Below are 55646 nucleotides of genomic sequence, written 5' to 3' on the forward strand. Positions count from 1 at the left end.
GGCGCGGACCTCAGGTGAAAACTTGTTCGTCGTCTTGCTTGTCATAGCCCCTTACTCTCAGGAGTTGGGGCCTCCGACAAACCCGGCGCGGTTCAGGGAGCTTATAGCCTAAACGAGGAGTATGCGGACAAACTCCAGAAACGAGCAAGACGCAAAGAAGCGTATGAGCGGCGCATCGACAATCTCCGTGGCCAGATTGGTTCGATAATAGCCAAGCTACCAGCGCCAGAGCAGGCCGGTTTCAATCAGGAGGCTTGGGAACGAGCGCCACTGGATGAGTTTGGAGATTGTCCGGATTCACTGTGCCAGCAAGGTAGCGAAGCATTTCGCGAATTCGATCGCGCCATCAGGCAAGTCGAGCTCATGTTTGATGGCGGCGCGGCCGCGAAACGCTTGCTTGGGCTGCCGCTCGATAGCGAAGTCGAACGTGCCCATGTTCGCGAACGAGATCGGAAGCTCCGCGCTGCGGCAAACCGGCGGAAAAGCCTGACCGAGGCAGCAGGCAGACAGTTGGAAGATGAGGCCAATGCCTGGCTGTCGGCACCATCAGAAGATGACGAAGAACTGAGCCGTATCGATCAAGCCGGACTTGATGATCTGTCCTATCAGCACGCACGGGTTGAACTCGAAAGAGCCACCAAGGACAGGCAAACACGAATTCGCGCACAAAACGAAGCACTGTCATGCCAGGCTGAACTTCGAGAAGCCGCAGCAAAAGTCTATGATAGGGAACATCTGGAACTGTTCCTGTCTGCCCCGCACCCACGCATAGGCAGCAAGCCACCGATCCAGCATTGCACGGATCAGCGCACGCTAAGGGAATGCCTAGCCCTACTGCCTAGGAAACGTCGCACCGGACGATCAAGGTAGCCTCTTGTAGAATATTTCCCTGACGGCGGCCTCCTGGTTCTGAAGAATCAGCACCAGCAGACTGATCGCCAGACCTCTTCCAGCCATTCAAGAAACCTGGCTCAACGCCTATATGGCAGGCTTTCGCGCGTATCGACTAATTTGGACTTCCAGAATGTCTCACTTCGACGACCTCCCGAAACGCAGCACAAGCCATGTCACAGAAGACAAGGCCGAAGCCGCTTTCACAAACTTTCTGTCTGTTTCCGAAGATTGCCTTCTGCAGAAAGCTGTTCGGAAGGACTACGGAACAGATTGTGAAATCGAAGTCGTCGATCAGGGAAGAGCAACTAACGTCAGAATTCATGTCCAATTAAAGGGCACGGAAAAAGAAACCAACGCCGATGGCTCAATCAGCGTCGCTATCGGCCGAGCGAACCTGAATTATCTGCTCATGCACCCCTATTCGCTTTTTGTTTGCTATCATGTGCCAACGGGAACGCTCTGGGCGCGCACCACCGAGAGCGTGCTGCGTCAGTATGAACATGCAAACCCAGACTGGGCAGCGCAGCAGACGCTGACGGTCAATTTTACCGAGGAGCTTACCTCTGAACGCTTGCGCAAATTTGCCGAGCTAGCCAAATCGGTTGCGCTCTCATCACGCGACAAAAGGATCGAACAAACGGCTTCTACGGCTGATGAGATTCCTGATGTGATTAGGCGCGCATTGCCCGACCTGCACATTGGGGATGACGCGCAGGAGACGGCGGATGTGTTGGCGCAACTCTACGAGAGCGGTGCCGATGAACTTGTCAGTGCCAATTTTGGCCGGTTTGCAGCGGTGCTTAACGCCGATCACGATGCGATGGGCTATGCCTATATGGCCGAGATCAATCTTGGCATGGCTGGCAGGGAACCCAATCCAGACCGGATCACTGCAGGCATGGCTCACTTCGCGTCTCGGATCGGACTGGGTCGCTATCACGACGCAAGCCTGCATTACACAGTCGGAAACGGGCTTGCCGCACTCGGTAGAGATGAGGAAGCTGCAACCGAATACAGAAAGGCTCTGGAAAATCCCGGCGCCTCTCCGGATGCACAGCTTCTTGCTCAGACGCATAAGAACCTCGGATCAAGCTTGGAGAAACTGGGAAAAGAGGAACAGGCTGCCGAACATTACCGCGAAGCGCTCAGGCTAAGCCCAAACCTTGCCGAGGCGCATCACGCACTGGCGAGCTATCACCACCGGCATGGAAACTACCAAGAGGCGCTTGACCATTTCGACAAGGTCGTTTTTCTCAACGATAGTTTGGGTAAGCAGGCATCTGTTGCAGGCTGGCGAATCAACGTTCTGTTTCAACTAGGAGATGCAAAAGGCGCGTTCCGTGAAATCAACAGGCTCATAGTTGAAGCCAACACCCACAAATGGATCTGGCCGTGGTGCGCCAGGCAGCTGGCAATCTTTGGGCGCGCATCGGACGACAATGCCCGACTAGCTCTCACATTCTGGGATCGGCTCCTCGCCGCGCATCCGCATCATCCGATTGGCAAGCGAGAACAATTGCTAGCCAAATTCTATTTGCGGGCGGCAGGCGAAGATCCTGGGTCGACCTATTCAGAAATCAAGGTCGAGCTCGAAACCGGGATTCAGCGCATCGAAACCGAAGCCTGTGCTTTGTTGTGGGACCGGTTGGGGCATTGGGCACAAGATGACGAAAACTGGAACGAGGCTGAATTCTGTTTTCGCAAGGCCTATGATCTTGTCGGCGGGCACTATGGCTACTGCCTAGGGACGGCCCTTAATTTTCTCGGACGGTGCGAGGAAAGCCTTCCGATCCTGCAGGAGCAAGCGGAGACACTTCAGCCGGACGCCATGAGCTGGTTCCAGGTCGCAGTGGCAAATGAAAAGCTGGGTCGAACAGAGGAATCGATTGAAGCCTACCGAGAAGCGCTCTTGCTCGACCCGGAATACTCTCTCGCCTGGTTCAATCTGGGAGGGGTCCATTGGAACAACGGTGATATGAAAAGTGCGAGCGAAATCTGGAAAGCAGCGGTCGAACAGTTCCCCGAGCATCAGCTTTCTGATCGACTAAGATCAGAGATCCCGTTCGTGCTTCTCTAATGGCGGAAATTGGGATGTTTTGGAGCCTAGCTTGAAGTGGAATGGTATTTAGAGAATGCTCAGCGCCGAGCACCGTGTCTAGAAGACTGCCAGGTTGATCGGAGGCGATCGGCCTCGATCAATTAGGTAGAGCGATGAAGCCGCTCGCGAACGCGACTACCGCCGCGATCACGAGTCTGGCCGACCATCGGGCAAGCTCTTCCAAGAACGCCCCAGTGAAGCGATCGGCGGGCCTTCTGGACCCGGCCATCACACGATGCCATTGAAATAGTCGGCGAGCATTTGCCGTTCATCGACCTTGGCGTTCGCCCACAACGTCGTGATCCTGCTCGCGGCGGGATTGCAGCGGCGGGATCGGATCACAAGTACGGCAATCGAGATCGGCTCACCGCCGGCCATCGGCTCTGCGACATAGGTCCCAGTGAGTACGACGGCGGCGTGGGTGCGTTCCAGTCTTTCGACGCAATTGAGCACATCGCGCCACAGAGGGCGCACACGAAAATCGCGGTCGGGCTTCAGACCGATCACGCCCTCGCGCTCGGCTTGGACGAAACTGGCCAGATCGAGCCACTCGCGCAGCTCCGCGAGATCCCCGGCAGCGCCCCCACCGAGGTCGGAGTCAAACAGCAGGCTGAAGGTCGCGAGCATCGTGCGGAGCTGGAGCTCGGTCCTTAGCGGCGCAACAGAGATGGGGATGCGCCCTTCGGTCCAAGCGAACATCTCGACGAAGTTGGCTGCGGCCTCCTCAGCGGACGGGCGAATATGCGCGCGCAGAAACTCATCCTCCGGCTTTCCCAGAGCGCGTGCAATTTTGCGCAGTTGCGTCTCACGTACCTTAACACCGCGCTCGATGCGCGACACCGTAGCCAGCGAAACGCCGGCTTCCGCAGCAAGCATGTCCTGCTTCCATCCATATATGGTGCGCTGGAGTTTTACGAAGTTCGCGATGGCGGCTTCGTCGAGCTTGAAGGTTTCAAGAGGGGATACTTTGTCCATGTCCTTACTATGATTGACCCAGCCCGAAAATTGGAGGGCATTTCGCACGTCAGTTCGGCGCAGACACCGCTGGCTTAAGCGATTGGAATCTGCGCTCAAGCAGATCGGCCAGCACATCCCCCCGGGAGCTGATCTCAATGAGCGTCCGCTTCTGGGATCGTTGCGGCAACCATCGAATGACCAACATTGGAGCGTTTTCCGAACCGACCCAATGGCGGACGTTCATGCATATGATCGCATCACCCGAAAGCAGCCGTTGATGTCCTGATGCCTCTGTGCGCTCGAAATGACTGGCCGGGTGAATGCGCGAAAGTTATATGCTCGGAATGTCCGATCTTGCGCTATTCGCCTCCTTTGCTGTCGCCCAAGGCATATTGGGATTCCTTATCGTCAAGTTATTGCCGTCAGCGCTGATAAAGTTCGTGGATACCGAAATCGAACGGCGAAGCGATATTAAACTCGAAAAGGTAAAAGGGCAGATTGAGGGCTCCTATGCCACCCTGAAAACTTCAATGGAGATGCTGACTGCCAGTAACACTGGCCTTCACCCGCATATCATTGAATCAGTTTCGGCGATGTGGAATCTCATTGTGCAGATGAAGCACGATTTTAGCGGAATGGTGACGTTTGACAGTCTTTTTCTCGCGAATGAGGCAGCTGAAGCCTTCCAAGATGAGGCCAATCACCAAAATCTAATCGCATTTGTCGAAAAGCACCGAGACGAGTTCGACAACTTGACGGCGAATGGCGCGGTGCTTGAGCCTAACCTTGATAGGCATCGCCTTTTTTGTGGAGATAAGCTTTGGCTGATCTTCTTCGTAATCAGAGCCGTCTATATGCGTAGCTCGTTGCTTATAGCTCGCTCATTCCAGCAACATGACCTTGATGATTGGCGAAAAGATGATGGTATACGCCAATTGCTTAGCGCTGTGCTGCCTACCGCATTCATTGATGATGTACAGACACGTCAAATTGGCGGTCTATCAGTCGCCATATCTCAATTGGAGGCAGAGTTTCTTCACGAAGCAACGCGAGTGATGTCAGGTTCGAAGGCGATGGCGGACAGTCTCACCAACATGCAGTCAACAATGCTCCTGCAAACGGCCCAAATAGCGCAACAGAATAACTGAGTCTCATGGATAAAACGCCAGCGATTTTCACACCAGAATATAGCAGGATCGCGAGGGCGTTTATCGACTTTGTGAACGTCCAAGTTGGTGCTTACATGGATGCTTGTTCGGGTTTCGCCAAAAATAAGAGCATTGTGGAACGTCAAGTTCACCGCGATGTCAGACCAGACGGCACCAAACGCGGCCTAAAGGACGCGCCTCGAGTCATGATGACTGCCGTAAAAGACCCTACGCAGCCCGATGTCCTGATGCATCGCATCGTGCTGGTATCGGAGTATATAGCCGCCAACACAGTTGCAGGATCGAATGAACAACACCACGCGCGAGCGGCCATTACCTTCCTATATGCGTATTGGGATGAGGAAGTTCGGCCTGACCTAGCTCGCGCCCTTGGGGTTCCCACGAAGGAGATTACGTCCGACATCTTCGGAGATTTGCGTCTCATTCGCCATGCGGTTTTGCACAACAAGGGTGTTCTGACGGACACGGCCTATCAGAAGCTGAAGCTAATCAGAGAGCACTTCTCACCCAATGATGTAGTTTCGCTACCAAATGCTACGATGCACCGTACCTTTGCATTAATTAAACAAGATATGGCTCAACGAGTGATAAACGATTCTGGCCTCCAAGGTGACGGCACAGGAGATATTATCGAAGTGGCAATCCAACGGAAATAAGAGTTTCTTCCGTTAGCCGTCTAACACGAACTTTCAATTCGAAAACCGGACAGTCCGCTAACCACCCCAGAATGCGAGATTTGGTAAGTTCTGGATATGGGCCGCAAGCCGAATGTCGGCTTGCGGCTCGAGTATCGACTGAGGCTGCTATTTAGCCAAACATCAAGGATGGCTCAGGCGGGCAGCTTGGCTCTCTTTCGAGTGCGCTCATTTCTGATGCGCTTTTGGTCGAATAACTTGCGCAACTAGTATAAAAAGCTGATATATTTTGGTTTTCGGCGAATTATAGTAGGTGGATTGGCATGGCTTCAGCTCAGTTTCCACTCACTACATCGCCATGCCCTATCGACATCGATTGCACTGGTGAGAGGTGGGTGGTCAACAACGTTGTCGAATTGTCACGCCATATAGCCATCATTGCGATGGGACAGGCGGCGCAGGCAGCGCACATCTTGCAGGAACTATCGCCAGCGGCTCCGGCATTCACTACCTCAGAACTGAGGGCCGAAGCCAAAGTTCGCCTCACCGTCCAAGAGGAAAAGCAATCTCCTCGAATTGGATATCCAAGGTGGCAAAGAGACGGCTTTATCTTTGAGGCAATATCATGGATCGCTGCCCGACAGGTCTATGGAGCGGGATGCTTCATGAAAGACCCTCATATTAGCGCAACCGCGCAAGGGCTTGATGGCCTGATGCTCGAACTGTCCACCGACAAGTCGGACGTTCAGAGGACCACCGTTTTTGAAGATAAATGTAGTGACGATCCCATCGGCACCTTTCAGTACAAGGTTATTCCCGCTTTCCAAGATCGGCACGACAACAAGCGAAGTGCCGAAATCGTATCAGTTGCCACAGTGCTGCTCCGAATGGCTGGTATCAGTGAGGGTGACGCGGCTAAGCTCGCTGCCGCCGTGACGGATCGAGGGCGGCGGAGATATCGTGCTGCGATGGCAGTCACAGACGCGTCAGATAGCCAGCATGCGCGAACAGAGATTTTCGCGAACTACGCGAAAATCAAGGACGTCACTCAAGGACAACGGATTGGTGCGTGTTTTGTTGTTCCACCGGAATTGCGCGACTGGTTTGAACGGTTAGCGCAGGAGGCAGTCTCATACATCGATAGCTTCGAAGGAGAAGTCGGCGATGTTTGATGCGGAAACAGCGAGAATTCTAAGGTCTGCGCCGGCGATGCCTGGGCTCAATCCTGACAATCTCCCAGCAATCCTGACCCGTCACTACGCGGAGCTTGCATCCATCCGGCTTAGGGGCGTGGCTGACGATAGGTCAGTCGAAACCGACGCATGGTCATTGGAGCGCATCGCTGATACCTACGAATTGGCTGTTTCGATCCAACCTGGCTCCGAGGTTACAGCAGCGGCGGCATTCGTAGCTGCTACCGCGCAGCAGATTCTCGCGCGAAGGCAAGTCAACCTTGTGTCCGATCAGGCCGAGTTGCCCGCCAATATCGATAGGGATCGCCTTGATCCCAGCCTCGCAGCGGTGGTGCTTTTCCTTACTGCGGAACAATATGCTGATGCGAATGAAGCGGCGACCTTCATACGTCGTGATCGCGAGCAACAAAGTTATGAAGCGACGATACTGTCCGAGCATGTTTTTGATCTCGCAACGGGAAAACTGAATTCGATTCTGCAACGTGCGCAAAGATGGCGGAGCCCCTTGGCGCATACTGCTCTTGAAGATAGGGCGCTTGCTGCTCTTCTCGAAACGCTTTGCGCTGGGATCGAAATACTCGCAGCCCAAATGTTGCGCGTCGAGATTCCCCCACAGACAGGAAATAGGTTTGAGGGCCCGCAACAGGCATTCAAGAAGGTTTATGATCTCTCAGCAGCAACACTTGCGTTGGACGGATCAACTGGTGCTTCCGAGTTGCATGTCTCCTATCCTGGTCCTCATCATCTCGCTTCGCTCTTGCGTGGAGCCAGCGATTCACTTCTCACCGCCAGTCTATTTAATACTCCGTCACCCAAGGGTTCCGATCAGGCAACTTGGATTAAGTGGCTTCGCTTCCGTGCTGAGAAATTCCCTTACGTTTGGCCTAACCATCGCAAGGCAATTGCGCAGCAGTTTTACGAAACAGGAGTTTCTGCGGTCGTCGTTTTGCCAACCGGAGCAGGAAAGACGACTGTTTCTTCCCTAAAGATCGCGGGAGCATTGGCCCGAGGCAAGAAAGTAGCCTTTCTGGCGCCAACCCATGCGTTGGTCGAACAACTTACCGAAGACCTTCAGGAAATGTTTCCTGCAGATGTGCTCGGCTCAACCGTATCGAATGATTTTGATCTTTTGATGCAAGAGGATGCGACGTTTCAAGATATCGAGGTTATGACACCGGAACGATGTCTGGCCATGCTTTCCTTTGCGCCGGAATCATTCCAAGATGTCGGGCTCCTCGTCTTTGATGAATGCCATCTACTCAGCCCCGAAAGCGGGAAGATTCGTAGAGCCCTCGACGCCATGCTTTGCGTCCTTGGCTTCAATCACGTCGCACCTGAGGCAGACATCCTCTTCCTATCAGCGATGTTGAAGAACGGGGATGAGCTTGCGCAATGGCTTGGCAGTCTGACCGGACGACCAAGCATCCCTGTCGATCTAATTTGGAAACCGAGCCGTCAGGCGCGTGGCGTGATCATATACAATCAGGACGAGGTGACAGAATCCAAGCGACGAGCGAATGAGAAACAAGAAGCAGAAAACAAACAGCAAAAAAGGGAAGCCGCTTCGCTCAGGAAAGTTGCCGCTCAAGAACTTCGTGCAACGCCGTATGCCATCTGGGGCTTGCAGCATAATTGGCTGTCGCAGGATCGGTCACGGGCATGGATAATCACAACGCAGATTCTCGAAGACAAAGTTACGCTCGCAGGAAACATCGCCTATGGCTCACTTCGGGTAACTCCGAACTCTAACCAAGTTGCAACGAGCCTTGCCGCCGCCGCCGCGGGGCGCGGGCTGAAAACGATAGTCTTCGTCAATACGAAGAACGATGCTGTCAAGGTCGCCAAAGAAATTTCCGCGCGGCTGAAAACGTCGCTTGTACCAACCGAAGTGGAGCAAGCCCGCTGGGACGCGCTGGCGGAAGAGCTGGGCGATTTAGCTCATTCATTGCTTTCAGGACCATCAGGTGCTGTTCCGCATAACTCTGCTATGCTCAGACTTGAACGCGATCTCGCCGAGAAAATGTTTAAGCGGCCAACAGGTGCGCAGATAATCGTTGCCACGCCGACTTTGGCTCAAGGACTGAATCTGCCCGCCCAGCTTGCGATCTTAGCTGGCGACAAGAGGGCGGGCGGTGAAGGACGCGAAGCCCTGGAAGCCCATGAAATCTTGAACGCCGCCGCCAGAGCGGGGCGAGCAGGGCATCTTGCCAATGGATTGGTATTGCTCATTCCCGAACCGATAATTCAATATAAGCCAGGGCAGCCGGTTCACCACACTGTGGTCTCCAAATTGGAAGCTCTCATTCCTGAAGATGACCATTGTGTGAGGGTCAATGATCCTATCGAAGTGGTGCTTGATCGCCTCATGGCAGGCCAAGCAACTGATCCGGATGTCGCCTACACCGTGAACCGAATGGCTGCGCTGGAAAGTGTAGAGTCTTCGACAAGCTCTCACCTCTTCGATCTTGGCAGATCACTGGGCGCATTTGCTGCTCAACGACGAAACGAGCTTGTGGAATTTGACGGCAAGGTCGCGCAATTGAGAGCTGCGATTGCAAGTCAGGCGGTCGATGGACTCGATACGACTATAGCTGCATTAGCCTCTCAGAGCGGATTGTCAGCGACTTTGCTTTTGAGTTTGAAGGCACGCTTGCTCACAGGTTTGGAATCATTGCCTGCGGATTTGGTCGGCTGGCTTGGGTGGTCATTAGGCTGGTTCAAAGAGGATGAAGTCGCACGCACGTCGCTCCTAAGAGATATTCACGGTAACATTCTAGCCGCCTGTGGGAGGCCCAAAACTAGCGCTATTCGAGATGAAGATCTCGACAAGATTGGTAACGCTCTTATCGCCTGGGTGAAGGGTGAAACGCTTCAGTCGATCGAACTGGTTTTGGACGGCAAACCAATCGGAGGGAGCGTGACTGAAACTTGCTGCCCGCGTGCGCGCGAACTCATTGGAAATGTTATCCCACGAGGTATGTCTTTTACACTCGGACTGGTAGCTCATGTGCTTAGTGAAATTCTGCCATTAGACGAGGTTGAAAACATAGATCGTCAGTTAATTGAGAGCATGGGAACTCTTCTGCGTAAGGGGTATCTCTCACCAGAGATGATGTTCTTTGCTGTAGATCGCAAAGATCTCTTGAGCCGTGTGCAAGTTCACAAGGCCTGGGCTAGCCGGTTCGATGATGTGTTCGAAACTCTCTAACTACCAATTCGAGGTCATTCTAGTGCTTTGCTGGGCCCCTTCCGAAGACCTCGCGGGGCGTGCGCGCAAATCGTTCGACGAGAAATTCCTAGCAATCGATGATTCTGCAGTCGGTACCGGTCGATGTTATATTGGTGGTGAAGAGAGGGCCGGCTGGGGCGCAAAGCGGACTTGGTCGGGTACGATGAACGAACGGCAGCTTACACCAATCGTGGATCCAAAAGCGGACCGTCAGGACTGTCCAACATTGCAGCCATACCGGCACCTGGCTTCTGACGTCCACTTTCGGGCACGCCGAACGTAGGCTTCAAAGACCGGGATAGGGGCGCTTAGCGGACCTTCTCATCAAAGTTCGACAGCCGTTGGCCAATCTCAAAGCGCCGCGCCAGCGCTTCAACGAAATGTTCAAAGCGCTGCTCACCGGCAGCCTTGGCAGCAACCGTTACTTCGTCTGGCATCGAGGGCGTCACTCCGAGCCAGAAGCGCACAAACAAGGCAACAGCTTCATTTCCGACCTCAACATGATAATCGAGCTTATCGAGTTGGCGCGAGATCCGATCCAAACGGCGACTGAACGCCGCCTCCATTCGCTCGGAACCATCGGGCGAAAGAAACGAAGCAACCGCTGCCTCCACCACCGATGCCTGGGAAACCCGCTTGCGCCCGGCGTAGTCTGCCAGTTGCCGCGAGAGGTCTGGAGGCAACCGAAAAGTATGCTTGATCCGATTGCCCTTGCTCATAGGTCGATGCCGTCATTTGGATCAAGCGCCGCGCGCCTGGCGTTGGCGCGCATCTGATCGGTCAATCCGCGATTGGTGCTCGCGATGTCAGCATCGCTCCTGTCCTCAAAATCGAATTCATTGCGCACGGGTACAGGTGCTGGCGCGATGTCTTCGTGCTCGGGCAATTCCGGTTCACGCCGAATTCCGCCTTCGGCTTCATCCTCCTGCCACTCGGGCTTGCTGACAGGGCTGTCCTTCCGATGCACAGCTTTCGCAATTCTGCCTTCCCAGTCACCGGCAGCGCGCTTGTAATCGCTCTGCCGCGGTGGCGGTGGCGCTTCGATCCGCTTTTTGAGCCGGGGATCGGCATAGTAGCGCGCCTTCTTCGCGCGGATGGGATGCGCGCCAGCTAGCATGACGATTTCATCGGTATCGGGCAGTTGCATAATCTCACCCTGGGTCAGTAGCGCGCGAGCTGTTTCGGAGCGCGAGACCATCAGATGGCCGAGCCAGGGCGACAGCCGGTGCCCGGCATAATTCTTCATCGCCCGCATTTCGGTGGCGGTGCCGAGCGATTCCGAGACGCGCTTGGCAGTGCGCTCGTCATTGGTAGCAAAGCAGACCCGCACATGGCAGTTGTCGAGGATCGCGTTGTTCTGACCGTAGGCCTTCTCGATCTGGTTGAGTGACTGCGCGATCAGGAAGGCTTTGATCCCATATCCGGCCATGAAGGCGAGCGCGCTTTCGAAGAAGTCGAGCCGTCCGAGCGCGGGGAATTCGTCAAGCATGAGCAGCAGGCGTTGCCGCTGGGCACCTTCGGCAAGGTCTTCGGTCAGGCGTCGCCCCAGCTGGTTGAGGATCAGGCGAATGAGCGGCTTGGTTCGGCTGATATCGGATGGTGGGACAACTAGGTAGAGCGTGACCGGACGTTTAGCATCGACCAGATCGGCAATCCGCCAGTCGCATTGCCTTGTGACTTTCGCGATGACCGGATCGCGGTAGAGTCCAAGGAAGGACATAGCGGTAGACAGCACGCCCGAGCGTTCGTTTTCCGACTTGTTGAGGAGTTCGCGGGCTGCGCTCGCAACGACCGGATGCACGCCATCGTCGCCCAGATGCGGGGTCATCATCATGGCGGCAAGCGTTGCTTCAATCGAACGCTTGGGATCGGACAGGAAGGCGGCAACGCCGGCGAGAGTCTTGTCGCTTTCCGCATAGAGCACGTGCAGGATGGCCCCGACCAGCAGGGCATGGCTGGTCTTTTCCCAATGGTTGCGCCGCTCGAGCGAGCCTTCGGGATCGACCAACACATCGGCGATGTTCTGGACATCGCGGACCTCTTTGATCCCGCGCCGCACTTCCATCAGCGGGTTGTAGGCTGCCGAGGCCTCATTGGTTGGATCGAACAGCAGCACGCGGCTGAATTGCGAGCGAAAGCCCGCTGTCAGGTCCCAGTTCTCTCCCTTGATATCGTGGACAATCGCAGAGTGCGGCCAGGTCAGCAGTGTCGGGATTACCAGCCCCACGCCCTTGCCGCTGCGGGTTGGCGCAAAGCACAGAACATGTTCGGGGCCGTCATGGCGCAGATAGAGGTTGGCTTGCTTTCCGATGACGACGCCCTTGCCCGCGAGAAGGCCTGCCTTCGTAATCTCGGACCGGGTTGCCCAGCGCGCCGAGCCATAGGTGGCACTGTTCCTGATCTCGCGGGCGCGCCAGACCGACATGGCGATCGCCACCACTACCGAGGCGAGACCGCCCGATGCCGCGATCATCCCGCCGGTCTCGAAGATGCGCGGCGCATAGGCTTCAAAGCTGAACCACCACCAGAAGATGGCATAGGGCGGATAGACGGGCACGCCGAAGGCCTCGAACCAGGCAGGCCCCAGTTCGGGCTGGGAGCCAAGCGCCGCCGCTGTCCATTGTGTGCTTGCCCAGATGCCTGCCAGCGTCAGGGCGAACACGGCGAGGATCTGGCCCCACAGGATTTTGGTTGCCGACATGGTGCCTCCTTTCGGGAGGCAGGAGGCCCAACGAGGTCGCCAATTCAAGCGCTGCGCTTGGGAAACGCAGTCTGGCGCAGGCAAAGAAACGGGCGGCTATATGGCTTCCCAGGCGAACTCGGGCTCGCCGGACCATGTCAGACGGTACATCGCTCCCTGCACGACCGACTGCACGACATTGGGCCAGAGTGCGGCAATGCAGGTTCCGCCTGCGTGGCGAACCGAGGGATAGATGATCCCATTATGCCCTTCGCCGCGCGCCCCTGCCGCCAGAGCATTGCCCGCTGGATAGCCCTTCGCAGCAACGGGATCGAGGCTGGGATGATCCGGATGATCGCGTAGATCGACGAACACCCCTGACATGCTCGCAATCATCTCGCCATATTCGACGACAGCGTTGAAATCGCCCGCATCGGCGAGCGCCTGGGTCAGGTGATGGCCGACTTCGGCGATACAGGTCTCGACCACCAGTGCAGCATACCAGGCCCCTCGGTCCGCCGGATTGAATCGATTGGGTTCGCGCGGCTTGGCATAGGCGAAGCTCGCATTGATGAACTTGGCATGCGGCACGCCGTGGACCAGCTCATCGGCGGTCAGTCCGCCAAGCCCGCGTTCTTCAGCAATCAGCCTGCCGCTCGTCGCGCCCTCGATCTCCGCCAGCAGGGCAAGATCGTCGTCATCGTCGACAAGAGCCGACATGACCGCTTCGCGCAGACGCGCGCTCGGTACGAGCCTGATGGTCCGCTCGAAAGCTTCACGTATTGTCGGAAGGCTGGCCGGTGGCAGGTCGGCCCCTGCCTCAGAGCCCGCCACGAAGCGCGTCGATATACTGCCGGGTCTCTAACATGCGCGGGATGCCACCGCCGATCATCGCCTGCACCGGCGAGAGCCGGTCGAACACAGGCGCCTTGTTCGCAAGTTTCGGCCAGCGATCGGCCATATCGTTGGCGAAGAGCAGGTGCAGTCCCTTGAAAAGACCGATCAGCGCCGAAGCACGGGTCAGTTGGTCCTGACTGAGCGTGCCTTCCCAGGTCCCCGCCTTCATCCGGTCCCAGGTGCTTTCCGACACACCGAGCAGCACTGCGCCTTCGGCGTTGCTTCCGCCCCAGGCCTCGACAAGACGAAGCACGGCTTTCACCGCCGCGCCGGTCAGGCGGCGGCGATCATCATCGCCTGAAAAGGTTTGAAGGCCGCGCGGGGCTTCGACTGGTTCAAAAGCTGCACTCGCCATATCGCTTCTCCTGATGCGTTTAAAAGCATCATGTGGTGCTTTTGTCAAGATTTGTGTCATTGGCCTACCTCCTCAGATTGCTGGGCCGCGCGAGCGGGCAAAGCTCCAGTCGACGCCGCCGCGCTGGTTGATCTTGCCGGTCACGGCCTGCCCCAGATGGCGGTCCATATCCTGCCGCCAGGGGACGAGCTGGAATCCCATACCATTGTCGATCATGGCGAAGCGGCCAGATGCCAGCAACACCCGCTCGCGGTAAGTACCGATGATATGCTCACCTTGAACAACTGGCTGCTCTGCAAGACCGTGCCGCTTCGCTAGCGCCTCGCCAGTTTCGGCCAGTTCCCGGTCCCGCAGCGTATCGAGCAGACCGCGCGCAAAGACGATGCGCTGCCCCTGACGTTTGGCGAGGCCTTCATCTATCAAGCCCTCCGACCGTTGCTCCAGTGCGTCGCGAACTTGCGAACCGAATCCGCCCGAGGGCGTTTCGGGACGCGGCGATACCAGCTGCCGGTCGAGCCATGTCGCGCCGCGTGCATGGATTTGCGTGTCGATAGAAAGGTCCGACCGGACGAGCAAGCTTCTCTGTTGCCGCCCTTTGCGATCGGTCCAGTTGCTGGCCTCTACGATTGCGCCCGGCGAAGCATCAGTCGTCCGATCGATGTCAGGAAAACGTAAGTGATGTGTGCGGCCATCCACCCCATCGACGATCGCATAGGCCTCGCCGGTCAGTTCATCATGCAACCCGCGTTCGACCAGCCTGCCGATGACACGCTCGCCACCGGTTCGTCCATGCAACGCCAAGCGCTCGGGGGCGATGGTCAGACCGTGGCCGGTCATGGCGCGGTGCATAGTCTTGATGATGTCGCCGCGATCACCGAGGTGGCGCAAAGTCGGCTCGATATCGGCTGCCAATGTCCAACTGGCCGGACCGACCCGCCCGGCCAGACCCATGCGCTCGAGTGTCTGCGCACGGCCTAGCAAGAGGCCGCGATCCTTGCGCGCGCCTGCTGCCTTGGGGCGCAAATCGACCACACCAAGATCGTCTCGTTGCCGCTGCAATCGGCGGTCGAGCGAGGTCCAGCGTTCGGCTTCAACCTCGCGCCGAAGCGCGTTGTGGATGTCGCGCTCACTGCGCGGGCCAAGTTCCACCGTCACGCGCTCTTCGGCGCGGGCGCGCAGGCCCTCGCTGATATAGGTCCGGTCGATCACGAGGTCCTTGCCATCGCTTGCAACGCCCCGGACCAGCACATGGATATGCGGGTTGTCGGTGTTCCAGTGATCGACCGCTACCCATTCAAGTCTTGTGTCCAGATCGCTTGCCATGTCCTCCATCATCTCGCGGGTGAAGGCGCGCAGGTCCGCCATCTCGCTGGCATCCTCAGGCGAGACGATAAAGCGAAAGTGATGCCGATCCTCCTCGCAGCGATTGGCGAAGACATCGCCATCGGCCTGGTCAGAGCGGGCATCGAACATCTGGCCGTCCGATCCATCACGGGTGACACCGTCGCGTTCAAGATAGGCGATGTGGCGCGCGAGCGGTGCGGAACGAAACGATGTGCCCCCATGCCGGACAACGCGGGCTTTGATAACGACGCGCCGCTGGAAGGCACTGCGGCGGCGCTGGAGAGCAGCGCGCTTGCCGCGCCCGAGATGTCCGGTGCCGCGGCCCGATCTTCCGCGACCGAGCGGCGTATAGCCTGCCCGGCGCGAAACCTGGAGCACGCGGCCGACCAGCGTGTTGGCCTTGCTGTAGGCGCGAGCACCGATGTCGCGCGAGCGGCCCGACCTGATGTCGAAGTCGTCGTCAGCCATGTGCGATGAACCTCGGCGACGGCGCATGGACCGTTGAAATCGCGAGAGAATTCGCCAAGAGCGACGGCCGGGCATATGCCAAGACGGCGCATATTGCTGAACAAAACCAACCACCTGCACCTCGGCCGACGGCGGTGCTTTTATCTCGCCATCCTCCTTTCCCCTTTCTAACGCTTCCCGCCATCCTTCGCCCAGCTTCGCCATCGGACGAAGCCGGGCGCGAGAGCATGATTGTAAGCATCACTGATCGCTGACTGTGGAGACAGGTGCAAACAGGTCATGCGCTGGCACCGCCGGGCTGGCGAATGGGTTGGCTGGAACGTCGGGATCCACGGCCTCGTTCGCGGGCGGTGCCGCGTTTGTCGGGTGCGGAAGGCCTGTGGGCGACGCGCTCTGAGGCTGCGCGGTTGCTGCAACGAAAATGCGTTCCGCCTGCAGCATGGGCGCAATCTTGGCGACATAGCGGCGCGTTTCGAGCGGGAGCGAACGCCGTCCTGCACGCCACGCCTCATACCGTCCCGGCCCCGCATTGTAGGCGGCCAAGAAACCAGCTGCGCCGTAGCGGTCATACATTTCACGCAGGTAAGACGTTCCTGCCATGATGTTTTCACGCGGATCGAAGGGATCGCTGCCGAGCCCAAACCGGTCGCGCTGGCGCGCCCAGGTTCCGGGCATCAGCTGCATCAGACCCATGGCACCGGCGGATGACACGGCGCGTGTCCGGCCCGCGCTTTCGATGCGGATCACCGCATAGATCCAGTGCTCAGGGATGCCGAAGCGCTGTGCAGCTTCGCGCACATGCGCGGCTATATCGATGCGCTGTGCTTGCGAAGCGGTTGAACCGGCCTGCGCATTAACGGAAGCCGGGCAGGCGAAGGCCAGTGCCGCCAAGCCCGCAAAGACCAGTCGATGGTCGCGCATCCCTCAGTCCTTCGCTTCGCGGCGTGAGGGACGCGACCACATCAGCACATGGGTGCGCGGGTCCGACTGGAACAGATTCGCGCGAAGCGGCTGCACGAGCGCCGGATCGTCGATCAGGACCGCGACATAGGCGCCCGCCTTGTCGCCGACGCGCTTCCAGCCTGCACCGACCTCGAAGGCGCTATCGCCATCGCCAGCCATAATACGGTAGTCCGGCGCGTTCTCGGCTTCGCTTGGCTCGGCTGCAACGATGGTCAAGGCGCTGTCGATCGTCAGCGTTTGCAGCCGTCCTTCAAAGCCATCGGGGCGCACGGTGAATGTGCCGATACAGGTCATTGTTTGGTCTCCTTGTTGTCGTTGGGGTTGGTGTTGGGGATTGGGGTCAAATGCGGACGTGCGAACCAGACATGCTCGCCGTTGCCTGCTTCGTCGGTCCAGACAGGGTTTGCGCGTCCGATCACATGGGCGCGCGCAATCGGCCCGAAATAGCGCCCGTCGAAGCTGCCGGGCGCGCTCCTGTTCATGACGAAAATTTCATTAGCGCCAATGGTGCGGCAGCCCTGCCAGTCGGGCAGCGGGCGCGCCCGGCTGTCGAGCGCACGCGCTTCGCCTGCCTCTTCGCCATTGATCGTGATGGCGAGGCCGTGGCGGCAAACACTGTCGCCGCGCAGCGCCGCGACCTCTTTCAGCAGCGGGACACCGGAGGGTAGATAGCCGCGCTCAGCGAGATAGGTGCGCAGCCTGGGCGGCGGATCGATGGCCACCCGCTCGCCGACATGGAGGCTGGCTGTCCCGCGAACATGGTAGAGGCCGGTCGGCACGCTGGCGGTCGCATTCCAAAGAAGAATGCGTGACAAGGGCAGAGCAGCACTTAGCAGCGCCGCCGCAGCCACTGTGCCTGCCAGAAGGATCGTTCGCCGCTTCATGATTGCAGCTTCCGGCGACGCAGCCATGCAAGGTGGCGGCTCTTTGCATAGCAGCGCGGCAGCATTCCCGCTGCCAGCCTGTTGTGCATATGCCGCCAGTGATCGGGTGCGACTTCGCACGGATCGTGGCCCGCCCGTTCGATGGCGTCGATCAGTTCAAAGGTCTGGCGAACCTTCGGCCAGCCTCGAACCGACAGCAGGATTTCGCCGCCAGGGTCGACCTGCGTCACTGTGTTGTAGGCTTCGCCGCTGGCGACTGCGCGCACGATATCGAGCGTTGAACGAATGGTGCCGTAATCATTGGAGGCCCAGCGAACCAAAGCGAACACCTGACCCGGCGCATAGCTCTCGATTCGGGTTCGCCGGTCAATGATCCTTTCGGCCACCGGTTTGCCAAAGCGAAGCCAGTCTTCGCGTATGCCTTGCTGCCACACCAGCGTGACATGGGTGAGCGGCGGATTGCCTGCTTGCGCACCGAAAGTTGCGGAGGGCGGCTCCGCCGCGCCCTCTGTGCACAGGCGCTGCGCCGTTAGCAGGAATCTGAAAGATTCCTTGTTAGGATTGTTAAGGGGCGCAGCAGCCCAGCATTTCTGCGGGTTTGGGCTCGATTCCGGTTCCCGATAGTCCGAACTTTGGGTTCCTGATCGACCGAGCGCGTGGGTTCCTGATAGTCCGAACATCACACCGACTTGTCCACAGGGGTCATGCCGATCCGCCGCATAGCGGCATCGAAGGGATCGACCGGCAGGCAGACGAAATTTAGCCGCTCACGGCCCATCTGGTGCGCAAGCGTCAGATGATAGCCGGGGAGTGGCTGCCGCCGGACGATCTCGCGCATCTCGAAAGCGAAGCGTTTAAGCGGCGAGAGCGCCCCCGACTTGAGGTGGAGGTGCGCAATATCAAAGCTCCACCCGCCCTTCTGTCTGCCGCCATGCTTGCGCACGATGCGGTAGAGCCAACGTTCAAGCCCGCCGGTCAGCTGGAAATAGGCCGGGTCGATGGTGAGCACGAGCGCCCGGTCAAGCACGCCTTCATAGAACCAGTCGGGCACAATCATCTCGATCCCGAGCGCGCGGCCATTGGCATCGAGGCGCTCGCGCCACTCGTTGATCCAGGAGAAGCGGTGACGGCGGCGTGCACCAAGCTGGCGGATCGATGTGGCGACGGTCGTCGATTGCAGCCGGTCGAGCGCCGCCTTCAACCGGTCATAGCCCGCCTTGCCGGTTCCGCGCCGGGTGAAGGCAAGAATTTCATGGGGGGTCGCGGAGATCAGCCGCGAGGTGGGTCTCCCGGCATCGCGCGCCTCGACGATCTGGCTCGCCACCCAGATCAGCACATCGGCATCCCAAATGGTCGCCATTCCGTGCTCGGCGGTGGCTTCAACGAGGATTGCAACCTCGCCCATACGAAAATCGATGGGTTTGACGCGCTTCGACTTGGCGAGGCTGAAGAAGGGCCAGGCCATCAGGTCCTGCGCATCGCGCGCTGCGATGTCGCCGCCGGCCCCGACAAACAGGTCGAGCTGCTGCGCCGCGCTAGAGAGGGGCGGGGCAATGGTTTGGCGGGTGGGCATTAGCCTGACCTTCAGCGCCGGACGGGACCGGAACAGCCGTCGATCCGCTTGGCGGGATGGACCACGCCCTTGCCCGGATCGCTGGTCGAGCGGCGCAGGCCCTGCTCGGCCCAGCTGTCGAGATCGTCGAGCCGGTAGACGATCCGGCCACCAAGCTTGCGATAGACCGGCCCGGTGCCAAAGCAGCGATGCTTCTCGAGCGTGCGCGGCGAAAGGCCCAGATGCACGGCGGCATCGGGGGTGCGCAGATAACGCGGGCGGATCGGGGCGGGAACGGCGTCCATGGAATATCTCCGCTTGGGTCTGGTTGCTGCAGCGCAAAGCTGCTGGTTGCGGAGTGAGATGGAGCAAGCTGGCGCGGCGAAGGGAGTGACCAAAGGGAGGCGGCCAAAGCTGTCACCCCCATCAGATCGAGCAATCGAAACCGGGAAAGGTGCGGTAGCCGCCGCGCAATTTCAGTGCTGATCGCAGCAGGCGCAGCACATGGCGTTTTTCGCCTGAGGCCTTCCATTCAGCGCCTCTAAGAAGGCGGGAATTGGGATAGACGAGAGTGAAGGCAAGCTCACGAATGGTGGCACCGGCTTCGCGCGCATCGAGCATCGCCAGCATGTTGGCCAGCCTGCGGCACTGGTAGGTGCTGGGCGAAAAGTGTGGTGACGGCTTCGGCGGCGATCGACCGCCAAGCGCAAGCTGCAGCCGGTTCAGCGCCTCAGACCGCAAGGGTGTGAACTTATCGTCGGGTATGAGGAACGCGGGCGGGTTCATTTGAGCAACGCCCGGCTGCCACAGGCGATAGCGACCCTTTCGTCCTGTCAGAACGTGGTGCACGCCGACGGAACAGGTGCAGCTTTGAACAACGTGCCAATGCGGTTTGTTGACCAGATGTCTGGCAATTTCGGCTCCGTCATAGATGATCGTCGTCCCCAGCACCTCGGGCGACCAATGCGCCGGTTCATCTGTCGCTGATTTTTCGGGATCGCAGGGGAAAGCTCAGGCCCCATCGCCGAGCCAGGCCCTCCCTTTCTTCCTGGGCCTTTGCCGGATCGGCAGCGGCGCGCTGTTCTGTCTTGGCATACTCGCGGGCATAGTCGGGGCTGCGGCGCAGGAATTCCTGCGCGAAATCCGCATGGTCATGGGTCTTGAAGCGCTCGGCATAGTCGGCTGAGCGCCAGGAACCGTCTCCCGACATTGCAACCTCCTTTGGCAGAGGGCAGCTTGGCCAGACTGAAACGTTTGAGAGAATTGAAGAATCGGGAAGTATCCGAATCTTCTCATTGCTGCTCTAGGCAGCGGTACAAGGAAACGCGTGGAATTACCTAGAATTGCACATAGATGAAGTTGGCTCGCAATTAATCCTTCGCGATCAATTGCCTGTAGCCACTACGCGCCATCCATCGTGCGCGCTCGAGATGCGCCGCGTGCATCGCGCGCGCTGCGTCTGGGTCGTCAGCGGGATCGAAGCCAAACACAAGTCGGACAACTTCGCGCCAATCCGCGCCTTCCGCAGCGGCATCAAGCAGGCGCAGATAGCTGACGAAATGCGCTTCATCATAGTCCGTGACATGTTCGGACAGCGGCGGAAGGTCCTGGAAGGCAGGGGTCTCAGTCATGGTCAGCTCGGTTTCGACTCGCTTGCTTTCGGGCTTGCTTTTAGCACGAAATCCTTCGCCAATCTTAGCTATGCCGCTTATCCCCAAACAGGTAATGCGATATTCCAATTGAGGCTAACGGGGCGCACGACAAAAGTCGCTGAGTTTCAAAGCTTTTCGCGAAATCAGCCCATACATACTTTCATTCAGAGTATACTCCGTGGTTAAATACTCTGCAATCCCGCTCACTCGCCAGCATGACCCTGCGCGAGACCTTTGCTGCCAATTTGCGCCGCTATCGAAAAGCGGTCGGCCTGTCGCAGGAAGAACTTGCCCTTCGCGCACAGATCGACCGGACCTATGTCAGCAGCCTTGAGCGCTGTCAGTATGCCGCAACGCTTGATGTGATCGAAAAGCTGGCAGCGGAACTCGGCGTTGATCCTGTGGAATTGCTAGCAACTCCGGACATCGACAAATTATCAACTTAGCAGGGAGTCAGCTTTGGGGCAGCGTAAATAGCGTTCTCGATGGCTGATGTTGGGGTGGGGAGCGGTCAGTCGGTTTGCAGCACCGCGCACGCATAGGCTGACGTAATCATTCATCTATTCAAATCATCTGTCACTTACCGCCGGGCCACCATCACCGGATTTGAAGAACATATACATGCCCGAAGGAATCATGAGCGCCAGCGGGCCCAGCGGTGCATATGTGATCCAGGCGGGTGGCTCTCCGACGATGGCGATCGCGGCGAAATTGGCCAGAACAGCCAGCGTGAAGACCAGGCCGAGCCAGCGATGCCAGACACGCACGGTGCGATTGAAGTTCATAGTTCTTCCAGTCTAATGAAAAGCGACGATCAGTCGATGTTCGATAGGGTTTTCTCAAGCGCATCGAGAAATCGGGGCCACCCTGCCTTTGCGCCGTGGTAAGCCTGGTTGCTGTCGGAGGGGATCTTCGTGTGATCGAGCCGCAGCAAAGTGCCACCATCCTTTGGGGTGAGCGTCCACGTCACTTCGCTGGTCAGGCCGGGTCCATTCCAGGTGTAGGACAGACGCTCTTCAGGCTCGACGGCGAGGACCTCGCCGGTCACCTCGCCCCACTCCGCCGCCATCGCGAAGCTTTTGCCGACCTCTGGCTCGAAATCCGACGGCATAATCCACTCGCCGAGCAATTCCTTTTGCGTCAGCGCTCGCCAAACTTTCTCCGGCGGATGGTCGAGCTGACGCTCGAAATCGAGTGAGCGGTAATCGGTATTGTCGGTCGTCATTGATCCATCCTTTTGAGCAGGTCTTCGAGCGCATCGAGACGCGCGTCCCAGAAACGGCTCATCTCACCAAGCCAGTCGGCGAGCGGTGCAATGCCCTCAGGTCGCGCGCGGCAATGCGTGTTTCGTCCTTCGCGCCGGATCGCCACCAAACGCGCCCGATCGAGCACTATGAGATGTTTAGTAATGGCGGGTTGCGACACCCCTGAGCCCTCTGCCAGTGCGCCCACCGTCAACTCTCCTTCGCGGCAAAGGCGCTCGAAAACAGCTCGCCGGGTCGGATCGGACAAGCTCTTGAATACAGCCGTTTGCATATTCATCGATCATCCCATAACCAGTCAGCTATCGATTTTGAATAACTATCTGGTTATGGGATGTCAATTGGCACGATAGTTTTGGGATGAGACATATGAGAACGACGGTCACGAGCCTGCTGAAGCAGAAGGACTGGCATCAAGAGCGCAAGAAAATGCGCGAGATACTGCTCGATTGCGGGCTGGCGGAAGCCGTCAAATGGAACAAGCTGACCTACACGCATGATGGCGGCAACGTCGCCATCATATACGGCATGGCTGACAGCTGCGCGATTGGCTTTTTCAAAGGCTGCCTGCTTGAGGACAAGGGCGAGAATCTCGTTGCACCCGGCAAGCATTCGAAAGCAATGCGCCGCCTGCATTTCGAAAGTCTCGACGACATCGCAACGCAGGAACAGCTGATCCGCGACACCGTGAGGGAGGCGATTGCATTGGAAGAAGCGGGTGAGGAAGTCGATTTCGACGACCGGGAAGAGATCGAACCGCCCAAGGAACTGGTTGATGCATTTGACGATGATCCGGATTTTAAGGAAGCGTTCGATGCGCTCACAACTGGGCGTCAGCGCGGCTATCTGCTGCATTTCACCGAGGCGAAGAAATTCGAGACACGCAAGCGCCGGATCGAGAAGTGGCGCGGGGCGATCGAACAGGGGAAGGGGATGCATGACCGGTAGCCGTCACCTGTGCCCACGCCGAGATGTCCGCCTCTGAGTAAGTCGCTCGCCTTCTAGAATGACTGCGAATGGGTCGGGAGCCAAATGTCGCCTTTATGCCCTGCAGGGTCAGAAGCGAACCTTTCACGAATGAAGCCCCGCCCGGCGTGTGCCGGGCGGGGCAGCCTTGCGGCGGTTACTCGCCATTGGTCTTGCGGCTGCGGGTCCAGATCAGGCTGAAATTCTCGCCATCATCTTCGGCGAAGAGGTTCGCGTAGATCGGAGCGACAAAGCTTGGATCGTCGAGCTTGACCGACAGGTAGTCGCGGCCTTCCTGGCTCTGTTTGCTCCAGGCCGCACCAATTTCGGCGCGGCCGACGAAGACCCGGTGCGAAGGTGCATTCTCGCTTGCCGCTTCGGTTTCGGCGACGATGCGTACATTCTTCTGCTGCACGCTCATGGTGACGATCTCGCCCTTGTAGCCGGTGCCCGTGGTGGTGAAGTTGCCGATATTGGCCATGATGATATTCCTTTCGCTTTGGTTCGAACCTGCGCCCATCGCAGCCTCGATGGCCATGCAAGGGCGGTTGTGCGGGGCGGGCGCATCCCGGCAGGGAACGCAGCGACAGCGGAGGACGGCAGGGGCGCGGCTATTTTGCTTCGCGATGCAAAGGACGCGTCAGCGACCGGCGGAAAATAGCCGCTCCCGCGCCGTTGCGCCCCGAAGCCCCGCAAGGGCGAAGCCCGTCCGCCGCCAGACACGCCATTGACGAGGCAGCAGGTGGGGCAGGTGACGCCGTGCGAAAACGGCAGATCAGGACACCATTCGGCGCACTTACCTATAGCGGGCTCACATCGGTCAAGCAGTGATCGCCATGTGGGGTGCCGCAGGATCCCGGCATTGCTGTCAGCGAACTTCAGGCTCGCAAGCTGCCCCGCACGCGTTTCGGATCAGTGACCATCGGTGCTGACAGTCAACTGGACCATGCCCGCGCTTGATCGAGGACGAGCCGATTCCGACAATCGTCCCGTCCGGCGAACGGCTTACACCCATGATGGCGGGTTCGGCGATGGGGTAGCGCCACCGCGAACGGCGAGCCAGCGCAGCGCCGCAGCGCTCCCGATCAGTAGAGCTGCCGCAAGGCTCAGCCCCTGGACGATCAGGCCATCGGGGAGCAAAGCAAGGGCAAGACCATGCGCCGCATGATAGCCCGCCACTCCGCCGCACAGGCCGAAGGCAGCAACCGGCACGAGCCGCAAAACAGGGGAGCGCGCACCGGCGAGCAGATGGGCGGCGACCAGCAGCATTGTGGCAGCTGCCAGTCCGGCACTGGCCGCAAGCGGCCAGCCCGCCCCGCTGGCAATAGTCCACCAAGCGACTGTGCCGCCGCACCAGAGCGGCAGAGCGAGGATCGAGAGCGAATAGAGCAGGCGGGCTGCCAGCACGGCAGCGATGAGCACGGTGAGGGCGGCAATGACAATCATGGGGCGTCCTTTCATGGCGAACATTCGCCGGACGCACCTCCCGACCTCCTCCACGGTGCTTTTTTGCAATGCCGAACCAATACAACCATGCGCCCCGATGCACAATGCGGGCGGCGGGGATCATCCCGCTGCCCGCATTTTGAGAAGCGCTGGGTCAGGCCGCGAGCGGATCGGCCTCCGGCGTGTCTTGATGGGCGTCCGAAGCGGGTTCCGCGCCTTCCGCTTCATCCTCCTCGCCTTCGACCAGCCATTCCGCGCGCTTCGCAGCGGTTACGCTCGGCACGCCGCCACGCGATGTATAGGCAGCAGGCGGAAAGGCCATCCAGCGCGGCACCCAGCGCTCGACCTTGGGCCGCTCATTCGCACCGGTCAGATGATCGGAGATGAGGCCTTTGAGGGTCGCACCCTTCTCGGTCGCATTGGCGCTGGCCACAGCTTCGCCGCCGACCTCGCCAAGTAGCGCAACCATCACTTCCTTGTCGCGCAGCAGGCCGAAGAAGGCTTCGTCGGCCTGCCAATGATCGGCCATGCCCACGCCCAGATGCTGGCCGCAATATTCGACAGCCTCGCTGCCGATGGCGAGCGTTTCGGCCATGACCAGTGCCAGCACCTGCATAACCTCGCCATCCTCCAGATTCAAAAGCCGGTGGAGGATCGGAACAAGGTCGCTGCCGTAGCGGTCCTGACACAGCGCCTCGCGGCTTTCCTCGAATCCCAGTAGGTCGAGCATCGCGCGGCGGCGTTCGGCCAAAGCCCTGGTCGCGGGGCTGTTGGCAATGCTGGCGGCAATGGCTTCATTGCGGCTTGCCGTATCGGCGGGCCGGATGCTCCACAGCGGCGAACCGGCAATCGCATGGGCAACCATCACCCGCAGCGCCAGCGTCGGCGCGGTCGAGAGCCGTTCGCTCACCGCCGCATGGCGGTGGAGGTCGATATAGCTTGCCAGCGTCGAGGTCAGTTCGGGCCGTGCGGGCTTGGCGTCCCCGTCTTCGCCGCGCGCGCGGCGCTCCGCCGCCTGCGCTTCGCGGCGGCTGATAAAGCCTTCGTGGAATACAACCTCGCCATTGGCGCGGCACTGGATATAGACGCGCCCGCCCTTGCGCTTGGACGCGTGTTCATACTCCCAACCGGCGAAATGCTCGTTGGGAGGGACGATCACGACATCGGCCCAGCCTGCTTCGAGATAGTCGGCCTTGCGCTGCTCAATCTCGGCCATCTGCGCTGCCCAGAACGCATCGCTGTCGGCAAAATAGCCATCCTCGCCAAACAAATCAGCAACGATCTGGCCGGAATAGGTCTCAAGGTCGAATAGCGCGACACCGGTCGCAATCGACGCACCGCCAAAAAGCCAGCCCTTCAATTGACTGCCGCGCGGAGCATAGGCATCCGCATCCTCGAACAGCGCCAGCCATGCCTTCTGCTGCGCCTTGCTCGCGAGCGTCAGATGGCGGACGGTCGCGGCATCCACTTCCTCGGCGCGGTAGGCTTCGCGGATGCGGGGCAAGAGATCGCCGAGCGCAAGGATGCGCTTCACCTGCAATTCGGTGAGCGCGAAGGTCGCGGCAATGTCCTCGACGCTGCGACCTTCCTTCACGAGGCGAGTGAAGCTTTCCCATTGGGTGACCTCGTCGGGGTCCTGCCGCAGCAGATTCTCGATCATCGAGATTTCGAGCGCTTCGGCATCGTCACCCTCGCCGATCACGATGCAAGGCAGGCTGCGCTCCTCGCCGCTTTCCTTGGCGGCTTCGACGCTCGCGAAATAGCGGCGCTTGCCTGCCAGTATCTCGAAATGATCGGGCTTGCCATTTGCCCGCACGAACAGCGGTGAAAGCACGCCGCGCGCCTTCACCGAAGGCAATATGTCGCGGACATCGGGGGCCTTGCGTCCGCGCCGCATATTGATGGGGGAAACCGAAAGACGGTCCAGCGGAATATGGTCGATCTGCATGATAGTGACTCCTTGAATAATCTCTTGGATAGGGTGGCCCCGCTCTCCGGTCGGGGGGCTTGGAAGGCGGAAGGCGGGGCCGGTGTGTCCCGCATCGAAGGGACAGGTCCGATGCGTGCATCATCCGCCGTTTGGGGCTACGGCGGTGAACGGCTCCGCCCCTGCTCTCCGGCGCGCGCCAGCGCCGCCGCCGCACGGGCCAAATGGTCGGGGTGCTCGGTGATCTGGCCGCAAGCCCGCGCCGCCTCGGCATAGACCGAGAGCTGGTGTTCGGCGGCAAAATGCAGATCGCGCTCAATCCGCAAACCTAGCGGCAGGCGCACCGAGGCGATTTCCGACAGGCTTGCGCCACCCAGTTCGGGAAAACCCAAACCGAGATCGCACAGGCCGAACAGCGTATCGCCGTCACTGTCGAGTTCGGTAAACAGCCAGGTCGCCGCGCCTATCGGATTGAAGAATTTGACGAGCGGCACATGGTCGGCCTCTGAAAGGCTATTGGCCAGCAGGCGCTCGCGCAGGGATTGGGTGAGAAGGTCCATTGCATCCTCTCCGGTCAGAACATTTCGAGCTGGTTGCGGGCATTGGTATCGAACAGCCCGTGATTGGCGGGCCGCTGACCCTTGCGCGGCAGCAGCGGCGCATTGGCGAGAACGCCAAGCCGCTCGCCCAGCGTGACCGGCGCAACGCCGGGAACCAGCGTCTGCGAACCAGCTTCGGTATCCTCGGCTTCGAAAGCGCGCGACGGCGCACTGGGATCGTTTACCCTGCTCATGCCGCCTGCTTCCGTTCGCTCTGCTGACAATGCAGCAGGAACTCGGCGGCCTTGCTCGCCTGACTGGCCGCGCGGAAAATCGCGCGGCTGTCGGCGCGCAGCACTGCCAGCCAACTGCCGAGATAATCCGCGTGGCGTACGGTTGGCTCGATGCCGAGCGCGGCACACAGGAATGCCGAGGCCAGTTCGGCGACCAGTTCTTCGCGCGCATAGGGCGCGGAGCCGAACCGCCCCGTCTGGTCGCGGGCCAACCGCGAGCCATGGCCGGTCCAGTGGCCCAGCTCGTGCAGCGCGGTGCGATAATAGTCGATCTGGTGATGGAAGGCCGGTTGCGGCGGCACCATCACGAAATCGCCCGATGGCGAATAGAAGGCCTGCGCCCCGCCAATGCGAAAGTCTGCACCCGTAGCGGCAATGAGGTCTTCGGCTGCGCGGTGCAATTCGCGTTCGGGCAAAGGCGCTGGCTGCGTCACCAGCCCCTCGGGCAGTCCGTCGCATTGCGCGGCATTGAACACCGTAAAGCGCTTGAGAAACGGTATCGAACGCGCCTCCCCGCCGCTCCCGGCCTGCTCGCGCCCTTGTGCGTCGCGCTCGTCTTTCGGGGTGAAGCGGTCGGCATAGAACACCGTGCGCCCGCGCTCGCCCTTGCGGACGCAGCCGCCTGCGGCCTGCGCTTGGCGAAAGGTCAACCAATCCTGCGAAGGATAGCCACCCTCGATCACCGCGCCCCACAGGATCAGCACATTGATACCCGAGTAAGCCCGCTTGGTCACCGCGTTGCATGGCAGGCCGGGCGAGGCTTTGGCCTTGCTCCACGGCCTGACCCAAGGAAACACGCCGTCCTCAAGCTCGGTTAAGATGGTTTGCGTGACCTCGTCATACAGCGATGCGCGGGAGCCATTCCCGCGCGCGGCGCTGCGCGCCGCCCTTCTACGTCTGCCACCTGCACTGCCCTTTGAAACCTTGCGCGCCATTGCTCGCCTCCCGAACTGCCCAAATCCGCACACCGGCCCCCGGAAGGGGCGGGGTGGGCGGTGACAGCGACCAGAAAGGTGCGGGGCGGTCAGCCGCACCCGCATGACGCAGATGGCTGCCTGTTCAGCCAGTCGAATAAGGGCTGCAATGCAATGGAAGACCCGGTCCCTTCAGGGCCGGGTTGCGGCTGGCCGGACCGTGCCTAGCCGGGAGCGCCGCCCACCCCGCCGCTTTCGCGGGCCACACAAACAACGCCGGCGCGCAGTGTTTGTCGCGTGACTTCCGGGCCGTGAAATGTTCCATTTCACTCGAAATCACGTCCGCGCGCCGTCCGCAGCAACCTGTTCATGCCGTTAGTCGAGGCCGAGCGACCAGCGAGGTTCCCAAGACAAGAAATTCGCACCCTGAATGGAGGCGGGTGCTGCAAGTGCCGGGATCGGCCGCCCCGGCGGGGCCTGTCGTCGGGCAGGCCGATCCTTTTGCAATTGTGAGCTGCAATCAGAGTGCGCGCGGGGCCTATGACAGGAATGCCGCGCCCTCAGGAGCAGGACGCTAGGCCTGCGGGACAGAGCGCGACATCAGCCCCGCTCCGCTTCACGGGGCGTTGCGGGGTGACCCCGCAGAAAGGGTAGGCGGAGACAGCAAAGCGGCTCCGGCTCAGGGGAAGGCTTTCCCCTACTCCAACGCAAAGATCGACCCGTGCCTACCCTTTTGCGTCGGAATCGACCGCTAGGACAAGCTGGATACCAAGCGCCCAAAGTTCCAAGCCGACGGCGGCAGCGAGTGCATCGTCTTCGGAGGGCAAGGCTTTGGTCGGCAGCGGTTCCTTCCCGGTCTCTGGCTGCGGCCGCAGTTTTGCCGCGGTGATTGCGTCCAGTCCCTGACCGGTGGGCGACTGCCGAGCGGAGTGGTCCCGCTCCTCGGCAGGAGCCGCAAGATGCCACTAACAACCGCAAATTATCGCTTCATCTGCCATCCAGCAAATTGCGATTACTTGCCAGCGATTGCCCAAAATTATGAGATAAAGTGCCTTCCGCTTGAACGGCGCTGGTTGTTTGGCGGGATCTGAAGGCCGTTGACGGCGAAGCTCAGAGGTATTAAAGATAGTAATCGCTTACTATCAATGGTGCCAAACTATGCGAACAAAACACCTGCCCGCTGACGAAAGGCGCGCCGTTACGGTTGAAGCTGTCTTGGAGCTGGCGGCCCACCAAAATCCCAGTGACATCACGACCACTGCGATTGCCAGGCACATGGGCGTCACCCAAGGAGCGCTCTTCAGGCACTTTCCGAGCAAGGAAGCCATTCTTGAATCGGTCATGGATTGGGTCGCTGATCGGCTGCTGGCGCGTATCGACAAGGCGGCCCACGGGGCGCCAGGTCCGCTTGAGGCGCTCGACGCCATGTTCATGGCGCATGTCGCGTTCTTCGTAGAGCATCCCGGCGTTCCCCGGATGCTGTTTGGGGAATTGCAGCGAGCTGAAATGACCGCACCCAAGCGTATGGCCCATAAGATGCTGCATCGATACCGGGAGCGGCTCGTCATGGTGATCGAAGATGGCAAAGCCAGCGGTCAGTTATCGCCGGGCATCAACACAGCCTCTGTCAGCACGCTCTTCATCGGCATGATTCAAGGGCTGGTCATGCAGTCGCTACTTGCTGGCGACGTTCAACTTATCCGCAAGGAGGCACCGGGCGTTTTCTCGTTGTTCCGGCTCGCAATCGAGGTCCGTGTATGAATATCACCACCATGCAGCGCAGAAAGGTGGCGCTGATTGCCGTCCTGGTAATCCTCGCCGTGTCGCTGGGCTATGTGGCGCTGCGATCCGGCCCACTGGCACCGGTTGCGGTCACTACTGCCGATGTCGAAAACCGTACATTACGTCCGGCGCTGTTTGGTGTGGGCACGATCGATGCGGAACGGATTTATCATGTCGGGCCGACCTTCGCGGGTCGCGTCAGGCGTCTGACAGTCAACGTCGGGGATCGGGTCGTTGCTGGCCAGCTGATCGGCGAAATGGACCCGGTTGATCTGGATGACCGACTGTCCGCGCAAGTCTCCGCCGTTCGGGGCGCCGAGACTTCCGTCAGCGAGGCAAACGCCCGGCGAACCCATGCCGCAGCCGAAGCAGATCGCTATGAGAGCCTCCTCGAGGCGCGGGCCACCAGCGAAGAAGTGCTGGCCGCCAAGCGTCAGGATCTGGTGGTGGCTGAAGCCGCCGCCGCGACGGCGCGCTCAAATCTGGATCGCATGCGATCGGATTATGCGGGGCTGCAATCCCAACGTGGGAATCTGCGCCTCGTTGCTCCGGCATCCGGGATTGTCACTCTTCGCGAAGTGGAGCCGGGTGCAGCCGTCGCCGGGGGTCAGACTGTCATCGAGATTATCGATCCTGCCAGCCTATGGGTCAATGTCCGTTTCGATCAGGTCAGTTCTGCCGGACTGATGGCAGGTCTGCCGGCCCGCGTGCAACTGCGGTCCCGTGATGGCGAGGTCTTGCGCGGCAGGGTTCTGCGCATCGAGCCGAGGGCCGACGCTGTTACCGAGGAAACGCTGGTCAAAGTGGTCTTCGATACACTTCCTGTGCCCCTGCCCCCCCTTGGCGAATATGTCGAAGTAACGGTGGACCTTGCACCGCTTCCCGATGGGCCGGTCGTGCCCAATGCTGCCGTCCGGCGGCAGGGGGACAGCATCGGGGTCTGGCGGCTGGAGGATGGGGAGCCGGTGTTTGTTCCGGTGACGCCCGGCAAATCCGATCTCGACGGGCAAGTCCAGATCCTGCGCGGGCTGAGCGAAGGCGATACCATCATTGTCTACAGCGAGAGGGAGCTTTCAGTAAGCAGCAGCATCAGTATCGTCGAGCGTATCCCCGGGGTCACGCCGTGATCAGCTTGGCAGGCCGGGACATCCTCCATAGCTGGGGCAAATTTGTCTTTACCGGGTTCGGCCTCGGCCTGCTGATTGGGGTTACGCTGGTGATGGCCGGCGTTTATCGCGGCATGGTCGATGACGGCAAGGCGCTGCTCGACAATAGCGGTGCCGATCTCTGGGTCGTCCAGCGGGACACGCTCGGCCCTTATGCAGAATCATCGAGCATCAGCGATGATCTGTATCGCACGGTGCTGGCCATGCCCGGCGTCGCTCAGGCCGCAAATGTCACCTATCTGACCATGCAGGTCCGCCAGGGTGATAATGATGTCCGCGCTATGGTGGTGGGCATCATTCCTGGTGATGCATGGGGCTCCCCCGGATGGCCACCCTATCTGGTTGACGGCCGGCAGATTACCCGCGGTCATTACGAGGCGGTGGCCGATATCGCCGCTGGTTTCCGCCTGGGTGACGAAATCACCATCCGCCGCAACCGGTACCGGGTTGTGGGCCTGACCCGGCGAATGGTTTCATCCAGCGGCGACCCGATGGTGTTCATTCCGCTGAAGGATGCCCAGGAAGCCCAGTTCCTGAAAGACAATGAAGCAATCTTGCAAAACCGTCGGCGGACCGCGGCCAACCCGGCGTTCAATCGCCCCGGTCAGCCGGATATCCTCGACGCCGTGAATGCCTCACAGGCGAACAGCACGTCGGTCAACGCCATTCTGGTGCGGTTGGCGCCCGGATCCGACGCTGAAGCTGTGGCGCAGTCGATCCGCCGCTGGAAAAGGCTCACAGTCCATACCCGCGCCGAGATGGAGGACATCCTCATCGGCAAGCTCATCGCCACATCGTCCAAGCAGATCGGCATGTTCCTTGCCATTTTGTCCGTCGTCAGCGCTGCGATTGTTGCTTTCATTATCTATTCGCTGACAATGGACAAGATCCGCGAGATTGCCGTGCTCAAGCTAATCGGCACGCGCAATCGGACCATCGCCGGGATGATCCTGCAGCAGGCTCTCGCGCTGGGTGCGATTGGCTTTGCCGTCGGCAAGATCACGGCCACTTTCACCGCACCATACTTCCCCAAATATGTGTTGCTGTTATCGCAGGACGCCATCACCGGCTTCATGGCAGTCTTGGCGATTTGCGCGCTGGCCAGCCTGATCGCGATCCGTATGGCGCTGAAGGTCGATCCCGCCGAAGCGATCGGGGGCTAATGTGACATCCGAAGGCATCCGCATCGAAGGGCTTAGAAAGCGCTACGGCGAAGGCGACACCGCCGTCGATGCGTTGAAGCATGTCGATATGGAGGTTGCGCCCGGAGAAGTGGTCGGCCTCATCGGTCCTTCCGGATCGGGGAAAAGCACACTTCTCAAGAGCCTGGGGGCGGTGATCGATCCGACTGCAGGGCGTATGACCCTGGGCGGAACGGTGATTTACGATGATGGCTGGAAAGTCACCGACCTCAGAGCGCTGCGCAGAGACAAGATCGGGTTCGTGTTTCAGGCGCCTTACCTGATCCCCTTTCTCGATGTGGTCGACAATGTCGCATTGCTGCCAATGCTGGCCGGGCATTCCAATGCGGAATCGCGCGAACGCGCGCTCGATCTGCTGACGGCGCTCGATGTCCATCACCGCGCCGCAGCCATGCCGTCGCAGTTGTCCGGCGGTGAACAGCAGCGCGTCGCCATTGCCCGCGGGCTGATCAATCGCCCACCGGTGATCCTCGCGGACGAGCCGACTGCACCGCTCGATTCCGAACGGGCCATGGCGGTGATGCGGATCCTGCATGAAATGGCCAAAAAATATCAGACTGCCATCATCATCGTGACGCATGACGAAAAAATCATCCCGACATTCAAACGGATTTACCACATTCGGGACGGCGTCACATCCGAAGAAGCGGGTGAAGGGAGGCCAATTTCATGAACCTTGGCAAGGCACGCGCGCTTCACAGGCAATTTTACCCGTCGGTCGCGGCTGCACATGCCGTGTCGATACAGGAGCGGTTATAATGCCCAATCTGGAAATTATGAAGAAAGGCAGGATAACCCGGACGACGGGACGCCAAGCGGCTTTGCGCCTGACCGCTGGTCTGGCTTTGACGGCCTTGCTGGCCGGGTGCGCAGCTGGACCGAACTTTGAACGGCCAGCCCCGCCAACCGTCCAAACCTATTCACCGATTGCTCCCAACGAAGTCGCTACTTCCGCGCCGTCGGGCGTTGATAGTGCGCAGCGCGTTGTGCCCGGTCTTAAGGTGGAAACCGACTGGTGGCGCAGCTTCCAATCGCCTCGTCTCGACGCCTTCATCGCAGAGGCCCTCAGCCAGAGCCCGACACTCGCCGCAGCAGAAGCGACGCTGAGGCAGGCGCAGGAACTTCGCAATGCCCGTGCCGGATCGACGCAGCTTCCCCAGGCGGAACTTGGCGGCACCGCTCAGCGCCAGCGATTCAACCCTGGCAGTCTGGGCCAGGATCTGGATCCTCGTGAGTTCAGCCTGTTCAACACCAACGTATCGGTTGGCTACAATCTCGATCTTGCGGGCGGGAACAGCCGGGCAATCGAGGCGCTCTCGGCGCGCGCAGAAACGCGGCAATTCGAATTGCAGGCAGCCAGATTGACGCTGGCCGGTAATATCGCGACCACCGCCTTTGCCAGAGCGCGGATCGCGGCGCAGCTTGAAATCACCGCATCGCTGATCGAGAATCTTGAGGCCCAGCGTGACATCGCTCGTGAGCGGGTGCGTCTGGGCAATGCCGCGGAGGATGAATTGTTCGCGCTCGAGACGCAGACAGAGCAATTGCGCGCGGAACTTCCCGTTTTCAGGCAACAGCTGGCGGAAACCGAGCATCTCCTGGCCACGCTGGCCGGTCGTGCTCCCGCACAGGGCAGTATCCCCGATTTTACACTCGCCGAATTCACATTGCCGCAGGAACTGCCGCTGGTTGTTCCGTCGGAGCTCGTCCGGCACAGGCCTGATATTCTGGCGGCAGAGGCCACGGTTCATGCTGCGAATGCCGATTACGGCGTCGCGGTCGCCCAAATGTATCCGCAATTGAATCTGAGCGCGACGCTGGGCACGCAGGCGCTCTCAACCGGCGCCCTGTTCGCCGGATCGTCGACCGTCTGGAACATCATCGGCCAGCTGACCCAGACGCTGTTCAATCCCGGCCTCAGCCATGAAAAACGGGCCGCGCTTGCCGCGTTTGATGCCGCTACGGCCAGCTACAAGGTTGTCGTGCTGGACGGCTTACGCGACGTGGCTGACGTTCTTATGGCAGTGGACACCAATGCGCGGGCTCTCGAGGCCCAAGTGAGCGCCGCCGACGCGGCACAAGAATCCTACGCAACGATGCAGCGCCGGTACGAGTTGGGGGCAGCAAGTTATGTTCAGGTGCTGATTGCCGCACATCTGGCACAGCAAGCCAATCTCGCTGTCGTGGCGGCAAGGTCCGAGCGGCTCGCCAACAGCGCTGCGTTCTATGTCGCGATGGGCGGCGGCGAGTCGATCTCAATTGCTGTAGGCGAATAAGCAACACTTGTCCGACGCGCATCGCTGCGAGTCGGACAAGTGTTGGCTTTACTATTCGTCCGCCACGTCGAATCGGAAAGTCGCCAAACGGTCTACCTGAATAAGTTGTTTTTCAATTCCCGCTGCGCCGGCACCAGGTAGTCGCGATAAGTTCATTCGTGCACTGCATGCGCAACCTGCTTTGCCTTACTGTTCGCGCCATCGCTGCCCCTGTCATGCGACATGGCGTTCCCTGAGTCGCGAAACTTCTCTTAATCTGCGAGCCACAGCTCATGACTGTCGATCCGCAGCGTGGTGATCGCGCGCATCGCTTCGCCTCGGGCTTCGGCTTCGATCCTGAAGGCATCATGGACCATACGCTCGCTGAGCAACAGGTCGGCAAGATCAATCTCTCCCAATTCATAGCCCCGCCGCAATCTCTGCAAGGCTGCGGTTTGCGCCTCGACGGTTTCGCGTGAGCGCTGCCATGCGGCGATGCGATATCTAGCCTCGACGACGTCAGCGTTTGCCGTTTCTTCGACATTGTAACGGGCAAGGCTTTCTTCGGCCCTTGCAGCCGATGCGCCTGCCTCGGCCTCACCGGCCAATGCGCGGCGATGCCCGCCTCCCAGCGGAAGCGAGAACGTCAGGCCCGCTCCCGTTTCGGCCCCGCCAAACTCTGAGAATACGCGCACGCCAACCGAGGGGTCGGCCATGCGATCTCTATCCATGCGATCGGCGACAGCAGCCATGCGCCGTGCTTCGGCTTCAGCCGCCGCAATCTCGTGACTGTTGAGAATGACCAGGTCGCGCAGCTGTGCAAGACGCGCCTCGGCAATATCAGGTAGCGGTATTTCCGGCGCATCGACTGGCAGAGGCAGGTTTGGGAAATGCGCTTCGAGCCTTGTCTGCGCCAGAGCCGCCATACCTTGTGAGCGTTCCGCGGCGAGCTGTGCTGCGGCAAGCGCAGCGCGCGCCCGATCGACATCGAGCTGCGCGGCATCGCGCAGTTCCATTCGCCGGGTCACAGCCGCCAGCGAGGCTTCGTAGTTGCTGACTGCCACGCGATCGACGCGGGCCTGCGCCGATGCCGACAACCAATCGAACCAGTAATTGGAAAGCAGGAGCGCTACCTGATGGCGCGCATCTTCTGCCAGATTGGAGGCTGCCTCGATCCCGAATTGTCCTATCTCGCGATCGAGCCTTGCCTTGCCGGGAAGGCGGATCGGGCGGCTGAGTTGCGCATCATACTCGTCGAACTCGCCACCGGTATCGAGGCTGCGACGCGTATAGCTTCCGGTTACTGTGAATTCATGCGGTCCCCTGCGCAAACCCTCCGCGCGGGCGTGGGCAGCTTCGAGCCGGGCACGCGCTGCGACGACCGTTGGATGCTCGTCCAGCGCCATGGTGACGGCATGTTCGTCTGGCAAAGCAGATTGGGCAGCCAATGGCGTGGCGATCAGAAGTAACGGCAAGAGTGCTGGAATCAGACGCATCTCAATCCTCCACCGGATGCAGGGCATCGCCGGCCGCTCGTTCTGCGGCATTCTCGCCAAAGCGTTCGTAAAGGATCGGCAGCAGTATCAAGGTCAGGAGAGTGGCCGACACCAGACCGCCGATGACGACGATGGCGAGCGGTTTCTGGATTTCCGATCCCGGCCCGGTCGCAAACAGTAGTGGAACAAGTCCGAAAGCGGCGATGCTGGCAGTCATCAGAACCGGCCTCAACCGGCGCTCAGCCCCGCGCCGAACGGCTTCCGAAAGCGCCATGCCTTCCTCCCGCAGCTGGCGGAAGTAGGTCACCATAACCAGGCCATTGAGAACCGCGATACCCAGCAGGGCTATGAAGCCAACCGAAGCTGGAACGGAGAGATACTCGCCGGAGGCCGCCAGTGCGATCATGCCCCCGACCACCGCAAAAGGGATGCTACCAGGATCTTGGCGCTCGACCCCGATGCCCTGGGGCAGGAACTGCATCGCCGGTATCGCGGCAGGTTCGGGACTATGGAACCGATCGGACCTATGCATTCCTACCCGCTCACAACAGCCTTTGCGCGTCGATTTGTCTGCCATCGAGCAGCTCTGGTTGGCGATGCGGCGGTGGGGATGCATCCGGTCACGGCACATGGCTTCAACCTGGGGATTGCGAGCGTGCGTCACCTGACAGATGAGATCCTGCCGCTTTTGGAACGCGGCGCGGATCCAGCAAACTCTGCGGCGCTCAGGCGATACGAGCGGCGGCATCGCCGTGAAAGTCTTCCGATCTATCTGGCGACAAACTCGATCGTCGGGCTCTACACGGATGATCGCCTGATCGCGCGCGCCGCGCGCCGCTTCGGCCTCAGAGTTGCGCAGACTCCTCCTGCGCACAAAATCGTGAATCGCATCCTGATTCGCCCACAGGTAAAGGCGCCCCGCTTGCGGTTGCCTGGGATCGGAGGGCGGTTGCGAATGGGCTAAGGTCAGGACCGATAAATTCCGCAGAGCGTGGTTTGTGGCAATTGGCCCAGTTGCGAGGAAAGCTTGCTCGCTGCCCGCGATGGTTGGCCAAAGAGTTCATGCCTGGCGTCACGAGTCTTCTGGGATCAGTTCCTTGAGAAAGCGGGGCTTGGCCCCCGTGATTTGCGCAAGACTAAATTGATCGAGATGAGCGAGGAAGGCCTCCAGTGCCCCGGCCAATGCAGGCTTCAACCCGCAGACCCGTTCCACCACGCAAGTCTCCCTGCCGCCCATGCAGGCGACAAATCCTGTGGTGTTTTCCAAGCTGCGCACCACGTGGCCGATATTTATATCTGACGGAGCGCGTGCCAGACGCACTCCGCCACCGCGTCCGCGCTGCGTTTCGATAAAACCTGCGGCGGCAAGGTCTTGCGCCACCTTGGCGAGGTGGTTGCGCGAGATGTCATAGTGCTCCGCAAGCCAGTCGATCGAAACGACCTCCTCTTTTGCCGCAAGCGCCATCAGCATGCGCAAGGCGTAATCGGTTCGGAGGTTCATCTGCATAAAAAAGGTATATCAGATATTGCTTTTATCACCAAGGCTCTATAATAGGCATCTAAGATGCTTCTTTAAGAGAGTTTGTGATGTCCGCGGTTACCGAAAGATCACGCCAGGAAGTGCACGCTGCAAGAGCTGCAAAACGCGCGCATGCAGAAGCGCAGGGCGTCGACGAACAATTCATCTCGCTTATGGTCGAGCGTTTTTATGACACCATTCGCCAGGATAATCTGCTCGGCCCGATCTTCGCGGAGCGCATTTCCGATTGGCCTGCGCACATGGAGCGGATGAAGACATTCTGGCGTTCCATCCTGTTCAACAGCGGGGAATTTTCAGGCAATCCGATGGCCAAGCACATGGCCATTCCGGGGCTTGAAGACACGCATTTCGTGCGCTGGCTCGAACTCTTCTACACCACCTTGAAAGACCTTGCCCCCCAGCCTGAAGGCGCGGCCCTGGTTGCCCAACGGGCGCGCGCCATCGCCGATAGCCTCCTTACCGGAATTTCCATCCGGCGAGACGGCATCTCCGGATCCAAAGCAGGAAGGAACCTCCCCCATGTTTGAACACCAATCGATAGTGGCTGATCGCGCCACTGACTTCGAGGCTGAAGTCTTTGCCTTGGAACAGACCTTGCAGCCTTTGGCCGCCGCGCCCGTTCCACCGCGAAACCCGGGGTTCCAGTTTCCTCGGCGTGTATGGCTCGCAATGTTCGCGTGCTATGCGATATTCTTCTTTGCCATTGCCGCAGCCACAGGCGGAAGCGGGCATGCACGCTTCGCCATCATCATCTCGGTACTTTATGCCGCCGTCTATTTCGGAGTGGCGAGGATCGGTGCGCGACAGGCCGGGCCAGAGGACATTTCGCCGCTCGATAAGGGCAAGATGCTCGATACTTTTACCGGCTTGATGGACAAGAGAGCCGTATATGGGCAGGTCCTGATTGTGCCGCTCGCTGTCGCACTGTTTGGCATGGCGATACTGGTCATCACACTTTCGATCGGGATCGGAAGTTAGGTATGCGAAACGTTTTGCCGGATGGTGTTGAGAAGTACGCCGAATCACCACTCTTCAACGAGCAAACGGTTCCTGAAAAACTCACCTCGGCACATGATCTGAAAGCCGGGGTCTGGGGCAAACTGTGCGTAATCGACGGGAGCCTCGAATATCACCTTCCGGGTCAAGCGCACCGGAGCCAACTACTCAAAGCAGGTGAGCACGCCGTCATCGAACCGCAGCAGGTGCATTTCGTCAAACCGGTCCGAAACGTCCAGTTCAAGGTTGAATTCTATCGCTAAACCAGGATGCGCCTGACGGCACATTCGCACACACCGCCGCGGATGCGCTTTCAGTCAATAGGGTCGAGAAAGTCCACCTTGCCACTGTCAAGGTGATAGAAGGCTCCGACGACTTTGAGCTTCCCTGTTCGCTGTGGCTCTAGCAGAGCGGGCGACGCTTCTTCCCGTAATTCGCGCACGACGCGCCGGACATTGCTGATCGCAGCAGCATCAACGATATGGTCGGCCCATGGATCCGTTTCGAGCACGGCGGGCAGCAGCGACTGAAGGACCTTGGAGATGTTCCCGGTGAAACTCGCCTTGCCCCGCGCAAGCGAAACGGCTGCATTGAGAGCACCGCAAGCCTCGTGACCCATGACGACGATCAAGGGGACTTGCAGATTCGTCACGGCAAATTCCAGACTGCCAAGCGCGGTCGTGCACAGTGTATTGCCAGCATTGCGAATAATGAATAGCTCACCTAGGCCGCGCTCAAACAGCAGTTCCGGCGGCACCCGCGAATCCGAACAGCTCAGATAGGCGGCAAATGGTCGCTGCGCCGCCGCCAGTTCAAGCCGGCGCATACGGTCCATCGTGGGCTCGTAGGTTGTATCGTCGAGAAACCGCCGATTGCCGTCCTTAAGCAGTTCCAGCGCTTCGTCGGGGGTCAGTTGGGGCGCGTCATCCATCTGCTTAGCCTGCCTTTCCATCGCTTCGCGGTGACAGGTAAATGCCCATATTGCGCAGCAGCCATGGCAGCATCCCGATACAGAGCACGCCCACCGATACCAGCAACGCTTCGGCCAATTCCAGTTGGAGTGCAGCCCCCAACCGGGCGATTGCGGCCAACTGGACGGCACAGAAAGCGAGCCACGCAGGAGCTGTCATCGAGAGGGGCCGACCTGAATGCCCCTGTGTTACGCGGGTTACCATCGCGACAAGTAAACTTCCCGCGAATCCAATCATCAAGGCGTGATCCGGGCCGCGACCCAATGCCAAGGTTGCGGTATCCAGCATGGCAAGCGTAAAGCCCATTGGAGCCCAGGCGAACCCCCAGATCAACACAATCAGAAGTCCTGGTGCGCTTGCCCGCGGCCACCACTTCCACAGCATGGCACCGGTTAGAGCCGCGAGTGCGCCGTTCGCCGAAATCGCCAGCCAGCCAATGTTCAGGAGCTCGCCTGCCAAGCGAGCCAGCAGTGAGATCCAAAGGACAGCGATGAGCCAGTCAGGTCGCCAGCGGGCATAGCCCTCAACCACGTTGCCGGCGAAAAACGGGACCATCCGGTGCGCTACCGTCAGGAATATCGGGAGCAGGAATCCGCCGATTCCAATGCGGTTGGCATAAACCAGAAAATCCGAGGAACTGCCGCTGATAAATGCGATTGCCGAAAGCAGACCGGCAAGGCCTAGCGTCAGACCGGCAAGTGCAGACCATGCGTGCCAGCAGCGAGGCTTTCCCGCTTTCGACCCGGTCCACAGTACGCGAAGGAGGACGAGAAGCGCGATCGCCCAGCCAAGCGCGAACAATCCGAAGCCCGGCAAAAATAAAGCATCAAGACCAGTGCCTAAGGCGACAAGGACGAGCACAGCACCAATAAGAAGCAGGACGCCGACAGAGGCGAATTGGCGCAACGCAAGATCGGGGAGACCGATCCAGCGCGGGAACACCGTGAGCAGAAACCCGAAGATGAAAGGGGCAAGGCCGAGATAGATCATGGCCGGACCGTGCAGCAGGGTGGGCGGCAGGTCGGTGGTTGGGACCCCGGACAGCCCCGCATATAGCTGCGCCAATTGTGCGAGCCACCACATCAGCAGTCCGCCAAAGGCCAGCGACCCGGTCAGGAAGGGCAGCCGATGCGGCGCTGCCAGTAGGATTGACGGGTTCACGAAAGGTCCTTTTCAAATCAGTCCGTGAGCGCCAGCCATTGCGCCCGTGGTGGTTGCCAGCGCAATTACGGACAGGATCCGGTGCGCCTGAACCATGAGGTGAAAATCACGCTCCGGCGTCTTTGAATTGGCCATCCGGCGATGGAGGAAGAGCGGCTCTGCCACGAACAGCATTAGAAAGAATACAAGCCACAGGAAAAACATGGCAGACATCCACCAATAGGCAGACTCGGCAAACCGCCACCACATATCCCCGCGCCAGGTCATCCAGAATCCAGATGCACCGGCCAGCAGTACCCATACCTTGGCCTGAACGGAAAAACCCTGTTCGATCTTGTGAAAGGCATGGAGCCGGTCTGCGGGCGCTTCAGCTCTCGCTATTGCGGGCATGACCACAAAGGTCACGAACCAGACACCGCCGATCCAACCGACAATCGAGACGACATGGAGCACGCGGGCAAAAGTGAAATCATCGATCATCATATATCGCTCCATGGGTGAATTGCGCGTCTGCGACTTTGACAAGGATCAAATACTTTGGCGGGCAGCATCGTATTTGGGCGACCATGAAAACCAAAATCCTCTCGCTCGCCGCCGGCTCGCTTGCCGTTCTCACACCTGCAACTGCAATGGCGCAATCAGGCGATGAGCTCCCCTTCGATCCCTATCTCGATCTGAGATACCGGCTGGAAGTGGTCGATCAGGAAAACCTGTCAGAAGATGCGACCGCTTCGACGCTCAGGATCAGAGGCGGGATCGAAACCGATGAATGGAATGGCCTTAGCGCGCTCGTTGAAGGCGAGGCAGTGGTCAGGATCGGGCCTGAAGATTTCAACGACACTGTCAATGGACGGACGCAGTTTCCGGTCGTCGCGGACCCATCCGATGTGCTGCTCAATCGTGCCTTTGTACGCTGGCGGCCCAACAAATCCGTTGAAGCGGTTGCCGGGCGTCAAGCAGTCAATTTCGACAATCAACGCTGGATCGGTTCAGTTGACTGGCGTCAGAACGACCAGACGTTCGATTTGGCGCAGATCACGGTCAAGCCGATTGAAGGAGCTAGGGTCGATTATTTCCATGCCTGGCGGGTCAATCGCATTTTCGGGCCGGATTCGCCGCAAGGCATCTGGCGAGACAACGACATCCACAACATCCATGCGACCTATGCCATTCCGTCGATCGGCACGGTTTCCGCCTATGGCTATTTTCTCGACATGCCTGACGCGCCTGCCGCCAGTTCGCAAACGCTGGGAGTGCGCCTGACGGGAACGCAGCCGCTGGGCGGCGAGGTCACGTTCCTCTATGCGGCAGAATATGCGAACCAGCGCGATCTCGGATCAAACCTGTCCGACTATTCACTGGATTATCTTCTGATCGAACCCGGAATTTCGGTAAGTGGCTTCACTGCCAAAGCAGGGTTTGAGCGGCTTGAAGGTGACGGCGCTGTTGGCTTGCAAACTCCATTGGCCACGCTCCACGCCTTTAACGGTTGGGCGGATAAATTTCTTGTCACGCCGCCGGATGGTCTGCGCGATCTTTACGGCGATATCAGCTATAAATTCGGCGAAGGCTCTGCGCTGAAAGGCTTGTTGCTGCGCGGTATCGTGCACGATTTCGGCGCGACTGCGACCGATCAGGCTTATGGTCGCGAGCTGAACCTGCTTGCGGTCTATCCAATCAGGAGCAACATCACGCTGCTTGCCAAATTTGCGCACTATGACGCAGATGGTTTCTCGGTCGATACCACCAAGGGTTGGCTGCAGGTGCAGGTTTCTTTCTAGCGAGAGTCACCTGGTACAGGGTCGGGCCGCGCGAACAAGCGTAGGCGCTCACGATTTTCGATTGTGACTTGTGATCCATCGAGCGCCACGCCGTGGTTCTTGAGGGTGCCAAAGGCCCGTGAAAGGTTTTCCGGGGTCATCCCAAGCAGCGATGCAAGCAGGCGCTTTTCGCCAATAAGCTCGAATTGATCGCGATTGCCACGACGGTTGCTGTATTCCAGCAGGCAGTTTCCGAGCCGTTCGGCTGACTGGCGCACTTTCATATCGGCGAGCGCACGGACAAGGTCGCGATATCCCAATGCGAGCTCGTGCATCGCCGCGTGCATCAAGGCGCTGTCCTCCCGGATTGCTTCGCGCAATTGCGCGGCCGGGACAAGCAGAATTCGCGAGGACGCAAGTGTTCTTGCGGACATCAGATACGGCATATCCGTCACCGCAGCGGCGAGAATGTAGCTTGAGATTGGCTCGACAATACGCATCGTGGTGTCGCGCCCCGCCCCTTGGACGAACAGCTCTACCAGCCCGTCGACAAGCACGTGCAGAAAATCGGCATCCTGCCCCGCTTCGAATAGTGTGAGTTGCGGAGGGAAGACCTGCAGATACGATCCGGCAAGCACCAGGTCGCGCTGCTTCTCGGCCATTTCGCGGAATAGCGGAAGCCGGGCGATTTCAGGCTTCTCGCCGATTCTCATAAAAGTCTAATCTCCGATGATATACGCAGGAGGATTAGCGCTCGACTTGATGTTTATCAAGGAGTGGCTTGATCTCTACGGAAGCCTGGCAGCGCACTTGTCATGCGAAGGCAATTTTCCCGCTCCTGCAATCTGCAATTTGATCGATGTCAAAGAGCAAGAGCTCGTGGCTCGGCAGTGAAGCTCCGTCACGCATTCTTGATGAGGGATCATTCCATGTCGGCCCAGGCAATTGCGACCAGCAGCGAACAGAACCGTGCTCTCGGTCTCAGCACATTCGCATTCACCATCTGCTTTGCCGTCTGGACGATCTTCGCGATCGCCGGGATCGAGATCAAGGCCGAGCTTGGCCTGAGCGATACGCAGTTCGGCCTGCTGGTCGGCACCCCGATCCTGACTGGGTCGCTCAGCCGCTTGCTCCTCGGCGTCTGGACCGATCAGCACGGCGGACGGATCGTCTTTCCGATCACCATGCTTGCCTCGGCGCTGTCGACTTTCCTGCTGTCCTATGCGGATAGCTATTTCATGATGCTGTTTGCCGCATTGGGCCTGGGTTTGGCAGGCGGCGGCTTTGCCGTTGGCGTTGCATATGTTTCAAAGTTCTACCCACTTGAGAAGCAGGGCTCCGCGCTTGGCTTTTTCGGCATGGGCAATGTTGGCGCTGCAGTGACCAAGTTCCTCGCGCCTTGGGTCATGGTCGCAATCGGCTGGCAGGGCGTCGCCCAGGTCTGGGCTGGCGCACTCGCGCTGGTTGCGGTGCTGTTCTATATCTTTGCCAAGGACGATCCCGAATTCGCCGCTCGCAAGGTAAGCGGTGCCAAAGCACGGGGTTTGCTCGAACAGCTTGAGCCGCTGCGTAACGAGCAGGTCTGGCGCTTCTCGCTTTACTATTTCTTCGTGTTCGGGGCCTTCGTGGCGCTGGCGCTGTGGCTGCCCGCCTACATGGTTGGCCTTTATGGAATCGACGTGAAGCTGGCGGGTATGTTGGCGGCAACCTTCTCGCTCTCGGCCAGCGTGTTCCGCGCCTATGGCGGCGTGCTGTCGGACAAATATGGCGCGCGCAAGATCATGTATGCGACCTTTGGCGTGTCGCTGGTCTGCCTGTTTATGTTGTCCTATCCGGCGACCGATTACGTGATTCATGGGATCGAGGGCGACATTGTTTTCTCGACCTCGATGAGTCTGGTGCCGTTCGTGGTGACCATATTCGTGCTGGGCTTCTTCATGTCGCTGGGTAAGGCGGCGGTCTACAAGCATATTCCGGTCTATTATCCGAAGAATGTCGGTTCGGTTGGCGGATTGGTTGGTCTGGTCGGCGGCCTCGGCGGCTTCATCCTGCCGATCGTGTTCGGCGCGGTCAGCGACCTCACCGGCATCTGGACCAGCTGCTTCATGGTGCTTTTCGCTCTGGTCGGCATTGCGCTGGCATGGATGCATATCGCCATCCGGCAGATGGAACAGAAAGCGAGCGGGATGGATACCCGCACGCTGCCTGAATTCCCTGAAATGGCTGGATTGCATGACGAGGCCAAGCATGCAGTGGCAACGCCAAGCAAGGTCCTGGTCGAGTGGAAACCGGAAGATGCCGATTTCTGGGAGCAGACCGGAGAGAAGATTGCGCGGCGCAATCTCTATATCTCGATCCCGGCATTGCTGCTCGCCTTCTCCGTGTGGATGGTGTGGTCGATGGTGGTCGCCAAGCTGCCGTCCATCGGATTCAATTACACCACCGACCAGCTGTTCTGGCTGGCCGCGCTGCCCGGACTTTCGGGCGCGACCTTGCGAATATTCTATAGCTTCGTCGTGCCGATCTTTGGCGGCAGGCTGTGGACCACCATGTCCACAGCATCGTTGCTGATCCCGGCCTTTGGCATCGGCTATGCTGTCCAGAACCCGGATACGCCTTACATCATCTTCCTCGTGCTGGCGCTGCTGTGCGGTTTCGGTGGCGGCAATTTCGCCTCCTCCATGTCGAACATCAGCTTCTTCTTCCCGAAAGCGCAGAAAGGAAACGCGCTGGCGCTCAATGCCGGGCTTGGCAATCTCGGCGTCTCGGTGATGCAGTTCCTCGTGCCGCTTGTTATCGTGGCGGGCGTGTTCGGCGCGCTGGGCGGCGAGCCGCAGCAAACTGCCGAGGGCGGTGAGCTGTGGTTGCAGAATGCAGGTTTCATCTGGGTGCCGTTCATTATGGCCTCCACCCTGCTCGCATGGTTCGGCATGAATGACATTGCCGATGCGAAAGCGAGTTTTGCCGAACAGTCGGTGATCTTCCAGCGCAAGCACAACTGGCTGATGTGCTGGCTCTACACTGGGACGTTCGGCAGCTTCATCGGCTTTTCCGCTGGCCTGCCGCTGCTCGCCAAACAGCAATTCCCTGACATTAACGTCCTCCAGTTTGTCTTCCTCGGGCCATTGGTCGGTGCGCTGAGCCGTGCGGCCACGGGCTGGGTCTCGGACAAGTGGGGCGGTGCACGGGTTACGTTCTGGGTGTTCGTGCTCATGATGCTCGGCGTGCTCGGCGTGATGTACTTTATTCAGGCCGCCAGCTGGTGGGGTTTCCTGGGCGCGTTCATCTTCATGTTCTTTATGACCGGGGTGGGCAACGCCTCCACATTCCAGATGATCCCCAACATCATGCGGACCGAAGTACCGCGGTTGATGCCGGAGCTTTCGAATGAAGCCAGCCTGCGCCAATCGGAAAAGGAATCCGCCGCAATCGTCGGGTTTACCTCAGCCATCGCAGCCTACGGCGCATTCTTCATCCCCAAGAGCTTTGGCAGCGCAATTGCAGCCACCGGCTCTCCAATGCCGGCTTTGTGGGGCTTCCTGATCTTCTACGCCAGCTGTGCGGCGCTGACCTGGTGGGCCTACACCCGCCGCGGCGGCCTGCTGCACGATATCGAACGGGGCCGGGTACCTGCACCGGCTTCATCCACCGCCCCGCTCAAAGGAGCAACAGCATGAGCAAGCTTCTCGACCGCCTGACCTTCTTCAACCAGAAGAAAGTCGCCTTTTCCGAAGGTCACGGTGTGACCACCAATGAAAATCGCGACTGGGAAGACAGCTATCGCAAGCGCTGGCAGCATGACAAGATCGTGCGCTCCACCCACGGGGTGAACTGCACCGGATCGTGCAGCTGGAAGATCTACGTCAAGGGCGGGATCATCACTTGGGAAACCCAGCAGACCGATTATCCGCGCACACGGCCCGATCTGCCCAACCACGAACCGCGCGGCTGCCCGCGTGGGGCCAGCTACAGCTGGTACATCTATTCGGCCCAGCGGCTGAAATATCCGATGGTGCGCTCGCGTCTGCTCAAGCTGTGGCGTGAGGCGCGCGTTGTTCGCACGCCCGTGGCGGCCTGGGCCTCGATTGTCGAGGATCCGGCCAAGCGCAAAAGCTACACCGGTATTCGCGGGCATGGCGGCTTTGTACGTTCGACCTGGGATGAGGTGAATGAGATCATCGCCGCCGCCAATGCCTATACCGCCAAGACCTACGGGCCTGACCGGGTGATCGGCTTCAGCCCGATCCCGGCAATGTCGATGGTCAGCTATGCGGCAGGTTCGCGCTACCTATCGCTGCTCGGCGGCACATGCATGTCGTTCTACGACTGGTATTGCGATTTGCCGCCGTCGAGCCCGCAGACCTGGGGCGAGCAGACCGACGTTCCCGAAAGCGCCGACTGGTACAATTCCGGCTTCCTGATGATGTGGGGCTCGAACGTGCCGCAAACGCGCACGCCCGACGCGCATTTCATGACCGAGGCTCGCTATCGCGGCACCAAGGTGGCCGTGGTCAGCCCCGACTATGCCGAAGCGACCAAGTTTGCCGACCTCTGGCTCAATCCCAAGCAGGGCACCGACGCCGCACTGGCGATGGCGATGGGCCATGTGATCTTGCGCGAATATCATCTCGACCGGCAGGCCGAATATTTCGAGGACTATTGCCGCAAATATTCAGACATGCCGATGCTGGTGCGGATGGTCGAGAAAGACGGCGCCTATGTGCCGGAAAACCTGCTGCGCGCCGCCGATTTCCTCGACGGCCTCAGCGAAGAAAACAATCCTGACTGGAAGACGGTCGCCATCGACGACAATACTGACGAAGTGGTTGCGCCCAACGGCTCGGCCGGCTTCCGTTGGGGCGAAGAAGGCAAGTGGAACCTTGAAGAGAAAGACGGACGCGGAAACGACACCGTCTTGCGGCTGACCAACATCCTCGAAGGCAATCACGACGAGGTAATCGAAGTTTCCTTCCCTTATTTTGGCAACCGTGAACACGATCACTTTGAAGGCACAGATCACCCCAGCGTGCTCAATCGCCGCGTGCCCGTGCGTCAGCTGCAGCTGAAGGATGGCAAGGCCTTCGTCGCGACGGTGTTCGATCTGTTCTGCGCCAATTACGGCCTCGATCGCGGTCTTGGCGGCGAACATGTCGCGCGCGATTATGGCGAGATGGTCCCCTACACGCCTGCATGGGCAGAGAAGATCACCGGCGTACCGGCCGATCAGATCATCACCATCGCCCGCGAATTTGCGGGCAATGCCGAGATCACCAAGGGCAAGTCGATGGTGATCCTGGGGGCCGGTCTGAACCACTGGTATCACATGGACATGAATTATCGCGGCATCATCAACCTGCTGGTGATGTGTGGCTGCGTGGGTCAGTCAGGCGGCGGCTGGTCGCACTATGTCGGTCAGGAAAAGCTGCGCCCACAAACTGGGTGGACTGCGCTCGCCTTCGCGCTCGACTGGAACCGCCCGCCGCGCCACATGAATTCGACCAGTTTCTTCTACGCCCATACCGATCAGTGGCGTTACGAAACGCTGGGGGTGGAGGAAATCCTTTCACCTACCGCGCCCGATGGCGATTGGGATGCGAGCCTGATCGACTACAACGTCCGGGCCGAACGGATGGGCTGGTTGCCATCCGCTCCGCAGCTCAAGACCAACCCGCTGGAAGTGGGCAAGGCGGTCAAAGCTTCAGGCAAGGAAGCCAAGGACTATGTTGCCGATGCGCTCAAATCGGGCGAGCTGGAAATGTCCTGCTTCGATCCGGACGATCCGGCCAACTGGCCGCGAAATATGTTCGTATGGCGTTCAAATCTGCTTGGGTCCTCGGGCAAAGGCCACGAATATTTCCTCAAGCATCTGCTCGGCACCGCACACGGCGTGCAGGGCAAGGATTTGGGCGAAACCGGCGCGCAAAAGCCCAAGGACGTGAAGTGGCACGACGAAGCGCCCAAAGGTAAGCTCGATCTGCTGGTGACGCTCGATTTCCGCATGTCGACCACCTGCGTCTATTCGGACATCGTTCTGCCGACGGCGAGCTGGTACGAGAAGGACGATCTCAACACGTCCGACATGCACCCGTTCATTCACCCGCTATCGGCGGCGGTCGATCCGGTGTGGGAATCGCGCAGCGACTGGGACATCTACAAGGGGATCGCCAAGAAGTTCTCCGAAGTGGCCCCCGAAGTGCTGGGTGTGGAGCAGGACGTGGTCATGACCCCGATCCAGCACGACAGCCCGAACGAAATCGCGCAGCCCTATGACGTGGCTGACTGGGGCAAGGGCGATGTCGAGCCAATCCCCGGCCAGACCATGGCCAATATCGCGGTGGTCGAGCGGGATTATCCGAACCTTTACAAGCGTTTCACCGCGCTCGGGCCCTTGATGGACAAGCTCGGCAATGGCGGCAAGGGTATCGGCTGGAACACCGAGCATGAGGTGGAGAACCTGCGCAATCTGAATGGCCGCGTCCTCGAAGAAGGCCCGACCCAGGGCATGCCGCAGATCGAAACAGCCATCGATGCCGCCGAAGTCATCCTGATGCTGGCACCCGAAACCAATGGCGAGGTCGCGGTCAAAGCGTGGGGCGATCTGGGCAAGAAGACGGGCCGCGATCACAAGCATCTCGCCTTGCCCAAGGAAGAGGAGAAAATCCGCTTCCGCGACATTCAGGCGCAGCCGAGAAAGATCATCTCCTCGCCCACCTGGTCCGGGATCGAGAGTGAGCATGTCTGCTACAATGCCGGCTACACCAACGTCCATGAACTGATCCCGTGGCGCACGCTGACCGGACGTCAGCAGCTCTATCAGGATCACAAATGGATGCGGGCATTCGGTGAAGGCTTCTGCGTTTATCGGCCGCCGATTGATACCAAGGCAGTCAAGCCGATGCTGGATGAGGCCAAGGACGCGCCGCACGTGATCCTGAACTTCATCACGCCGCACCAGAAATGGGGCATCCACTCGACCTATACTGACAATCTGCTGATGCTGACGCTGTCGCGCGGCGGGCCGATCGTGTGGATGAGCGAGGTGGACGCAGCGAAGGCGGGGCTGGTCGATAATGACTGGGTCGAAACCTTCAATTCCAACGGCGCACTGGTGGCCCGCGTGGTGGTCTCTCAGCGCATGAAGGAAGGCACGCTGTTCATGTATCATGCGCAGGAAAAGCTGACCAATATGCCGGGCTCGCCGCTTACCGGGCAGCGCGGGGGCATTCACAACTCCGTGACCCGCGCGGTGCTCAAACCCACGCATATGATCGGCGGCTATGTCCAGCTCGCCTACGGGTTCAACTATTACGGAACCGTTGGTTCAAACCGCGACGAATATGTCATCGTCCGCAAACTATCGAAGGTCGATTGGCTCGAAGAAGCCCTGCCTGAAGGGGAGACCGTAGCATGAAAATCCGCGCACAAATCGGCAAGGTTCTGAACCTCGACAAATGCATCGGCTGCCACACTTGCTCGGTGACGTGCAAGAACGTGTGGACCAGCCGTGAAGGCATGGAATACGCCTGGTTCAACAATGTCGAGACCAAGCCGGGCATCGGCTATCCCAAGGACTGGGAGAACCAGAAGCGCTGGAATGGCGGCTGGGAGCGCGCTCCCGGTGGTTCGATTCGGCCCAAGATGGGCGGCAAATGGCGGCTGCTGGCGAAAATCTTCGCCAATCCCGACCTGCCTGAAATCGACGACTACTACGAACCCTTCACCTTCGATTACGACCATTTGCAAAAGGCGGGCGAAAGCAAGGCCTTTCCCACCGCGCGCGCCCGCAGCCTGATCAGCGGCAAGCGGATGGAGAAGATCGAATGGGGTCCGAACTGGGAAGAAATTCTTGGCGGTGAATTCTCCAAGCGTTCGGAGGATTACAACTTCGAAGGGGTCCAGAAGGAGATTTACGGCCAGTTCGAAAACACCTTTATGATGTATCTGCCAAGGCTGTGCGAACACTGCCTCAACCCCACCTGCGTTGCCGCTTGCCCCTCGGGCGCGATCTACAAGCGTGAGGAAGACGGCATTGTCCTGATCGATCAGGAAGCCTGCCGCGGCTGGCGCATGTGCGTGTCTGGCTGCCCCTACAAGAAGATCTATTACAACTGGAAAACCGGTAAGAGCGAGAAGTGCATCTTCTGCTACCCGCGCATCGAAGCGGGCCAGCCGACGGTGTGCAGCGAAACCTGTGTCGGGCGCATCCGCTATCTGGGCGTGATGCTGTATGATGCCGACCGCATCGAGGAAGCGGCCAGCGCCGAGAATGTCGAGGACCTGTATCAGGCGCAGCTCGATATCTTCCTCGATCCCAATGATCCCGAAGTGATCGAGCAGGCCCGCAAGGACGGTGTGCCGGAAAACTGGCTGGAGGCCGCGCGGCATTCGCCGGTGTGGAAAATGGCGATGGAATGGAAGGTCGCCTTCCCGCTTCACCCGGAATATCGGACCTTGCCGATGGTATGGTACGTGCCGCCATTGTCGCCGATCAGCGCAGCAGCGAACGCCGGCCAGATTTCGGTCAACAACAACATGCCCGATATCCGCTCGCTTCGCATCCCGCTCAAATATCTCGCCAATCTGCTGACGGCGGGGGACGAGGAACCGATTGCAGTGTGCCTTGAACGGATGCTCGCGATGCGCGGCTATATGCGTTCCAAATCAATCGACGGCGTGCAGAACGAGGCAATCGCGACCGATGTCGGCCTGACCGGCGCGCAGATCGAGGAGATGTACAAGGTCATGGCGCTGGCCGATTACGAGGACCGCTTCGTCATCCCGACCGGCCACCGCGAGGATGCCGAGGATATGTTCGAGGAACGCGGCTCCTGTGGCTTCTCCTTCGGTAATGGCTGTTCGGGTGGTTCGACCAAGGCCAATCTGTTCGACACCAACTCTCGTAAGAAACTCCAGACTCCATCGGAGGTGTTCTGATGCAAGCGCTTCACCTGATATCATTGCTCCTGCAATATCCGTCCAAGGACTTGCAATCGGTCGCGGGCGAAATCCGCCAGCGGCTGGAGGGCGACAAAGCGCTTCCCGCTGCTGAGGTCGCTGCGCTTTTTCCCTTGCTCAAGCGTCTCGCCACCAGCGACATCTACGATGCTCAGGAAACATATGTCGAGCTGTTCGACCGGGGAAGGGCGCACAGCCTCCACCTGTTCGAGCATGTGCATGGCGAAAGCCGCGACCGGGGGCAGGCGATGGTCGATCTGCGCGAACGCTATCTTGCAGCCGGGCTGGAACCCAGCAGCAACGAGCTGCCAGATTATCTCCCGCTTTTCCTCGATTATTGCTCCACTCTGCCGGAGCAGGCGGCGCGTGAAGCGCTCGCCGAGCCGGGCGTGGTGATGGTGGCGATTGCGGCCCGTCTGGCCGAGCGCCAATCCGATTACGCGTCGGTGTTTGAATTGCTCTGCGCCATCGCAGGCGTCGAGATGGACGAAGAGGCCAAGAACGCCATCCCTCCAGCCGATGACCCGCAGGATCTCGAAGAGCTCGATGCCCAATGGGAAGAGGAGGAGATCCGTTTCGGAGCCGAAGCTGCTCCAGATCCCAACGCCGCGTGCCCTGTTGCTGCAAGCCAGCTTGCCGCGATGCGGGGCGAGAAAGGAGCCTGATCATGATTGACGCACCTCTACCCAGTGAAGCCGGGCATGAAGCCCTTGCCACGATCCCCATCGATCTGTGGATCAACACTTTCCTGTTCGGCGCGCTCCCTTACATCGCGCTGGCGGTGATGATTATCGGCAGCATTTTCCGCTATGAAAGGGAGCCTTACACCTGGCGCAGCGGATCAAGCCAGTTGCTCCGGCGCAAGCAATTGATGTGGGGCTCCGTCCTGTTCCACATCGGCATCTTGTTCCTGTTTATCGGCCATTTTGTTGGTCTGCTTACCCCGCACAGCGTCTACAGTCTGGTGATTACGGCAGAAGCGAAGCAGATGGTTGCCATTGTGGCAGGATCGATTGCGGGTTTGATTTGCTTTGTCGGGCTGGTGCTACTGATGCATCGCCGGTTCTTCGATCCGCGCATCCGCCGCCAGTCGCCATTTGCGGATAACGCCATATTGGTGATCCTGTTTGTGCAATTGCTGTTGGGGCTGGCAACCGTGCCCTTCTCGCTCGCGCATAGCGATGCCGAAGTGATGCTGCGCCTGTCGGCCTGGGCGCAGGGAATATTCACTTTTGAACCGGGAGTTGGACGCTATGTGGCAGGCCTTGATTGGCCCTATCAGGCACACCTCGTGCTCGGCATGCTGATCTTTTTGCTGCTGCCCTTTACCCGCCTGGTTCACATCTTCTCGGCTCCGGTCCGGTATCTGTGGCGCGGCGGCTATCAGATCGTCCGTTCACGCAAGGATTTGAGCCATGGATGATGTGATGGAACGCGCGCCGGTCATCGTCGGCGGGGTAGAAATTGCCGAATCCGCTATTGCGGCAGAAGTGCAGAACCATCCCGCTCCCGATGCCGAGGCGGCATGGAACGCGGCGGCAGAGGCTTTGGCTATCCGGCAACTACTGTTGGCTGAGGCAGATCGTCTGGAAATAGATCCCGGAGAGCGCTGTGATGCGGAAGGTCGTCGTCTTGCGGATGACGACGCCCGGATTGATGCCCTGCTGAGCCAGGAAGTCGCTGTCCCGGTTGCAAACGAAGGGGAAGCAAGGCGGTTCTACGATCAGCATCGCGAGCGCTTCGCCAGCGAGGCGCTGGTCGAGGCGGAGCATATCCTGTTCTCTGCCAGCCCTGACGATGAATTCAATTACAGTCTGGCCGTCGGCGATGCGCGCATGGCGATCCGCGAGTTGGAGAAGGACCCATCGTGCTTTGCTAAGCTGGCCAAGGCCAAGTCGGCCTGTCCGTCGAAGGAGCAGGGCGGCAATCTCGGTCAGATCGGGACCGGCCAAACGGTCGCTGAGTTCGAGAAGGCATTGTTTGCGCTGACCGAAGGAGAGCTGTGCCGCAATCCAGTGAAATCGCCATTCGGCGTCCACGTCATCCGCGCCGGTCGCAGGGTCGAAGGTCGGCAATTGCCGTTCGAAATGGTCGAGGCGTCGATCCGCGAGTATTTGGAAGAGGCGAGTTATCGCAAGGCCATGGCGCAGTATCTCTCTATCCTCGGTAGTCAGACTACCATCGAGGGCGTCGAGCTACCCATTGCAGACGGGCCGCTTGTTCAGTGAGTGAACTTCGCCGCCCCGATATCTTGCCTCTGGTCGCTCCGCTCCATGACGGTATCGGGCGGCGGTTCGAGTATCTGCGCCTGTCACTGACCGATGTGTGCAACTTCCGCTGCACCTATTGCCTTCCCGATGGCTACAAGAAGCCCTGCAACAAGCCGGCTGAACTGTCTGTCGAGGAGATCCGCAGGGCAGTAAGCGGCTTTGCCGAGCTTGGCCTGTGGAAAGTGCGTCTGACCGGGGGCGAGCCCACCTTGCGCCGTGATTTTGAGGAAGTGGCACGCGCTGTGTCAGAGGTGCCCGGCATTCGCCGCGTTGCGATGACCACCAATGGCTATCGGCTGGCGGAGAGGGCGCAAGTGTGGCGGGACTGCGGGATAAGTGCGCTCAATATCAGCATGGACTCGCTTGATCCTGCACGATTTGCACAGATCACCGGACACGACCGGCTGGAAGAGGTGTTGCGCGGGGTCGAGGCCGCTCAAGCAGCGGGTTTTGAAAGTATAAAACTCAACGCTGTTCTTATGCGCGGCGTAAATGATGACGAGCTGGCCGCAATGGTCGAATTCGTGGCCACGCGCGACCTGTCGCTGCGGTTCATTGAGGTCATGCGCACGAACGATAATGCGGCCTTTTTTGAAGACCGGCACATCGCCGGGCAGACCGTGATCGACCGGCTGGAGACGAAGGGATGGCAACGTGTTCCACGTCAGCCCGGAGCGGGGCCGGCTGTCGAGCTGGGTCATCCAGAGGCCAAGGGACGCATCGGGATTATCGCGCCGTATTCGAAGGACTTCTGCGCCAGTTGCAACCGGCTGCGGCTCTCATCCGATGGGAAGCTGCATCTGTGCCTGTTTGGCGATGGCGGCATGGATATCCGGCCTTTGCTGCAAGGCGACGACAGCGAGGCTTTGACGGACCGTATTCGCAAACTGGTCGGCACAAAGGCGCCTGCACACCGTCTGCACGAAGGCAACAGCGGCGCCACTCCGCATTTGGCGTCTATTGGAGGTTGAAACATGGCTGTTGTCACCAGTCGCATCGAATTATGCGGTCGCTTGGCTGATGCATGCGGCCCGTTCGTTGACCTGGCGCTCCCTGTCGAGGGTTTGCCAGTCCCGGAACTGATTTCTGTTCTGGGCGAGCGCTTTCCGGCGCTTCAGGCCGGGCTGTCAAAGGGACGGATCAGGGCCTGTATCAACGAAACCATCGTTCCGGATGAAGCAATTGTTCTGCCCGGTGATATTGTCGCTCTCTTCCCCCCGGTCTCTGGCGGATGAGCTGCCAAGTGGAGTTGACCGAAGCCGGGTTTGATCCGGCTGCCCGGCTTGCGACCTTCTCAGCCTCGCTAGGGGATGAAGGCGCCGTCGTCAGTTTCACCGGCCGTGCCCGTGGCAAGGCCAAAGATGGCAATGCGGTCGGCGCGCTCGTTCTGGAGACCTATCGCGGGGTCACTTTGGCATCAATGCAGGCGATTGCAGGCGATGCACACGAACGGTTCGTAATCACGCACAGCCATGTGGTTCACCGAGCAGGGCGGATATTACCGGGGGAAGCCATCGTCTTTGTCGCGACCGCCTCACCGCACCGGCGGGCGGCATTCGAAGCGGCGGATTATCTGATGGACCGGCTCAAGACAGAAGCCGTTTTTTGGAAGCGCGAAGAGCATCCAGATGGCGCGTCCTGGATTGAGCCAACTGCTCAGGATCAAAAGGACACAGTCCGCTGGCTGCAAAGTGAAGGTGAGGAAAATGCCGAGAATTGACGAAAGCCTGAAATTCTATCCGCTCGGGATCGCGGTTCTTACCATTTCCGACACG

General features: G+C 59.5%; 59 protein-coding genes and 1 pseudogene (1 of these 60 running past the window's edge). 29 read left to right on the plus strand and 31 right to left on the minus strand.

Translation table 11 applies throughout. From position 1 onward, the window contains the following. The first annotated feature begins 363 nt into the window (after positions 1-363). Both FHR23_RS15115 and FHR23_RS15120 read left to right on the plus strand, forming a co-directional pair. Positions 364-870 (plus strand): hypothetical protein, encoded by a 507-nt coding sequence (locus FHR23_RS15115; RefSeq protein ID WP_184005676.1) that lies wholly within the window; start codon positions 364-366, stop codon positions 868-870. 154 nt (positions 871-1024) lie between these two features. Beyond that, a complete protein-coding gene (locus FHR23_RS15120) occupies positions 1025-2971 on the plus strand; it encodes a tetratricopeptide repeat protein (RefSeq protein ID WP_184005678.1) in 1947 nt (648 codons plus the stop codon). A gap of 249 nt (positions 2972-3220) precedes the next feature. Here the strand turns inward: FHR23_RS15120 and FHR23_RS15125 are convergent, their stop codons facing one another. Further along, on the minus strand, positions 3221-3967 hold the full coding sequence (locus tag FHR23_RS15125; protein ID WP_184005680.1) for a helix-turn-helix domain-containing protein: 747 nt from the start codon (positions 3965-3967) through the stop codon (positions 3221-3223). A 302-nt stretch (positions 3968-4269) separates the two neighbouring features. Here FHR23_RS15125 and FHR23_RS15130 point away from each other — a divergent pair, with 302 nt between their 5' ends. From FHR23_RS15130 to FHR23_RS15145, 4 genes are all read left to right on the plus strand, one after another. Further along, on the plus strand, positions 4270-5097 hold the full coding sequence (locus FHR23_RS15130; RefSeq protein ID WP_184005682.1) for a hypothetical protein: 828 nt from the start codon (positions 4270-4272) through the stop codon (positions 5095-5097). Positions 5098-5102: 5 nt separating this feature from the next. Continuing rightward, positions 5103-5774, plus strand: a complete 672-nt coding sequence (locus FHR23_RS15135; protein WP_184005684.1) for a hypothetical protein — start codon at positions 5103-5105, stop codon at positions 5772-5774. 302 nt (positions 5775-6076) lie between these two features. After that, positions 6077-6925, plus strand: coding sequence for a hypothetical protein (locus FHR23_RS15140; protein ID WP_184005686.1), 849 nt, complete (start codon positions 6077-6079; stop codon positions 6923-6925). Continuing rightward, on the plus strand, positions 6918-10154 hold the full coding sequence (locus tag FHR23_RS15145; RefSeq protein ID WP_184005688.1) for a DEAD/DEAH box helicase: 3237 nt from the start codon (positions 6918-6920) through the stop codon (positions 10152-10154). Before FHR23_RS15140 ends, FHR23_RS15145 begins: the two co-directional genes overlap by 8 nt. Positions 10155-10483: 329 nt before the next feature. Here the strand turns inward: FHR23_RS15145 and FHR23_RS15150 are convergent, their stop codons facing one another. From FHR23_RS15150 to FHR23_RS15170, 5 genes are all read right to left on the minus strand, one after another. Beyond that, positions 10484-10894 carry a CopG family transcriptional regulator gene (locus FHR23_RS15150; RefSeq protein WP_184005690.1) on the minus strand — a complete coding sequence of 137 codons (411 nt, stop codon included), beginning with the start codon at positions 10892-10894 and terminating at the stop codon, positions 10484-10486. Further along, positions 10891-12876 (minus strand): conjugal transfer protein TraG, encoded by a 1986-nt coding sequence (locus tag FHR23_RS15155; RefSeq protein WP_184005692.1) that lies wholly within the window; start codon positions 12874-12876, stop codon positions 10891-10893. Before FHR23_RS15155 ends, FHR23_RS15150 begins: the two co-directional genes overlap by 4 nt. Before the next feature lie 96 nt (positions 12877-12972). Beyond that, on the minus strand, positions 12973-13575 hold the full coding sequence (locus tag FHR23_RS15160) for an RES family NAD+ phosphorylase (protein ID WP_184005694.1): 603 nt from the start codon (positions 13573-13575) through the stop codon (positions 12973-12975). A gap of 100 nt (positions 13576-13675) precedes the next feature. After that, positions 13676-14167, minus strand: a complete 492-nt coding sequence (locus tag FHR23_RS15165) for an antitoxin Xre-like helix-turn-helix domain-containing protein (RefSeq protein WP_246359940.1) — start codon at positions 14165-14167, stop codon at positions 13676-13678. Between the two features lie 12 nt (positions 14168-14179). Next, the gene (locus FHR23_RS15170) at positions 14180-15919 is read right to left on the minus strand and encodes a relaxase/mobilization nuclease domain-containing protein (RefSeq protein WP_184005794.1); all 1740 of its coding nucleotides are present in this window, start codon (positions 15917-15919) and stop codon (positions 14180-14182) included. Positions 15920-15924: 5 nt separating this feature from the next. On the opposite strand from FHR23_RS15170, the gene FHR23_RS16480 reads away from it, so the two are divergent. Beyond that, positions 15925-16173 (plus strand): hypothetical protein, encoded by a 249-nt coding sequence (locus FHR23_RS16480; RefSeq protein WP_221227572.1) that lies wholly within the window; start codon positions 15925-15927, stop codon positions 16171-16173. Here the strand turns inward: FHR23_RS16480 and FHR23_RS15175 are convergent. The 9 genes from FHR23_RS15175 to FHR23_RS15215 all read right to left on the minus strand — a co-directional run bounded on the left by FHR23_RS15175 (position 16160) and on the right by FHR23_RS15215 (position 21057). After that, on the minus strand, positions 16160-16810 hold the full coding sequence (locus FHR23_RS15175) for a lytic transglycosylase domain-containing protein (RefSeq protein ID WP_425506379.1): 651 nt from the start codon (positions 16808-16810) through the stop codon (positions 16160-16162). The two genes, FHR23_RS16480 and FHR23_RS15175, sit on opposite strands and share 14 nt — an antisense overlap. A 33-nt stretch (positions 16811-16843) precedes the next feature. Beyond that, positions 16844-17176, minus strand: a complete 333-nt coding sequence (locus FHR23_RS15180) for a DUF736 domain-containing protein (protein ID WP_184005698.1) — start codon at positions 17174-17176, stop codon at positions 16844-16846. Beyond that, positions 17173-17766 (minus strand): S26 family signal peptidase, encoded by a 594-nt coding sequence (locus tag FHR23_RS15185; RefSeq protein ID WP_184005700.1) that lies wholly within the window; start codon positions 17764-17766, stop codon positions 17173-17175. The genes FHR23_RS15180 and FHR23_RS15185 overlap by 4 nt, the downstream gene beginning before the upstream one ends. Continuing rightward, positions 17763-18446: a DUF2840 domain-containing protein gene (locus FHR23_RS16715; RefSeq protein ID WP_184005702.1), complete on the minus strand. Its 684-nt coding sequence runs from the start codon at positions 18444-18446 to the stop codon at positions 17763-17765. The genes FHR23_RS15185 and FHR23_RS16715 overlap by 4 nt, the downstream gene beginning before the upstream one ends. Continuing rightward, positions 18446-19339 carry a replication initiator protein A gene (locus FHR23_RS15195; protein ID WP_184005704.1) on the minus strand — a complete coding sequence of 298 codons (894 nt, stop codon included), beginning with the start codon at positions 19337-19339 and terminating at the stop codon, positions 18446-18448. Before FHR23_RS15195 ends, FHR23_RS16715 begins: the two co-directional genes overlap by 1 nt. 11 nt (positions 19340-19350) lie before the next feature. Next, entirely contained in the window at positions 19351-19623 is a 273-nt protein-coding gene (locus FHR23_RS15200) for a helix-turn-helix transcriptional regulator (RefSeq protein WP_184005706.1), read from the minus strand. 121 nt (positions 19624-19744) lie between these two features. Continuing rightward, positions 19745-20104, minus strand: a complete 360-nt coding sequence (locus tag FHR23_RS15205) for a DUF2285 domain-containing protein (RefSeq protein WP_184005708.1) — start codon at positions 20102-20104, stop codon at positions 19745-19747. Between the two features lie 187 nt (positions 20105-20291). Further along, the gene (locus FHR23_RS15210; RefSeq protein ID WP_184005710.1) at positions 20292-20528 is read right to left on the minus strand and encodes a transcriptional regulator domain-containing protein; all 237 of its coding nucleotides are present in this window, start codon (positions 20526-20528) and stop codon (positions 20292-20294) included. Positions 20529-20688: 160 nt separating this feature from the next. Beyond that, complete coding sequence (locus tag FHR23_RS15215) at positions 20689-21057, minus strand: DNA -binding domain-containing protein (protein WP_425506380.1); 369 nt, start codon at positions 21055-21057, stop codon at positions 20689-20691. 128 nt (positions 21058-21185) lie between these two features. Here FHR23_RS15215 and FHR23_RS15220 point away from each other — a divergent pair, with 128 nt between their 5' ends. Then, entirely contained in the window at positions 21186-21416 is a 231-nt protein-coding gene (locus tag FHR23_RS15220) for a helix-turn-helix domain-containing protein (protein WP_184005712.1), read from the plus strand. Positions 21417-21539: 123 nt separating this feature from the next. Here FHR23_RS15220 and FHR23_RS15225 read toward each other — a convergent pair whose 3' ends face one another. The 3 genes from FHR23_RS15225 to FHR23_RS15235 are packed head-to-tail and all read right to left on the minus strand — an operon-like array spanning position 21540 to position 22512. Further along, positions 21540-21755 carry a hypothetical protein gene (locus tag FHR23_RS15225; RefSeq protein WP_184005714.1) on the minus strand — a complete coding sequence of 72 codons (216 nt, stop codon included), beginning with the start codon at positions 21753-21755 and terminating at the stop codon, positions 21540-21542. 29 nt (positions 21756-21784) lie between these two features. Further along, entirely contained in the window at positions 21785-22195 is a 411-nt protein-coding gene (locus tag FHR23_RS15230) for an SRPBCC family protein (RefSeq protein WP_184005716.1), read from the minus strand. Further along, the gene (locus FHR23_RS15235) at positions 22192-22512 is read right to left on the minus strand and encodes an ArsR/SmtB family transcription factor (RefSeq protein WP_221227573.1); all 321 of its coding nucleotides are present in this window, start codon (positions 22510-22512) and stop codon (positions 22192-22194) included. The genes FHR23_RS15230 and FHR23_RS15235 overlap by 4 nt, the downstream gene beginning before the upstream one ends. 89 nt (positions 22513-22601) lie before the next feature. Here FHR23_RS15235 and FHR23_RS15240 point away from each other — a divergent pair, with 89 nt between their 5' ends. Continuing rightward, positions 22602-23180, plus strand: coding sequence for a YdeI/OmpD-associated family protein (locus FHR23_RS15240; RefSeq protein WP_184005718.1), 579 nt, complete (start codon positions 22602-22604; stop codon positions 23178-23180). 175 nt (positions 23181-23355) lie between these two features. Here FHR23_RS15240 and FHR23_RS15245 read toward each other — a convergent pair whose 3' ends face one another. The 6 genes from FHR23_RS15245 to FHR23_RS15270 form a co-directional block, all read right to left on the minus strand. Next, positions 23356-23679 carry a DUF736 domain-containing protein gene (locus FHR23_RS15245; RefSeq protein WP_184005720.1) on the minus strand — a complete coding sequence of 108 codons (324 nt, stop codon included), beginning with the start codon at positions 23677-23679 and terminating at the stop codon, positions 23356-23358. A 524-nt stretch (positions 23680-24203) separates the two neighbouring features. After that, positions 24204-24659 carry a hypothetical protein gene (locus tag FHR23_RS15250; RefSeq protein ID WP_221227574.1) on the minus strand — a complete coding sequence of 152 codons (456 nt, stop codon included), beginning with the start codon at positions 24657-24659 and terminating at the stop codon, positions 24204-24206. 139 nt (positions 24660-24798) lie between these two features. After that, entirely contained in the window at positions 24799-26592 is a 1794-nt protein-coding gene (locus FHR23_RS15255) for a ParB/RepB/Spo0J family partition protein (RefSeq protein ID WP_184005724.1), read from the minus strand. A gap of 137 nt (positions 26593-26729) precedes the next feature. Further along, positions 26730-27131 carry a DUF2958 domain-containing protein gene (locus FHR23_RS15260; protein ID WP_184005726.1) on the minus strand — a complete coding sequence of 134 codons (402 nt, stop codon included), beginning with the start codon at positions 27129-27131 and terminating at the stop codon, positions 26730-26732. Between the two features lie 14 nt (positions 27132-27145). Beyond that, positions 27146-27364 carry a hypothetical protein gene (locus FHR23_RS15265; protein ID WP_184005728.1) on the minus strand — a complete coding sequence of 73 codons (219 nt, stop codon included), beginning with the start codon at positions 27362-27364 and terminating at the stop codon, positions 27146-27148. After that, positions 27361-28338: an ArdC family protein gene (locus tag FHR23_RS15270; protein WP_184005730.1), complete on the minus strand. Its 978-nt coding sequence runs from the start codon at positions 28336-28338 to the stop codon at positions 27361-27363. The genes FHR23_RS15265 and FHR23_RS15270 overlap by 4 nt, the downstream gene beginning before the upstream one ends. 1137 nt (positions 28339-29475) lie before the next feature. Between FHR23_RS15270 and FHR23_RS15275 the strand changes: the two genes are divergently transcribed. From FHR23_RS15275 to FHR23_RS15295, 5 genes are all read left to right on the plus strand, one after another. Further along, positions 29476-30078, plus strand: coding sequence for a TetR/AcrR family transcriptional regulator (locus FHR23_RS15275; RefSeq protein WP_184005732.1), 603 nt, complete (start codon positions 29476-29478; stop codon positions 30076-30078). Further along, positions 30075-31226 carry an efflux RND transporter periplasmic adaptor subunit gene (locus tag FHR23_RS15280; RefSeq protein ID WP_184005734.1) on the plus strand — a complete coding sequence of 384 codons (1152 nt, stop codon included), beginning with the start codon at positions 30075-30077 and terminating at the stop codon, positions 31224-31226. Before FHR23_RS15275 ends, FHR23_RS15280 begins: the two co-directional genes overlap by 4 nt. Beyond that, positions 31223-32428 (plus strand): ABC transporter permease, encoded by a 1206-nt coding sequence (locus FHR23_RS15285; RefSeq protein ID WP_184005736.1) that lies wholly within the window; start codon positions 31223-31225, stop codon positions 32426-32428. The genes FHR23_RS15280 and FHR23_RS15285 overlap by 4 nt, the downstream gene beginning before the upstream one ends. 1 nt (position 32429) lies before the next feature. Further along, positions 32430-33140, plus strand: coding sequence for an ATP-binding cassette domain-containing protein (locus FHR23_RS15290; protein WP_184005738.1), 711 nt, complete (start codon positions 32430-32432; stop codon positions 33138-33140). An 85-nt stretch (positions 33141-33225) separates the two neighbouring features. Further along, on the plus strand, positions 33226-34743 hold the full coding sequence (locus tag FHR23_RS15295) for an efflux transporter outer membrane subunit (protein ID WP_246359941.1): 1518 nt from the start codon (positions 33226-33228) through the stop codon (positions 34741-34743). Positions 34744-34994: 251 nt separating this feature from the next. Here FHR23_RS15295 and FHR23_RS15300 read toward each other — a convergent pair whose 3' ends face one another. Next, positions 34995-36218, minus strand: a complete 1224-nt coding sequence (locus FHR23_RS15300) for a TolC family protein (RefSeq protein ID WP_184005740.1) — start codon at positions 36216-36218, stop codon at positions 34995-34997. 1 nt (position 36219) lies between these two features. Further along, positions 36220-36651 (minus strand): annotated as a pseudogene (locus FHR23_RS15305) (efflux RND transporter permease subunit); the annotation flags it as partial. Positions 36652-36660: 9 nt separating this feature from the next. Here FHR23_RS15305 and FHR23_RS15310 point away from each other — a divergent pair. Then, on the plus strand, positions 36661-37182 hold the full coding sequence (locus FHR23_RS15310) for an FAD-dependent monooxygenase (RefSeq protein WP_184005742.1): 522 nt from the start codon (positions 36661-36663) through the stop codon (positions 37180-37182). A 108-nt stretch (positions 37183-37290) separates the two neighbouring features. Here the strand turns inward: FHR23_RS15310 and FHR23_RS15315 are convergent, their stop codons facing one another. After that, entirely contained in the window at positions 37291-37725 is a 435-nt protein-coding gene (locus FHR23_RS15315) for an RrF2 family transcriptional regulator (protein WP_184005744.1), read from the minus strand. A gap of 80 nt (positions 37726-37805) precedes the next feature. Here FHR23_RS15315 and FHR23_RS15320 point away from each other — a divergent pair, with 80 nt between their 5' ends. The 3 genes from FHR23_RS15320 to FHR23_RS15330 are packed head-to-tail and all read left to right on the plus strand — an operon-like array spanning position 37806 to position 39017. Beyond that, a complete protein-coding gene (locus tag FHR23_RS15320) occupies positions 37806-38285 on the plus strand; it encodes a group III truncated hemoglobin (protein WP_184005746.1) in 480 nt (159 codons plus the stop codon). After that, the gene (locus FHR23_RS15325; protein ID WP_184005748.1) at positions 38278-38736 is read left to right on the plus strand and encodes a hypothetical protein; all 459 of its coding nucleotides are present in this window, start codon (positions 38278-38280) and stop codon (positions 38734-38736) included. The genes FHR23_RS15320 and FHR23_RS15325 overlap by 8 nt, the downstream gene beginning before the upstream one ends. Before the next feature lie 2 nt (positions 38737-38738). After that, positions 38739-39017 carry a TehB family protein gene (locus tag FHR23_RS15330; protein ID WP_184005750.1) on the plus strand — a complete coding sequence of 93 codons (279 nt, stop codon included), beginning with the start codon at positions 38739-38741 and terminating at the stop codon, positions 39015-39017. Between the two features lie 50 nt (positions 39018-39067). Here FHR23_RS15330 and FHR23_RS15335 read toward each other — a convergent pair whose 3' ends face one another. The 3 genes from FHR23_RS15335 to FHR23_RS15345 are packed head-to-tail and all read right to left on the minus strand — an operon-like array spanning position 39068 to position 41363. Then, positions 39068-39685: a carbonic anhydrase gene (locus FHR23_RS15335; RefSeq protein ID WP_221227575.1), complete on the minus strand. Its 618-nt coding sequence runs from the start codon at positions 39683-39685 to the stop codon at positions 39068-39070. A 4-nt stretch (positions 39686-39689) separates the two neighbouring features. Then, positions 39690-40886: an NnrS family protein gene (locus FHR23_RS15340; RefSeq protein WP_184005752.1), complete on the minus strand. Its 1197-nt coding sequence runs from the start codon at positions 40884-40886 to the stop codon at positions 39690-39692. A 12-nt stretch (positions 40887-40898) separates the two neighbouring features. Then, complete coding sequence (locus FHR23_RS15345; RefSeq protein ID WP_184005805.1) at positions 40899-41363, minus strand: hypothetical protein; 465 nt, start codon at positions 41361-41363, stop codon at positions 40899-40901. Positions 41364-41404: 41 nt separating this feature from the next. On the opposite strand from FHR23_RS15345, the gene FHR23_RS15350 reads away from it, so the two are divergent. Further along, the gene (locus FHR23_RS15350) at positions 41405-42667 is read left to right on the plus strand and encodes an alginate export family protein (RefSeq protein WP_184005754.1); all 1263 of its coding nucleotides are present in this window, start codon (positions 41405-41407) and stop codon (positions 42665-42667) included. On the opposite strand, the gene FHR23_RS15355 is transcribed toward FHR23_RS15350, so the two are convergent. Further along, the gene (locus tag FHR23_RS15355; RefSeq protein ID WP_184005756.1) at positions 42664-43359 is read right to left on the minus strand and encodes a helix-turn-helix domain-containing protein; all 696 of its coding nucleotides are present in this window, start codon (positions 43357-43359) and stop codon (positions 42664-42666) included. The genes FHR23_RS15350 and FHR23_RS15355 overlap by 4 nt on opposite strands. Positions 43360-43575: 216 nt before the next feature. Between FHR23_RS15355 and FHR23_RS16720 the strand changes: the two genes are divergently transcribed. The 10 genes in view from FHR23_RS16720 to moaB are tightly spaced (at most 8 nt apart) and all read left to right on the plus strand, a layout consistent with a single transcriptional unit that may run on beyond the window. Then, positions 43576-46323: a nitrate/nitrite transporter gene (locus tag FHR23_RS16720; protein ID WP_184005758.1), complete on the plus strand. Its 2748-nt coding sequence runs from the start codon at positions 43576-43578 to the stop codon at positions 46321-46323. Next, positions 46320-50057: a nitrate reductase subunit alpha gene (locus FHR23_RS15365; RefSeq protein WP_184005760.1), complete on the plus strand. Its 3738-nt coding sequence runs from the start codon at positions 46320-46322 to the stop codon at positions 50055-50057. The genes FHR23_RS16720 and FHR23_RS15365 overlap by 4 nt, the downstream gene beginning before the upstream one ends. Next, positions 50054-51580, plus strand: a complete 1527-nt coding sequence (gene narH / locus FHR23_RS15370; RefSeq protein ID WP_184005762.1) for a nitrate reductase subunit beta — start codon at positions 50054-50056, stop codon at positions 51578-51580. The genes FHR23_RS15365 and narH overlap by 4 nt, the downstream gene beginning before the upstream one ends. Beyond that, positions 51580-52266 (plus strand): nitrate reductase molybdenum cofactor assembly chaperone, encoded by a 687-nt coding sequence (narJ, locus tag FHR23_RS15375; protein WP_184005764.1) that lies wholly within the window; start codon positions 51580-51582, stop codon positions 52264-52266. Before narH ends, narJ begins: the two co-directional genes overlap by 1 nt. A gap of 2 nt (positions 52267-52268) precedes the next feature. Beyond that, positions 52269-53024 (plus strand): respiratory nitrate reductase subunit gamma, encoded by a 756-nt coding sequence (gene narI, locus FHR23_RS15380; RefSeq protein ID WP_221227577.1) that lies wholly within the window; start codon positions 52269-52271, stop codon positions 53022-53024. Then, positions 53017-53829 carry a peptidylprolyl isomerase gene (locus tag FHR23_RS15385; protein WP_184005766.1) on the plus strand — a complete coding sequence of 271 codons (813 nt, stop codon included), beginning with the start codon at positions 53017-53019 and terminating at the stop codon, positions 53827-53829. Before narI ends, FHR23_RS15385 begins: the two co-directional genes overlap by 8 nt. After that, positions 53826-54842, plus strand: a complete 1017-nt coding sequence (moaA, locus tag FHR23_RS15390; protein WP_343043191.1) for a GTP 3',8-cyclase MoaA — start codon at positions 53826-53828, stop codon at positions 54840-54842. The genes FHR23_RS15385 and moaA overlap by 4 nt, the downstream gene beginning before the upstream one ends. Before the next feature lie 3 nt (positions 54843-54845). Further along, on the plus strand, positions 54846-55106 hold the full coding sequence (locus tag FHR23_RS15395) for a MoaD/ThiS family protein (RefSeq protein ID WP_184005768.1): 261 nt from the start codon (positions 54846-54848) through the stop codon (positions 55104-55106). Between the two features lie 8 nt (positions 55107-55114). Then, on the plus strand, positions 55115-55591 hold the full coding sequence (locus tag FHR23_RS15400) for a molybdenum cofactor biosynthesis protein MoaE (RefSeq protein WP_343043193.1): 477 nt from the start codon (positions 55115-55117) through the stop codon (positions 55589-55591). Beyond that, positions 55578-55646 carry the 5' portion of a molybdenum cofactor biosynthesis protein B gene (gene moaB, locus FHR23_RS15405; RefSeq protein ID WP_184005772.1) on the plus strand. The gene runs 468 nt beyond the window's last position, so only the first 69 of its 537 coding nucleotides appear in the window; its start codon is at positions 55578-55580; the stop codon falls past the right edge of the window. Before FHR23_RS15400 ends, moaB begins: the two co-directional genes overlap by 14 nt.

It is taken from the genome of Stakelama sediminis, from assembly GCF_014199335.1.
GTDB lineage: Bacteria > Pseudomonadota > Alphaproteobacteria > Sphingomonadales > Sphingomonadaceae > Sphingomonas > Sphingomonas sediminis.

What these genes read in the sequence shown, in the direction of transcription:
- FHR23_RS16480 (WP_221227572.1), top strand. Translation starts at nt 15,925, where the DNA reads ATGAACCTCGGCGACGGCGCATGGACCGTTGAAATCGCGAGAGAATTC.
- FHR23_RS15295 (WP_246359941.1), top strand. Translation starts at nt 33,226, where the DNA reads ATGCCCAATCTGGAAATTATGAAGAAAGGCAGGATAACCCGGACGACG.
- FHR23_RS15250 (WP_221227574.1), bottom strand. Translation starts at nt 24,659, where the DNA reads ATGAAAGGACGCCCCATGATTGTCATTGCCGCCCTCACCGTGCTCATC.
- FHR23_RS15275 (WP_184005732.1), top strand. Translation starts at nt 29,476, where the DNA reads ATGCGAACAAAACACCTGCCCGCTGACGAAAGGCGCGCCGTTACGGTT.
- FHR23_RS15270 (WP_184005730.1), bottom strand. Translation starts at nt 28,338, where the DNA reads ATGGCGCGCAAGGTTTCAAAGGGCAGTGCAGGTGGCAGACGTAGAAGG.
- FHR23_RS15355 (WP_184005756.1), bottom strand. Translation starts at nt 43,359, where the DNA reads ATGAGAATCGGCGAGAAGCCTGAAATCGCCCGGCTTCCGCTATTCCGC.
- FHR23_RS15170 (WP_184005794.1), bottom strand. Translation starts at nt 15,919, where the DNA reads ATGGCTGACGACGACTTCGACATCAGGTCGGGCCGCTCGCGCGACATC.
- FHR23_RS15165 (WP_246359940.1), bottom strand. Translation starts at nt 14,167, where the DNA reads ATGACACAAATCTTGACAAAAGCACCACATGATGCTTTTAAACGCATC.
- FHR23_RS15180 (WP_184005698.1), bottom strand. Translation starts at nt 17,176, where the DNA reads ATGACCTGTATCGGCACATTCACCGTGCGCCCCGATGGCTTTGAAGGA.
- FHR23_RS15315 (WP_184005744.1), bottom strand. Translation starts at nt 37,725, where the DNA reads ATGCAGATGAACCTCCGAACCGATTACGCCTTGCGCATGCTGATGGCG.
- FHR23_RS15115 (WP_184005676.1), top strand. Translation starts at nt 364, where the DNA reads ATGTTTGATGGCGGCGCGGCCGCGAAACGCTTGCTTGGGCTGCCGCTC.
- FHR23_RS15240 (WP_184005718.1), top strand. Translation starts at nt 22,602, where the DNA reads ATGAGAACGACGGTCACGAGCCTGCTGAAGCAGAAGGACTGGCATCAA.
- FHR23_RS15210 (WP_184005710.1), bottom strand. Translation starts at nt 20,528, where the DNA reads ATGTCGGGAGACGGTTCCTGGCGCTCAGCCGACTATGCCGAGCGCTTC.
- FHR23_RS15325 (WP_184005748.1), top strand. Translation starts at nt 38,278, where the DNA reads ATGTTTGAACACCAATCGATAGTGGCTGATCGCGCCACTGACTTCGAG.
- FHR23_RS15220 (WP_184005712.1), top strand. Translation starts at nt 21,186, where the DNA reads ATGACCCTGCGCGAGACCTTTGCTGCCAATTTGCGCCGCTATCGAAAA.
- FHR23_RS15155 (WP_184005692.1), bottom strand. Translation starts at nt 12,876, where the DNA reads ATGTCGGCAACCAAAATCCTGTGGGGCCAGATCCTCGCCGTGTTCGCC.
- FHR23_RS15200 (WP_184005706.1), bottom strand. Translation starts at nt 19,623, where the DNA reads ATGGACGCCGTTCCCGCCCCGATCCGCCCGCGTTATCTGCGCACCCCC.
- FHR23_RS15300 (WP_184005740.1), bottom strand. Translation starts at nt 36,218, where the DNA reads ATGCGTCTGATTCCAGCACTCTTGCCGTTACTTCTGATCGCCACGCCA.
- FHR23_RS15225 (WP_184005714.1), bottom strand. Translation starts at nt 21,755, where the DNA reads ATGAACTTCAATCGCACCGTGCGTGTCTGGCATCGCTGGCTCGGCCTG.
- FHR23_RS15335 (WP_221227575.1), bottom strand. Translation starts at nt 39,685, where the DNA reads ATGGATGACGCGCCCCAACTGACCCCCGACGAAGCGCTGGAACTGCTT.
- FHR23_RS15320 (WP_184005746.1), top strand. Translation starts at nt 37,806, where the DNA reads ATGTCCGCGGTTACCGAAAGATCACGCCAGGAAGTGCACGCTGCAAGA.
- FHR23_RS15280 (WP_184005734.1), top strand. Translation starts at nt 30,075, where the DNA reads ATGAATATCACCACCATGCAGCGCAGAAAGGTGGCGCTGATTGCCGTC.
- FHR23_RS15385 (WP_184005766.1), top strand. Translation starts at nt 53,017, where the DNA reads ATGGATGATGTGATGGAACGCGCGCCGGTCATCGTCGGCGGGGTAGAA.
- FHR23_RS15195 (WP_184005704.1), bottom strand. Translation starts at nt 19,339, where the DNA reads ATGCCCACCCGCCAAACCATTGCCCCGCCCCTCTCTAGCGCGGCGCAG.
- FHR23_RS15150 (WP_184005690.1), bottom strand. Translation starts at nt 10,894, where the DNA reads ATGAGCAAGGGCAATCGGATCAAGCATACTTTTCGGTTGCCTCCAGAC.
- FHR23_RS15135 (WP_184005684.1), top strand. Translation starts at nt 5,103, where the DNA reads ATGGATAAAACGCCAGCGATTTTCACACCAGAATATAGCAGGATCGCG.
- FHR23_RS15140 (WP_184005686.1), top strand. Translation starts at nt 6,077, where the DNA reads ATGGCTTCAGCTCAGTTTCCACTCACTACATCGCCATGCCCTATCGAC.
- FHR23_RS15330 (WP_184005750.1), top strand. Translation starts at nt 38,739, where the DNA reads ATGCGAAACGTTTTGCCGGATGGTGTTGAGAAGTACGCCGAATCACCA.
- FHR23_RS15245 (WP_184005720.1), bottom strand. Translation starts at nt 23,679, where the DNA reads ATGGCCAATATCGGCAACTTCACCACCACGGGCACCGGCTACAAGGGC.
- FHR23_RS15160 (WP_184005694.1), bottom strand. Translation starts at nt 13,575, where the DNA reads ATGTCGGCTCTTGTCGACGATGACGACGATCTTGCCCTGCTGGCGGAG.
- FHR23_RS15205 (WP_184005708.1), bottom strand. Translation starts at nt 20,104, where the DNA reads ATGAACCCGCCCGCGTTCCTCATACCCGACGATAAGTTCACACCCTTG.
- FHR23_RS16715 (WP_184005702.1), bottom strand. Translation starts at nt 18,446, where the DNA reads ATGTTCGGACTATCAGGAACCCACGCGCTCGGTCGATCAGGAACCCAA.
- FHR23_RS15265 (WP_184005728.1), bottom strand. Translation starts at nt 27,364, where the DNA reads ATGAGCAGGGTAAACGATCCCAGTGCGCCGTCGCGCGCTTTCGAAGCC.
- FHR23_RS15230 (WP_184005716.1), bottom strand. Translation starts at nt 22,195, where the DNA reads ATGACGACCGACAATACCGATTACCGCTCACTCGATTTCGAGCGTCAG.
- FHR23_RS15260 (WP_184005726.1), bottom strand. Translation starts at nt 27,131, where the DNA reads ATGGACCTTCTCACCCAATCCCTGCGCGAGCGCCTGCTGGCCAATAGC.
- FHR23_RS16720 (WP_184005758.1), top strand. Translation starts at nt 43,576, where the DNA reads ATGTCGGCCCAGGCAATTGCGACCAGCAGCGAACAGAACCGTGCTCTC.
- FHR23_RS15365 (WP_184005760.1), top strand. Translation starts at nt 46,320, where the DNA reads ATGAGCAAGCTTCTCGACCGCCTGACCTTCTTCAACCAGAAGAAAGTC.
- narH (WP_184005762.1), top strand. Translation starts at nt 50,054, where the DNA reads ATGAAAATCCGCGCACAAATCGGCAAGGTTCTGAACCTCGACAAATGC.
- FHR23_RS15125 (WP_184005680.1), bottom strand. Translation starts at nt 3,967, where the DNA reads ATGGACAAAGTATCCCCTCTTGAAACCTTCAAGCTCGACGAAGCCGCC.
- narI (WP_221227577.1), top strand. Translation starts at nt 52,269, where the DNA reads ATGATTGACGCACCTCTACCCAGTGAAGCCGGGCATGAAGCCCTTGCC.
- FHR23_RS15145 (WP_184005688.1), top strand. Translation starts at nt 6,918, where the DNA reads ATGTTTGATGCGGAAACAGCGAGAATTCTAAGGTCTGCGCCGGCGATG.
- FHR23_RS15185 (WP_184005700.1), bottom strand. Translation starts at nt 17,766, where the DNA reads ATGAAGCGGCGAACGATCCTTCTGGCAGGCACAGTGGCTGCGGCGGCG.
- FHR23_RS15255 (WP_184005724.1), bottom strand. Translation starts at nt 26,592, where the DNA reads ATGCAGATCGACCATATTCCGCTGGACCGTCTTTCGGTTTCCCCCATC.
- FHR23_RS15235 (WP_221227573.1), bottom strand. Translation starts at nt 22,512, where the DNA reads ATGAATATGCAAACGGCTGTATTCAAGAGCTTGTCCGATCCGACCCGG.
- FHR23_RS15130 (WP_184005682.1), top strand. Translation starts at nt 4,270, where the DNA reads ATGCGCGAAAGTTATATGCTCGGAATGTCCGATCTTGCGCTATTCGCC.
- narJ (WP_184005764.1), top strand. Translation starts at nt 51,580, where the DNA reads ATGCAAGCGCTTCACCTGATATCATTGCTCCTGCAATATCCGTCCAAG.
- FHR23_RS15120 (WP_184005678.1), top strand. Translation starts at nt 1,025, where the DNA reads ATGTCTCACTTCGACGACCTCCCGAAACGCAGCACAAGCCATGTCACA.
- FHR23_RS15395 (WP_184005768.1), top strand. Translation starts at nt 54,846, where the DNA reads ATGGCTGTTGTCACCAGTCGCATCGAATTATGCGGTCGCTTGGCTGAT.